The sequence below is a fragment of the Flavobacterium pisciphilum genome (genome assembly GCF_020905345.1).
GTDB classification, from domain to species: Bacteria; Bacteroidota; Bacteroidia; order Flavobacteriales; family Flavobacteriaceae; genus Flavobacterium; species Flavobacterium pisciphilum.
Window position 1 is genome coordinate 2710560 of the sequence record NZ_JAJJMO010000001.1, and the last position, 57671, is coordinate 2768230.

At 33.2% G+C, this 57671-nt stretch carries 53 protein-coding genes (1 of these 53 only partly in view); 38 read left to right on the forward strand and 15 right to left on the reverse strand.

The window, feature by feature from the left end; genetic code table 11:
- Window positions 1-367 precede the first annotated feature (367 nt).
- A complete protein-coding gene (locus tag LNQ49_RS11435) occupies window positions 368-787 on the forward strand; it encodes a hypothetical protein (RefSeq protein WP_229988963.1) in 420 nt (139 codons plus the stop codon).
- Here the strand turns inward: LNQ49_RS11435 and LNQ49_RS11440 are convergent.
- Both LNQ49_RS11440 and LNQ49_RS11445 read right to left on the reverse strand, forming a co-directional pair.
- Window positions 778-1131, reverse strand: coding sequence for a hypothetical protein (locus LNQ49_RS11440; protein ID WP_229988965.1), 354 nt, complete (start codon window positions 1129-1131; stop codon window positions 778-780). The genes LNQ49_RS11435 and LNQ49_RS11440 overlap by 10 nt on opposite strands.
- A 91-nt stretch (window positions 1132-1222) precedes the next feature.
- Window positions 1223-2197: a polyprenyl synthetase family protein gene (locus LNQ49_RS11445; protein ID WP_229988967.1), complete on the reverse strand. Its 975-nt coding sequence runs from the start codon at window positions 2195-2197 to the stop codon at window positions 1223-1225.
- A 209-nt stretch (window positions 2198-2406) separates the two neighbouring features.
- Between LNQ49_RS11445 and LNQ49_RS11450 the strand changes: the two genes are divergently transcribed.
- The 10 genes from LNQ49_RS11450 to LNQ49_RS11495 all read left to right on the forward strand — a co-directional run bounded on the left by LNQ49_RS11450 (window position 2407) and on the right by LNQ49_RS11495 (window position 15450).
- Window positions 2407-2928, forward strand: a complete 522-nt coding sequence (locus LNQ49_RS11450; protein WP_229988969.1) for a YceI family protein — start codon at window positions 2407-2409, stop codon at window positions 2926-2928.
- A gap of 47 nt (window positions 2929-2975) precedes the next feature.
- Window positions 2976-3575, forward strand: coding sequence for a TetR/AcrR family transcriptional regulator (locus LNQ49_RS11455; protein ID WP_229988970.1), 600 nt, complete (start codon window positions 2976-2978; stop codon window positions 3573-3575).
- A gap of 21 nt (window positions 3576-3596) precedes the next feature.
- Window positions 3597-4958 (forward strand): TolC family protein, encoded by a 1362-nt coding sequence (locus LNQ49_RS11460; RefSeq protein WP_229988971.1) that lies wholly within the window; start codon window positions 3597-3599, stop codon window positions 4956-4958.
- Window positions 4959-4963: 5 nt separating this feature from the next.
- Window positions 4964-6034 (forward strand): efflux RND transporter periplasmic adaptor subunit, encoded by a 1071-nt coding sequence (locus LNQ49_RS11465; RefSeq protein WP_229988972.1) that lies wholly within the window; start codon window positions 4964-4966, stop codon window positions 6032-6034.
- A gap of 23 nt (window positions 6035-6057) precedes the next feature.
- Complete coding sequence (locus LNQ49_RS11470; RefSeq protein ID WP_229988973.1) at window positions 6058-9234, forward strand: efflux RND transporter permease subunit; 3177 nt, start codon at window positions 6058-6060, stop codon at window positions 9232-9234.
- Between the two features lie 259 nt (window positions 9235-9493).
- Window positions 9494-11938, forward strand: coding sequence for a TonB-dependent receptor (locus LNQ49_RS11475; protein WP_229988974.1), 2445 nt, complete (start codon window positions 9494-9496; stop codon window positions 11936-11938).
- A 64-nt stretch (window positions 11939-12002) separates the two neighbouring features.
- Window positions 12003-12335, forward strand: coding sequence for a hypothetical protein (locus LNQ49_RS11480; protein WP_229988975.1), 333 nt, complete (start codon window positions 12003-12005; stop codon window positions 12333-12335).
- A gap of 26 nt (window positions 12336-12361) precedes the next feature.
- A complete protein-coding gene (locus LNQ49_RS11485) occupies window positions 12362-12664 on the forward strand; it encodes a hypothetical protein (RefSeq protein ID WP_229988976.1) in 303 nt (100 codons plus the stop codon).
- 3 nt (window positions 12665-12667) lie between these two features.
- Window positions 12668-14224, forward strand: a complete 1557-nt coding sequence (locus LNQ49_RS11490; RefSeq protein WP_229988977.1) for a PepSY-associated TM helix domain-containing protein — start codon at window positions 12668-12670, stop codon at window positions 14222-14224.
- 113 nt (window positions 14225-14337) lie between these two features.
- Window positions 14338-15450, forward strand: a complete 1113-nt coding sequence (locus LNQ49_RS11495) for a PepSY-associated TM helix domain-containing protein (protein WP_229988978.1) — start codon at window positions 14338-14340, stop codon at window positions 15448-15450.
- A 55-nt stretch (window positions 15451-15505) separates the two neighbouring features.
- Here the strand turns inward: LNQ49_RS11495 and LNQ49_RS11500 are convergent, their stop codons facing one another.
- Window positions 15506-15853, reverse strand: a complete 348-nt coding sequence (locus LNQ49_RS11500; RefSeq protein ID WP_129540135.1) for a toxin-antitoxin system YwqK family antitoxin — start codon at window positions 15851-15853, stop codon at window positions 15506-15508.
- 176 nt (window positions 15854-16029) lie between these two features.
- Complete coding sequence (locus tag LNQ49_RS11505; RefSeq protein WP_229988979.1) at window positions 16030-17022, reverse strand: TlpA family protein disulfide reductase; 993 nt, start codon at window positions 17020-17022, stop codon at window positions 16030-16032.
- Between the two features lie 141 nt (window positions 17023-17163).
- Here LNQ49_RS11505 and aspS point away from each other — a divergent pair, with 141 nt between their 5' ends.
- The 17 genes from aspS to LNQ49_RS11590 all read left to right on the forward strand — a co-directional run bounded on the left by aspS (window position 17164) and on the right by LNQ49_RS11590 (window position 33959).
- A complete protein-coding gene (gene aspS, locus LNQ49_RS11510; RefSeq protein WP_229988980.1) occupies window positions 17164-18921 on the forward strand; it encodes an aspartate--tRNA ligase in 1758 nt (585 codons plus the stop codon).
- A 112-nt stretch (window positions 18922-19033) separates the two neighbouring features.
- Window positions 19034-19228, forward strand: coding sequence for a cold-shock protein (locus tag LNQ49_RS11515; protein WP_007137066.1), 195 nt, complete (start codon window positions 19034-19036; stop codon window positions 19226-19228).
- Between the two features lie 246 nt (window positions 19229-19474).
- Window positions 19475-19840 carry an NADH-quinone oxidoreductase subunit A gene (locus LNQ49_RS11520; RefSeq protein ID WP_229988981.1) on the forward strand — a complete coding sequence of 122 codons (366 nt, stop codon included), beginning with the start codon at window positions 19475-19477 and terminating at the stop codon, window positions 19838-19840.
- Between the two features lie 149 nt (window positions 19841-19989).
- Window positions 19990-20538, forward strand: a complete 549-nt coding sequence (locus tag LNQ49_RS11525; RefSeq protein WP_229988982.1) for an NADH-quinone oxidoreductase subunit B — start codon at window positions 19990-19992, stop codon at window positions 20536-20538.
- A gap of 5 nt (window positions 20539-20543) precedes the next feature.
- On the forward strand, window positions 20544-21065 hold the full coding sequence (locus LNQ49_RS11530; protein WP_229988983.1) for an NADH-quinone oxidoreductase subunit C: 522 nt from the start codon (window positions 20544-20546) through the stop codon (window positions 21063-21065).
- Between the two features lie 32 nt (window positions 21066-21097).
- A complete protein-coding gene (locus LNQ49_RS11535) occupies window positions 21098-22336 on the forward strand; it encodes an NADH-quinone oxidoreductase subunit D (RefSeq protein ID WP_229988984.1) in 1239 nt (412 codons plus the stop codon).
- 50 nt (window positions 22337-22386) lie between these two features.
- Entirely contained in the window at window positions 22387-22917 is a 531-nt protein-coding gene (locus tag LNQ49_RS11540) for a complex I 24 kDa subunit family protein (RefSeq protein ID WP_229988985.1), read from the forward strand.
- 1 nt (window position 22918) lies between these two features.
- The gene (gene nuoF / locus LNQ49_RS11545) at window positions 22919-24289 is read left to right on the forward strand and encodes an NADH-quinone oxidoreductase subunit NuoF (RefSeq protein ID WP_229988986.1); all 1371 of its coding nucleotides are present in this window, start codon (window positions 22919-22921) and stop codon (window positions 24287-24289) included.
- Window positions 24290-24373: 84 nt separating this feature from the next.
- Window positions 24374-25405 (forward strand): NADH-quinone oxidoreductase subunit G, encoded by a 1032-nt coding sequence (locus tag LNQ49_RS11550; RefSeq protein WP_229988987.1) that lies wholly within the window; start codon window positions 24374-24376, stop codon window positions 25403-25405.
- Between the two features lie 2 nt (window positions 25406-25407).
- Complete coding sequence (gene nuoH / locus LNQ49_RS11555) at window positions 25408-26460, forward strand: NADH-quinone oxidoreductase subunit NuoH (RefSeq protein WP_229988988.1); 1053 nt, start codon at window positions 25408-25410, stop codon at window positions 26458-26460.
- A 162-nt stretch (window positions 26461-26622) separates the two neighbouring features.
- Complete coding sequence (locus LNQ49_RS11560; RefSeq protein WP_229988989.1) at window positions 26623-27168, forward strand: NuoI/complex I 23 kDa subunit family protein; 546 nt, start codon at window positions 26623-26625, stop codon at window positions 27166-27168.
- Window positions 27168-27713, forward strand: a complete 546-nt coding sequence (locus tag LNQ49_RS11565; RefSeq protein ID WP_229988991.1) for an NADH-quinone oxidoreductase subunit J family protein — start codon at window positions 27168-27170, stop codon at window positions 27711-27713. The genes LNQ49_RS11560 and LNQ49_RS11565 overlap by 1 nt, the downstream gene beginning before the upstream one ends.
- Window positions 27706-28026, forward strand: coding sequence for an NADH-quinone oxidoreductase subunit NuoK (nuoK, locus tag LNQ49_RS11570; RefSeq protein WP_035618229.1), 321 nt, complete (start codon window positions 27706-27708; stop codon window positions 28024-28026). Before LNQ49_RS11565 ends, nuoK begins: the two co-directional genes overlap by 8 nt.
- Before the next feature lie 6 nt (window positions 28027-28032).
- The gene (gene nuoL, locus LNQ49_RS11575; RefSeq protein WP_229988992.1) at window positions 28033-29913 is read left to right on the forward strand and encodes an NADH-quinone oxidoreductase subunit L; all 1881 of its coding nucleotides are present in this window, start codon (window positions 28033-28035) and stop codon (window positions 29911-29913) included.
- A gap of 13 nt (window positions 29914-29926) precedes the next feature.
- Window positions 29927-31366, forward strand: coding sequence for a complex I subunit 4 family protein (locus tag LNQ49_RS11580; RefSeq protein WP_229988993.1), 1440 nt, complete (start codon window positions 29927-29929; stop codon window positions 31364-31366).
- Between the two features lie 140 nt (window positions 31367-31506).
- Window positions 31507-32877, forward strand: a complete 1371-nt coding sequence (locus LNQ49_RS11585; RefSeq protein WP_229988994.1) for an NADH-quinone oxidoreductase subunit N — start codon at window positions 31507-31509, stop codon at window positions 32875-32877.
- Between the two features lie 305 nt (window positions 32878-33182).
- Entirely contained in the window at window positions 33183-33959 is a 777-nt protein-coding gene (locus tag LNQ49_RS11590; RefSeq protein WP_229988995.1) for a Bax inhibitor-1/YccA family protein, read from the forward strand.
- A gap of 57 nt (window positions 33960-34016) precedes the next feature.
- Here the strand turns inward: LNQ49_RS11590 and LNQ49_RS11595 are convergent, their stop codons facing one another.
- Window positions 34017-34532, reverse strand: coding sequence for a PAS domain-containing protein (locus LNQ49_RS11595; RefSeq protein ID WP_229988996.1), 516 nt, complete (start codon window positions 34530-34532; stop codon window positions 34017-34019).
- An 82-nt stretch (window positions 34533-34614) separates the two neighbouring features.
- On the reverse strand, window positions 34615-35697 hold the full coding sequence (gene dinB, locus LNQ49_RS11600) for a DNA polymerase IV (RefSeq protein ID WP_229988997.1): 1083 nt from the start codon (window positions 35695-35697) through the stop codon (window positions 34615-34617).
- A gap of 190 nt (window positions 35698-35887) precedes the next feature.
- On the opposite strand from dinB, the gene LNQ49_RS11605 reads away from it, so the two are divergent.
- On the forward strand, window positions 35888-36613 hold the full coding sequence (locus LNQ49_RS11605) for a metallophosphoesterase family protein (RefSeq protein WP_229988998.1): 726 nt from the start codon (window positions 35888-35890) through the stop codon (window positions 36611-36613).
- A 44-nt stretch (window positions 36614-36657) separates the two neighbouring features.
- Window positions 36658-37182 carry a DUF6646 family protein gene (locus LNQ49_RS11610; RefSeq protein ID WP_229989000.1) on the forward strand — a complete coding sequence of 175 codons (525 nt, stop codon included), beginning with the start codon at window positions 36658-36660 and terminating at the stop codon, window positions 37180-37182.
- A 137-nt stretch (window positions 37183-37319) separates the two neighbouring features.
- Here LNQ49_RS11610 and LNQ49_RS11615 read toward each other — a convergent pair whose 3' ends face one another.
- The 9 genes from LNQ49_RS11615 to LNQ49_RS11655 all read right to left on the reverse strand — a co-directional run bounded on the left by LNQ49_RS11615 (window position 37320) and on the right by LNQ49_RS11655 (window position 45813).
- Window positions 37320-37724, reverse strand: a complete 405-nt coding sequence (locus tag LNQ49_RS11615) for a hypothetical protein (RefSeq protein ID WP_229989001.1) — start codon at window positions 37722-37724, stop codon at window positions 37320-37322.
- Window positions 37705-38268 (reverse strand): LemA family protein, encoded by a 564-nt coding sequence (locus LNQ49_RS11620; RefSeq protein ID WP_229989002.1) that lies wholly within the window; start codon window positions 38266-38268, stop codon window positions 37705-37707. Before LNQ49_RS11620 ends, LNQ49_RS11615 begins: the two co-directional genes overlap by 20 nt.
- 7 nt (window positions 38269-38275) lie before the next feature.
- Window positions 38276-39319 carry a hypothetical protein gene (locus LNQ49_RS11625; protein ID WP_229989003.1) on the reverse strand — a complete coding sequence of 348 codons (1044 nt, stop codon included), beginning with the start codon at window positions 39317-39319 and terminating at the stop codon, window positions 38276-38278.
- Window positions 39320-39358: 39 nt separating this feature from the next.
- Window positions 39359-40171: a leucine-rich repeat domain-containing protein gene (locus LNQ49_RS11630; RefSeq protein ID WP_229989004.1), complete on the reverse strand. Its 813-nt coding sequence runs from the start codon at window positions 40169-40171 to the stop codon at window positions 39359-39361.
- A 130-nt stretch (window positions 40172-40301) separates the two neighbouring features.
- The gene (amaB, locus tag LNQ49_RS11635; RefSeq protein WP_229989005.1) at window positions 40302-41855 is read right to left on the reverse strand and encodes an L-piperidine-6-carboxylate dehydrogenase; all 1554 of its coding nucleotides are present in this window, start codon (window positions 41853-41855) and stop codon (window positions 40302-40304) included.
- Window positions 41856-41940: 85 nt separating this feature from the next.
- Complete coding sequence (locus LNQ49_RS11640; RefSeq protein ID WP_229989006.1) at window positions 41941-42834, reverse strand: CorA family divalent cation transporter; 894 nt, start codon at window positions 42832-42834, stop codon at window positions 41941-41943.
- 219 nt (window positions 42835-43053) lie between these two features.
- A complete protein-coding gene (locus LNQ49_RS11645; protein ID WP_229989007.1) occupies window positions 43054-43980 on the reverse strand; it encodes a magnesium transporter CorA family protein in 927 nt (308 codons plus the stop codon).
- Between the two features lie 145 nt (window positions 43981-44125).
- On the reverse strand, window positions 44126-44665 hold the full coding sequence (locus tag LNQ49_RS11650) for a 3-hydroxyanthranilate 3,4-dioxygenase (RefSeq protein WP_229989009.1): 540 nt from the start codon (window positions 44663-44665) through the stop codon (window positions 44126-44128).
- A gap of 83 nt (window positions 44666-44748) precedes the next feature.
- Complete coding sequence (locus LNQ49_RS11655; RefSeq protein ID WP_229989010.1) at window positions 44749-45813, reverse strand: endonuclease/exonuclease/phosphatase family protein; 1065 nt, start codon at window positions 45811-45813, stop codon at window positions 44749-44751.
- A gap of 168 nt (window positions 45814-45981) precedes the next feature.
- On the opposite strand from LNQ49_RS11655, the gene LNQ49_RS11660 reads away from it, so the two are divergent.
- The 8 genes from LNQ49_RS11660 to LNQ49_RS11695 form a co-directional block, all read left to right on the forward strand.
- Window positions 45982-47001, forward strand: a complete 1020-nt coding sequence (locus tag LNQ49_RS11660) for an XAC2610-related protein (RefSeq protein ID WP_229989011.1) — start codon at window positions 45982-45984, stop codon at window positions 46999-47001.
- A gap of 114 nt (window positions 47002-47115) precedes the next feature.
- Complete coding sequence (locus tag LNQ49_RS11665) at window positions 47116-48015, forward strand: S66 peptidase family protein (RefSeq protein ID WP_229989012.1); 900 nt, start codon at window positions 47116-47118, stop codon at window positions 48013-48015.
- 232 nt (window positions 48016-48247) lie between these two features.
- Window positions 48248-48607, forward strand: coding sequence for a YraN family protein (locus LNQ49_RS11670; protein ID WP_229989013.1), 360 nt, complete (start codon window positions 48248-48250; stop codon window positions 48605-48607).
- A gap of 117 nt (window positions 48608-48724) precedes the next feature.
- Window positions 48725-49381: an aspartate kinase gene (locus LNQ49_RS11675; RefSeq protein WP_035618292.1), complete on the forward strand. Its 657-nt coding sequence runs from the start codon at window positions 48725-48727 to the stop codon at window positions 49379-49381.
- A 768-nt stretch (window positions 49382-50149) separates the two neighbouring features.
- Entirely contained in the window at window positions 50150-53287 is a 3138-nt protein-coding gene (locus LNQ49_RS11680) for a SusC/RagA family TonB-linked outer membrane protein (protein ID WP_229989014.1), read from the forward strand.
- A 23-nt stretch (window positions 53288-53310) separates the two neighbouring features.
- The gene (locus LNQ49_RS11685; RefSeq protein ID WP_229989015.1) at window positions 53311-54810 is read left to right on the forward strand and encodes a RagB/SusD family nutrient uptake outer membrane protein; all 1500 of its coding nucleotides are present in this window, start codon (window positions 53311-53313) and stop codon (window positions 54808-54810) included.
- A 148-nt stretch (window positions 54811-54958) separates the two neighbouring features.
- Window positions 54959-56965 (forward strand): MGH1-like glycoside hydrolase domain-containing protein, encoded by a 2007-nt coding sequence (locus LNQ49_RS11690; protein WP_229989017.1) that lies wholly within the window; start codon window positions 54959-54961, stop codon window positions 56963-56965.
- A gap of 45 nt (window positions 56966-57010) precedes the next feature.
- Window positions 57011-57671, forward strand: the start of a protein-coding gene (locus LNQ49_RS11695; protein WP_229989019.1) for a beta-galactosidase. The gene runs 1475 nt beyond the window's last position; the window shows 661 of its 2136 coding nt (coding positions 1-661); it begins with the start codon at window positions 57011-57013; its stop codon lies beyond the right edge, outside the window.

The following is a 57671-nucleotide window of genomic DNA, read 5'->3' on the forward strand; positions in this document are numbered from 1 at the left end:
AACACAGCTTTGAAATATATAACAAAAAATCATCCCAATTTTTCAAAATCAATCTTTTGACTGTTCTATTAAAAGTAGCAACGCGAATAGGTTTTTATGGATTGCAACTTACAATTCTGAACTTACAATTGGCTTTGAAAACGCCGAAGGTGAATGCGACTGGCATTTCCATATAGATACTTCTGGCGACAAATGTCAAACTGAAGAATTAGAAAAAATGTCTATCGCTGTAGAAGAAATTATAAATAATAAAGAAAATACAGTATTTTTTAAGTGGAGCGAAATCTAAATTTGATTTAAAAAGACTTAGTAACTTAGTACCTCAGAAGCTTAGCACCTCTTTTATTTGTAAAAATTCTATTCAAATATGACATCAAAAATTACCCAACCAAAAGAAAGATATAGCACTAGAAAAGCTATAGACAAACTGGTAAAAGAATTGAACATGCCTCATGAGAACTGGATGCAAGATTGGCCATATGAAATTGCCGATTCATCTCAGATAGATAGTTACATCAATTATTACCAAACAATAACTGACGAAGACGAGAAACTTCTCTTAATGAAAGCTATCCTTCAAGCAACTGAAGAACAAGACAGTCAAGAATTACTTTTAAAATATTGGGATACAATACACCATTTCTTAAACGAAGATTTCCACATCCACGAATATACAATTTACTATTGGTGTTGTTTTGATAATGATGACCTTGAAGATTCTTGGAAAATTACGCCTTTAATGAGAAACTTTTTTATTGAGAAACAAAACTTAGCAACTTACTTATAAAAATTCCTAAACCACACCTTTTGCCACTCCCTTTTTAAAACTAGAAAAGAAACTTGTTCGGCTAGAATTACTAAATCAGAACCGTCTAATTTTTTTATTTCAGCTTCTGAAACATCTATTATATAAAGCAGATTCAAATACTCAGCAAACTTATACTGAATCATTCTGTATATCTTTTCGTGCATTTGAATTTTGAGTTCTTCTGGCGAAATACTCATTGGGAAATCAATGCCTTCATTGGCTAGGTTAAAATCTTTATTAATCTGCTCGATTAATTTAAGATACAAAGCTTCCTTTTCTGCTTCTTGAAGTAGTAAATCTGTATTTTGTGGAGCTACAAACATTTAACGATGATTGTTGATTTAAGAATTAAAAAGATTTAGGAATTGAAAGATTAAAAACCCTGAAACCAAACTAAAAACTGATTACTGGAAACTAAACTTTTCTACCCATTAGGTTTTCTCCAAAAGTGCGTAATGACAATTTCTTTTCGTCGCTAATATCCATTTTATCTAATGTTTTAAAAGCTTCAAGTGTATACATTTCAATAGCTTCTTGTGTTTCTTTTGAAGCCCCTGATGCATTAAAAATATCTTTTGCTATTTCTACTTTTTCTGAATTATCCTCTGGATGCGTAGTAAACAATTCTTTTAATTGCTTTGCAACTTCATCATTAGAATAGGCCAGTGCTTTTAAATACAAATAGGTTTTCTTATTTTCGATAATATCTCCACCCACTTGTTTTCCAAAAGTTTCTGGATCTCCAAATGCATCTAAATAGTCATCTTGTAATTGGAAGGCTAAACCTAATTGCAATCCAAAATCATATATCAAATTGGCATTTTCTTCAGATGTTTTAGCCACAATTGCACCCATTTTCATAGCTGCAGCAACCAAAACCGCTGTTTTGTACTCAATCATTTTTAGATATTCAGGAATGGTAACATCATTTCTTTGCTCAAAATCGACATCCCATTGTTGTCCTTCACAAACCTCCAAAGCAGTTTTACTAAAAAGCTTCGCTAGTTCTCTAAACGTATTTGGTTCATACTGTTCAAAATATTGATATGCCAAAATAAGCATCGCATCACCTGAAAGTATTCCAGTATTAAGATCCCATTTTTCATGCACTGTTTTTTGCCCTCTTCGTAGTGGAGCATCATCCATTATATCATCATGAACCAATGAAAAGTTATGAAAAACCTCAACAGCCATAGCCGCTGGAAGTGCCTGATTGTATGCAACATCAAAAACTTCAGCAGTCATTAAAGTCAGTACTGGGCGCATTCTTTTTCCGCCAAGGCTTACAATATATTCAATTGGCTCATAAAGGTTTTTAGGCTCTTTACTTATTGTTTGTTTTTCTAGATAATCGACAAAGAATTCCTGGTATTGATAAATGGCATGCATAAAAGTAATTTTCGGCTAATTTACGGCATTAAGCCTGCAATGCAAACTCCATATCTTAATGAAATGTTAAATAATTAAAAATACTTTGGAAACTATTTTGGTGTTTCGAGTTTCCAATATACATTTGCATCGAAATTTAACATACAAACATTCATATCAATTTTAAAGTTTACCTGTTAAATCCCATTTATTAATAAATAGTATTACATATGAAAACACACTGGACAATTGATTCTAATCAATCTGATGTTTTGATTAAAATGAGACATTCAATTCTTGCCTATTTAGGGGGTTCTATTAATACGTTTAATGGTCATGTCGATCTACAAAACGATGAAATAGAAGACGCTACAATAGAGTTTTCTTTGGACGTAAACAATAAAGAAGCCAAACTAGAACAGATAAATACTTACTTAAAACTAAATGATTTCTTTGATGTAAATAAATATCCTACGATAAGTTTTAAATCGACTTCATTTCAAAAAGTTAACAAAAACATCAATTTCCTTAAAGGCGATTTAACAATAAAAGACGTTACAAAAACTGTTGAGCTTGATGTAGAATTAGTGGAAACTGATTACTATAATGGCAACAAAAAAGTTTCTTTTGAGCTTACTGGTGACATAAACCGCAAAGATTTTGGATTAGCTTATAATTCATTTAATCATAGCAATGGTTTATCTACTGGACAAGACATTAAACTAGTGGCTAATTTAGAATTCACAATCTAAAATTTATATCAAATTAAAGTTTTAAAAAACAGATTAAGAAAAACGGAATGAAAGAAAAAATTATATCAAAAGCGAGTGACTTATTTTTAAAACTAGGTTTTAAAAGTGTCACCATGGATGATATTGCTGGCGAAATGTGTATTTCTAAAAAAACCATTTATAAGTATTTCTGCAATAAGGAGGTCTTAATTCAAGAAAGCACATCGTTTGTACATGCACAAGTACATGAAGTAATCAATACGATTGTTAGTCAAAACCACAATGCAATTCAAGAAAATTTTGAAATACGAGCAATGTTTAAAAGTCTATTTCAATCTTCTATTGATACATCACCTATTTATCAATTAAAAAAACATTATCCTGAGATCTATACTAATATGATGCGACATGAAATAGATCAATGCAGTCAATATTTTAGAGACAACATCACCAAGGGCATGGAACAGGATTTATATCGTAGCGATATTAATGTAGATATATATGTGAAATTTTATTACACATTAATATTCCATATAAATGAAAATACTAGCTCTGAAAAGGAAGCTCAAATAGCAGAATTAGAAGCCTTAGAATACCACACTAGAGCCATGGCTACTCCAGCAGGAATAATAGAGCTTGAAAAACAAATGCAAATATTCAACAATTAATCAATCAGCAATCCATAATCTATGAAAAGAATAGTGTTTCTCTTCCTCTTGACTTTTGCAATAACCGCAAATGCACAAGAAACAAATAATAGCAATCAAGGCACACAGACTTTGACCTTAAAAGATGCTATTAACTATGCTCTGCAAAATAAATCTGATTCTAAAAAAGCCAAATTACAAGTAGAAAATAGTGAATATAAAATACAGGAAGTTCGTTCAAGAGCGTTACCTCAAATTTCAGCTAATGGTAACTTGACTTACAATCCTGTAATACAAACTACTGTTATTGACGGTGCAGGATTTGGAGCACCAGGAACCACTATTCAAGCCGCTTTTGGTCAAAAATGGACTTCAACCGCAGGAATCTCATTAACTCAAAATATATTTGACCAAGCAGTATTTACAGGTTTAAGAGCTGCAAAAAGTACTCGTGAATTTTATCAAATCAACGAACAACTTACTGAAGAAGATGTAATTGAAAGAGTAGCAAATAGTTATTACGATGTATATGTACAACGTTTAAACTTAACAGTATTAGATAGTAATTATGTAAATACTACGAGAGTAAAAAACATTTTACAAGGGCAGTATGATAATGGTTTAGCTAAAAAAATTGATCTAAACAGAATTATTGTAAAGCTTTCTAACATCAGTACACAACGCCAACAAGTAATCAATAAAGTAGCATTACAGGAAAATGCTTTGAAATTTTACATGGGAATGCCTGTAGAAACACAAATCGTAATTCCTAACACTGAATTTGAAATCACTCCTCAAGCGTTATCAGAAACTCCTAATGTTGAAAATTTAACGCAATATCTACTTTTGAAAAAACAAGAAGAACTATTGGTTTTTCAAAAGAAAGCTGTTCAGGCTGAATATTACCCAACACTTTCTTTAACCGCTGGATACAACTATATCGGTCAGGGGCCAGAAGTGCCTTGGTTTGCAAAACCATCAGCAGGTGTATATTGGTCAGATTATTCAGCTATCGGATTAAACCTTAGAGTACCAATCTTTACTGGTTTTGGTACCCGTGCTAAGGTTCGTCAGGCAGATGTTTCTATTCGTTCATTACAAGAAGACATAAAAGACACCAAGCTTTCGCTTGACATTGCCTATAGCAATGCCATGATTCAAATGGAAAATAGCCTTATCACTATTAACAATCAAAAAGAAAACAGAGAGTTAGCTCAACAAGTATTACAAAATACCAAAAACAATTACCTACAAGGACTAGCATCATTAAGTGATCTATTAGATGTAGAGAATGCATACATCGAAGCAGAAAACAATTATTCTTCGGCAGTATTGGGGTATAAAATAGCAGAAATTCAAGTAATCAAATCAAAAGGCCAACTAAAATCACTTATAAATAACTAAAACAAATGAAAAAAACAATAATAATAACAATACTAGTCATAATCGGGGCATTAGGATTAATCGGCTTCATTTTAACAAAGAACAAAGAAGAAAACAAAGCTAAAACTGATATTGTTGCTGAAAAAAATGCTGCTGTTTCAGTTAAAGTTTCTACTGTAAAAACAGAAGAAGTTTCATTGGATTTTGTTGCTAACGGAAACTTCCAGCCTATTCAAGAACTAACTTTCTCTGCTGAAAAATCAGGAAAAGTAATCAGTGTTTTGGCTAAAGAAGGAGATTACGTAAAAGTGGGTCAAACTTTATTAACAGTTAGAGGTGATGTAATTAATGTAAATGCTCAAGCTGCACAAGCTGCTTACCAAAATGCAAAAGCAGATTACATGAGATATGAAAATGCTTTCAAAACTGATGGTGTTACAAGACAACAATTAGATCAAGCAAAATTGGCATTAACAAATGCTGAAGCTAATCTAAAACAAGCAAACATAAATGTTGGAGATACTAAAGTAAAAGCTCCTATTAATGGTTTTATCAATAAAAAATACATTGAGCCAGGATCTATTTTAGCTGGTATGCCTGCAACTGCTTTATTTGACATCGTAAATGTTTCTAAATTAAAACTAGTTGTAACAGTAAATGAAAATCAAGTTACAAGTTTGAAATTAGGAAATTCAATAAAAATAACTGCTAGTGTTTATCCTGATAAAGTTTTTTCTGGAAAAATCACTTTCATTGCTGCTAAGGCTGACGAAAGTTTAAACTTCCCAGTTGAAATTGAAATCACAAATAACTTAAATAACGACCTAAAAGCAGGTATGTATGGAACTGCAAATTTTGCATCTAACCAACAAAACCAAACCTTAATGGTTGTACCTAGAAATGCATTTGTAGGAAGTGTAAGCAGTAACGAAATATTTGTAGTTGAAAACAATATTGCAAAATTAAAAAAGGTAACAGCTGGAAGAATTTTAGGTGATAAAGTAGAAATTATCAATGGATTATCAGATGGACAAATCGTAATCACTACTGGTCAAATTAACTTACAAGACGGAAACTCAGTAGAAATTATAAAATAGTTTAAAAGCACTAAACACAAAAGATGAAATTAGCCGAAATATCCATAAAACGTCCGTCGTTGATAATTGTAATGTTTACAATTTTGATACTTGGTGGATTATTCAGCTACAGCCAATTAGGCTATGAGCTGATTCCAAAATTTGAACAAAACGTTATTACTATTTCTACTGTTTACCCAGGGGCATCTCCAAGTGAGGTAGAAAATACAGTAACAAAGAAAATTGAAGATGCGATCGCATCCTTAGAGAACATCAAGAAGATTGACTCTAAATCATACGAAAGTTTATCTATCGTATCGATTACATTAACATCGAATGCGAAGGTAGATTTCTCTATGAATGATGCGCAACGAAAAATTAATGCAATCATTAGTGATTTACCTGAAGATGTTAAAACACCAGCACTAACAAAATTCTCATTGAGTGATTTACCAATTATGACAATTGGTGCCAATGGTAAAATGGATGAAGCTGCTTTTTATGACTTAATTGACAAAAAAATTGCTCCTATTTTATCCCGTGTACAAGGTGTCGCACAGGTAAATATTATTGGTGGTCAAGAACGTGAAATTCAAGTAAATCTTGACGCTTTAAAAATGCAAGGTTACGGACTTTCAATTCCACAAGTACAACAAAACATCTTGACTTCGAATTTAGATTTCCCAACAGGAAACATTCAAACTCGTGAGCAAAAAATATTAATTCGTTTAGCGGGTAAATATAAAAGTGTTGATGAATTAAGAAACTTAGTAGTATCTTCTCAAAACGGAATTCAAGTTCGTTTAAGTGATATTGCAGACGTTCAGGATACTCAAAAAATTGCAGAAAAAATATCTCGTGTTGATCAAAAGAGTGCGATTATTTTACAAATCATCAAGCAATCAGATGCAAATGCGGTTGCAGTAAGTGAGCAATTATTAAAAACAGTTGCTGTTCTTGAAAATGATTACAAACAAAATCAATTAAAACTTGAGATAGCAAAAGACAGTACCGTATTTACATTAGAAGCGGCTGACTCTGTAGTCCACGATTTATTAATTGCAGTAATCCTAGTTGCATTAGTAATGTTGTTCTTCTTGCACAGTATAAGAAACTCATTGATTGTAATGGTTGCAATTCCAGCATCATTAATCTCAACGTTTATTGGTATTTACTTTATGGGATATACATTAAACTTAATGAGTTTATTAGGATTGTCTCTTGTTGTAGGTATTCTTGTCGATGATGCGATTGTGGTTCTTGAAAACATTTACCGACATATGGAAATGGGTAAAAGCCGAATCCGTGCTTCGTATGATGGAACGGCAGAAATCGGTGGAACCGTTACTTCGATTACATTAGTAATTGTGGTGGTGTTCTTACCTATTGCGATGAGTTCTGGTTTAGTATCTAATATTATTACACAATTTTGTGTTACCGTAATTATTTCAACTTTATTCTCGCTTTTAGCATCATTTACAATTATTCCTTGGTTATCATCTCGTTATGGTAAATTGGAACATATTGAAGGAAAAAATTTATTTGGAAGAGTTATTCTAGGTTTTGAAAGTTATTTAACTCGTTTTACAAACTGGGTATCTAATTTATTAAACTGGTGTTTGGATCATTATATCAAAACTATTGCGGTAGTTCTAGTATTATTCTTTGCTTCTACTATAGGATTAGTAGGTGGTGGTTTCATTGGTGGTGAGTTCTTCGCAGCATCTGATAGTGGAGAGTTCTTAGTGCAAATCGAAATGCCAAAAGATGCTTCATTAGAGCAAACTAACTTTATGACCCAAAAGGCTGAAGCATACTTAAAGAAAGAAAAATATGTTCACAGTCAGATTACAACAGTAGGACAAACCAGTGAAGGTTTTGGAGCATCTCAAGCAACAGCTTATAAAGCTGAGATTAACGTTAAAATGATTGAGCAAAAAGATCGAACTGATGATGCTTCTGTTTATGCTGCTAAAATCAAACGTAAGCTAGAGAAAGAATTGGTTGGAGCAAAAGTAAAAACAGTTCCAGTAGGTATTCTAGGAACTGCTGAAGATGCTACTTTAGGATTAATCGTAACAGGACCTTCTACAGAAAGCGCAATGGCTTTTGCTAAATTAGCGGAAGCAGAATTACGTACAATTCCTGGGACAACAGAGATTAAATTAACTGTTGAAGACGGAAACCCTGAAATCAACGTTAAGGTTGACCGTGATAAAATGGCAGCATTAGGATTAACACTTCAAACAGTTGGTCTAACAATGCAAACTGCTTTTAGCGGAAATACTGATGGTAAATATAGAGCTGGTGAATATGAGTATGACATCAACATCAGATACAATGCATTCGACAGAAAAAGTATTACTGATGTTAGTAATTTAATTTTCATCAATGCAGCTGGACAACAAATAAAATTATCTCAATTTGCTTCGATTACTGAAGGTTCAGGACCTAGCCAATTAGAGCGAAGAGATAAATCGGCTTCGGTAACTGTAAAAGGACAAAACGTTGGGGTGCCATCTGGAACAATTGTAACACAATGGCAAGCAAAACTTGATAAACTGAAAAAACCAGCTGGAGTAAACTACATCTGGGGTGGTGATCAAGAAAACCAAAGTGAAGGTTTTGGAACATTAGGAATTGCATTATTAGCTGCTATTATCTTGGTATACCTTGTAATGGTTGGTCTTTATGATAGTTTCGTTCACCCGTTTGTGGTATTGTTTGCAGTTCCGCTTTCGTTTATCGGTGCAATGTTAGCACTGGCATTAACTAATAACTCATTAAATATCTTTACGATTTTGGGTATTATCATGTTAATTGGTCTGGTGTGTAAGAACGCGATTATGCTTGTTGACTACACCAACCAGCGAAGAGCTGCTGGAGAGTCAATCAGAACAGCATTAATCCAAGCAAATCACGCTCGTTTGCGTCCGATCTTAATGACAACAATTGCGATGGTATTCGGTATGTTCCCAATTGCATTGGCATCTGGAGCTGGAGCTGAATGGAAAAATGGTTTGGCATGGGTAATTATTGGAGGATTAATTTCTTCATTATTCCTAACCTTAATTATTGTTCCAGTAATTTATGAAATCATGGAAAAAATCATTCACCGATTCTCTAAAGGAGAAAAGATTGATTATGAGACTGAAATGGTTGCTGATTATGTACATACAGAACTAAGTGAAGATGGATTCAATCCAAAACATACACTTTAGATTACAAAATAATTTTAAACTTAAAAAACCTGTTCAGCTATCTGAACAGGTTTTTTTATTCGTTTTTAACAAATAAAACTATTTTATGTTAAAAAACTAATGATGAAATAAATGGAATCCTTATTTTAAATTTTATTTAGAATAGATTAAAATAATTTGGTTGGTTTTTATTCAACAACTAAATTTGCACTATTAAAATCAATTCTAAATAATTATGAGATCCAAACTTACAATATCTTTTTTAAGTTTCTGTTTTGTGATGTTACTAAGTACCACGACTTGGGCACAACAAAAAGCAACGATTAAAGGACAAGTTATTTTAACAAACAACGAAACTCCCGACAACGTTTCGGTAGTTTTGAAAGGAACTAGAATAGGAACAGTAACAGATGCTGAAGGGCATTATACTTTGAAAAACATTAAACCTGGAACATATACTTTAAAAGTATCTGTAATAGGACAAACTACAAAAGAAAAAAAAATAACTATTAACGGTGGTGACGAATTAATTGAAAACTTCACCATTACTTCACGCTCAGAAGAATTAAGCGAAGTAGTTATTAATAGTGGTAAAAAAAATCATTACGCTCGCAAAGAAAACCAACAAGTATCAAGATTAGCTCTGAAAAATCTTGAGAACCCACAAGTATATACAACTATTACTGGTGAAGTTCTAAAAGAACAAGTTGTAACTTCTTTTGATGATGCACTAAAAAACGCTTCTGGAATCACACAATTATGGGCTTCAACAGGTCGTGCCGGAGACGGAGCGGGCTATTTTGCTTTGAGAGGATTTGCAGTTCAGCCAACAATGGTTAACGGATTACCTGGTTTAACAAACGGAAGTTTAGACCCTGCTAATATTGATAGAATTGAAGTAATCAAAGGACCTTCTGGAACATTATTCGGAAGCAGTTTAATTTCATACGGTGGATTAATCAATACCACTACAAAGAAACCTTATAGAAGTTTTGGTGGCGAGGTAAATTATACTGTTGGAAGTTACGGTTTAAATCGTGCCACTGTAGATCTAAACACTCCACTAAATGATAAAAAAACATTAAACTTTAGAATCAATTCAGCTTATAACAAACAAAATAGTTTTCAAGATGCTGGTTTTAAAGAATCATTTTTTATCGCACCTTCATTATCATACGAAGTAAATGATAGATTGTCGTTTTTAGTAAACACTGAGTTCATGACTAGCGAAACTACTAATCCAACTATGTTGTTTTTAGACAGAACAAGTCCGTTAAGAGTTCATAACATTGCTGAATTAAAATACGATAACAAACGTTCTTATACCAGTGATGAGCTTACGATGAAAACACCTTCATATAACTTACAAGGTCAAATGAATTATAAGCTTTCTGATCAATGGACATCACAAACTATTTTCTCAACGAGTTCAGCGAAATCAGCAGGAAACTATACTTATTTGTATGAAGCAACTAGTAGAAAAGCTTTTGAATCAATCAAAGAAGGAATTGTTCTTGGTAGATCTTTTACATATCAAGATGCTAGAGATGTCTCTACTGATGTTCAACAAAATTTTATTGGTGATTTTAAAATTGGAAAAATGAGAAACAGACTTGTCGTTGGTTTTGATTATTTCAACAGAACAGCAACAGATCACAACTCAGGTTGGTTTAGCAATGGTTACGTATATATTGGAGATGACTTACAATCTTTCAATACTCTTTTGGGTCCATCAAATGGAGATACTGGAGATTTAACAAAAGCTGGATCTGATGCAATTGTAGGAGACAGTCCAAGAAATAATAACAAAACAAGACAAGAAGTTTACAGTGCTTATTTCTCTGACGTAATTAATTTCACACCAGCCTTATCAGCAATGGTAAGTTTACGAGCTGACCGTTTCATTAATGGTGGTGATGTTACTACTAAAGATGACAACTACAATCAAACTTCTTTTTCTCCAAAATTTGGTATCGTTTACCAACCAATTATAGATAAAGTTTCTGTTTTTGCTAATTACATGGATGGATTTTCTAATGTAGCACCAGGGCAGAATCGTAATGCAGGTATTGTTACTCCTGTAACATTTAACCCAGAACACGCTAATCAATTTGAAGTAGGAACTAAGTTAAATCTTTTTAAAGATAAACTGTATGCTACTTTTAGCTACTATGACATAAAAGTTACAGACAAAGTTTATGTAACAGAAACTTCATATGTTGACCCAACTGACCCGACTAAACCACAACTTAACAATCAAGTTTCACATCAAGACGGTGGTCAACGCAACAAAGGTTTTGAAGCAGAACTTATTGCAAACCCAGTTAGAGGATTAAACATCCTTTTAGGTTATAGTTACAACGATGCTGTTTTAACTGCAGGGGATTCTGATTTCGTAGGATTTAGACCAGAAAGCGCAGGACCACAAAACTTGGCAAATCTTTGGGCTACTTATAAATTCTCTAACGGACTTTTAAGAGGTCTTGGAGTTGGTTTTGGAGGAAATTATGTTGGTGATAACAAAATCATGAACAGAGCTATAGCTGGAACATTTACACTTCCAGAATATACAGTAATCAACTCATCACTATTTTATACTGCTGAGAAATTTACTGTAACACTAAAATTAAACAACATTACAAACGAAGAAATTTACGATGGATGGTCTACAATCCATCCAAAAGATCCTAGGACTTTTGCAGCAAGTTTCTCGTACAGATTCTAATAAAAAAAACAAGGCATCTTTCTAATGTAATCTTTAGAAAGATGCTCTTTTTAATTATAAAATCATGATAACCATAGCCAGCCTTTTCGTTTTTATTTCTTTTTACACTTTATACTACACTTCCAAAAGAGCCGTACTGTCTCATGATTTTGGTTTTGAAAAATGGATGCAAAGAAATCCAAAACAAACAAAAATCACAGGTTTATGTTTGCTTCTTTTAGCTTATTTCTCATGGTTGCTTACCGCCTCTTTAGGCTCAGCAACTTTGTTTTTTTTAATTCAGTTAATGACAATCAGTAGCCTAGTTATACTATTAACCCCTTTAAAAGTGATTAACTTCAAAGGAGTGATTATCCTATTTGTGCTCGCTGGATTACTAGAATTTTACTATTACTAAACCAACCTTTTCTATACCAAAAAAATATGCCTGCAAATCCAAAATATTTAACCCAATCCATATGGCAACGTATTGCCAAAATATCCGCCGCAATACTTGGCGGTTATTTCGTTTCAGTAAGTTTTCATCTCGCATTAGCTTCTTGGATTAGTCCTATCAATATTATCATAACAATGGCTTTTAGCGGATTTATTCTTTGGGTTGTATTAATGATTGTAGCTTTCTTAGCAAAAAACGGATGGAAAATCTGGGGTATTTATTTATTACTAACCTTGCTATTTTGTGGCATTATATATCTTGGACAAATCTATAACCCTATTACTAGATAATTTATGAATAACAGAAACTATAATATCTATTTTCATACGCATACTGTAAGTGGTATCGTAATAAGTGTTGTGTTATTTGTCATTTTCTTTGCTGGATCTTTTTCGTTTTTTAAAGATGAAATCATCAATTGGGAACGAAGTGAATCTGTAGCAATAACAAAAAACATACAACTAGACTACGACAAAGCTTTAAAAAACTTAGATAAAGAATACACCTTACACGGAAGAAATATTTCTATTGCTAAAACCAGTGTCGAAAGAAGGGTGAATATCTATCTTGAAGGCACTAAAGATTCCTTGGCTGCAGCCAAATTAAAAGAAGGCACTTTCTTTTATTTAGATACCAAAAACTTCAAAACCCATACCTATGAAAACTCCTATTCATTAGGTGAGTTTTTATACCGACTTCATTTCCTAGCTCAAATCCCTTATCCTGTTGGATATTATCTTTCAGGATTTGTTGCATTGTTTTTTCTATTTGCAATTATAACGGGAGTTTTATTACATTGGAATAAAATCGTTTCTAATTTTTATATCTTCAGACCTAAGGAAAAATTAAAAACATTGTGGACAGATGCCCACACCTCATTAGGAATGATTGGTCTGCCTTTTCAGTTTGTATATGCAGTAACAGGAGCCTTTTTCATGATTAAATTATTGATAGTTGCACCAAGTGTTATGGCACTTTATAAAGGCGATCAAGATAAATTATATAAAGATTTAGAATACTCTGATCCTGAATATAAATTCGATAATAAAAAATTGGCTACTCCATTTAGCATTGACAAATTAGTAGCTAAAACAAAAAGCAATTGGAAGGATTTTGAAATCAACCGTATTTTTATCCAAAACTATGGCGATACCAATATGCATGTTTTGGTAGAAGGTGAAATCAAGTATGACAAAAAATTTACTGGGATTGGTAAAGTGATTTATAAAGTTGCCGATGGTACTGTCGTTGCAAAAAAAGATCCAGTTACAGAAACGACTTACCTTGATGCAGTAAAAAATGTTTTATACCGAATTCATTTTGGTGATTACGGAGGATATGCTCTCAAGATAATTAGTTTTGTCCTTGGTATTATCACATGTTTTGTAATTATATCAGGTGTCATGATTTGGCTAGTGGCTAGAGACAAGAAAAACATGCCCGAAAAGAAACGTCGCTTTAACGAAGCTGTTGTTCGTATCTATTTGGCAATCTGTTTAAGCATGTACCCTATTACGGCATTAGGATTTATAGCAACCAAAATATTTCATCCGCTAGGTCGAGCAAACATTTACAGCATTTATTTTATAGGCTGGTTGGCGTTGACTATATTTTTTATTCTAAAAAAGAACAATGCATTTACAAATAAATTCAGCTTACTATCTGGAAGCATTTTAGGATTCCTTATCCCTATTGTAAACGGAATTTGTACAGGAAATTGGTTCTGGAAGACATTTGCTCAAAACCAAATTCAGATATTTTTTGTAGATATATTTTGGATTGTTCTTGCATCGATTACACTATACATTTCATTTCATTTAGATAAGAAGGACAAACAAGCAAAATCATAAATCCATCTAAAATAAATGGACATAATTTGTGGGTTATATATTTAGAATTTACTTTTGCCTCTTGCAACAATTCTAAATAAAAGATAGAACGCTATCTTACTGCAAATTAACACATGGGTTTTAAAAAACAAATACGCTTTATACACAAATGGCTCGGATTAACTTCTGGGCTTATTGTCTTTATTGTAAGCATCACAGGTTGTATCTTTTGCTTTCACGATGAAATAAAAGACATCACTCGTAAAGAGTGGCGATTGGTAGAACCTCAAAACAAACCATTCATGCTACCTTCTGTTTTACAACAAAAGGCTAAAGAGATTCTTCCGCACAATAAATCGAGTATGGTTTCTTTTTACGGAAAAAACCGTTCTGCTATTGTTTACACTTATTCTGACACCGAAAACTTATACCTTTATTTCAATCCATATACTGGAGAATATCTAAAAACAGAAAACCCTGAAACCGACTTTTTCATTATCGTCGAACACATACATCTGTATTTGCTACTCCCCGACTATATCGGTAAACATATTATAGGTGGTGCTACTATTATCTTTATATTTCTTTTAATCACAGGAATCATCCAATGGTGGCCTAAACGCAAAAGTGATATCAAACGTAGCTTTAGTGTAAAATGGTCTGCTAAATGGCGTCGTGTTAACTATGACTGGCATCAAACCTCTGGATTATATATTTCGATAATCATTGCGATAATTGCCATAACAGGTTTAACCTTTACTTACGAATGGGTTGGCGATGGAATTTACAAAACCTTTAATTTGGGAGGGAATAAAGCTTTAGAGACAAAGGTTCCCGTAATTGACACTACAAAGTTTGACATCAATACTTTTGCAGCTATAGATCGTGCCTTTGTACAAACCATGAAACAAAAACCAGAATCTGAAATGTTTTATGTAACGATTCCACAACAAAAAGGCGATATCATAAATACAGGTGCTTACCCACACTCGCTGCGATACGACAATCAAAGCAATTATTATTTTCATCCTTATGATGGCGAATTAATACAAAGCGATCCTTTTGAGAAAAAGAGTTTGGGATTACAGGTCGTTGAAATGAATTATGGTATCCATACTGGACAAATTCTAGATTTACCAGGAAAGATAATCGCTTTTATAGCTAGTCTAATAGCGGCAGCCTTACCCGTATCTGGATTCATCATTTGGTACGGACGAAATAAAAAAAGTAAGCCTTCAAAAAAATAGGCACAAAAAAAAGGTTGTTCAGATGAACAACCTTTTTTGGTTTTATAATTTAGTCTTAGTTTCTGTTTGCAAGTGCATCTTGTTTCCAGTTTTTAACAGAAGCTACACGACTGTCAGAATAATCTACTTCACTAAGATTAGATCCATTCCAGAAAAACCATTTACCTGTTTTTTCTCCATTCGCATACAATCCTGTAGATTTTTTATTTCCATTTTCATCAAATGCAACCCAGACACCGTCTAATTTACCGTCTTTAAAAAAACCTTCTTGTTGAACTTTACCATTATCATAGTAATAAGTAGCTTTTACTTTATGTCCAACAGCTTCCAAAACTGGTTTAGTTTCTTGTGCAACTAAAATTCCAGAGAACAATATTGCAACTAAAATCACACACTTTTTCATATCTTTAGTTATTAATGTTTTAAAATCTATAAACAAATATAACTAATACTTTACATTAAAAAAACTTTTACTTAACAATTTGGTAACATTGAGTAAAAACTTAACATTGGAAATCAAAAGTGTGTCTAAAAACAATACTACTCAATGTATCAACACATTACGAATTAATACGATTTTTAATTCAATAATTTATCAATCGTAGCATTAAGTTCTGGCGAAGAAGGTCTTGGAGCATCAGCATTGACAACATTTCCTGCTGGATCAATCAAGATAAATCTAGGAATTCCAGTTACGCCATAACTTACAACAAAATCAGACTCCCAATCCTTATCAGCAAACAATTGAGTTCCTCCTAGTTTTTTATCATTTACGAACTTTTTCCATTTTTCGTAATCTTTAAATTTATCAATTGATATACTTACGAATTCAATGTTCTTACCATGATATTTCTCTTCTGCTTTTTGCAAGAAAGGAATTTCAGCTCTACAAGGTGCACACCAAGTTGCCCAAAGGTCGATATAAACATATTTCCCTTTTAGATCAGAAAGCTTAGTTTTACCTCCTTTATGATTTTCAAAATCAAAAGTTGGAGAAGCTTTACCATTCAATTTTTTCATTTTAGCAGTACTCTCATAACTTCTTTCAGCATAAGCTTTAGACTTTTCGAATGATTTTTTTACTGCTTCTTTAAATTCAGGATCAAAATCACCTTTTTCGATATTTGCTATATCCGTTTTTACCTTTGTATCCAAAAGATTTGCAAACTCAACCGCTTCTTTTGAAAAAGCTTCTTCTTGAAATTTCTCATCTCTCAATGCTACTTGAGCTAAAAAATTACTTTCATTACTTCCTTTTCCTTTGTAAACAATTGTTTCATCAAATTGTTTAGCATCCATTGTTAAGTTAATATCCGAACCCGGTTTTAAGTAAAGGCTTGAAGCCTCAGTTCCATCTGTAAATTGATAAAATCCTTTTGGCGCATCAAATGTTGCTGCAAAAGTTTCTTTTTTATCAATTGGAATCACCTGCTTGAAATTATTCGCCCCTCTAATAACAAGAGTATCGCTATTTCTATTACTGATTTTAGCAGTGAATTTAATTTTGCTTGCATTGCCCTGTGCAAAAGTCACACCAACTGAAAACAATAGCAAAAAGATCATTTTTTTCATATATATAATTTGTTTAGTTGAAGTAAAAATAATCATTTAAATAAATCAAAATAAAAAATAATTCAGATGAACAGCATTAAACATTAGAAAACTAGACTTATTTAATTTTTGTGTTTACTTTTGCAGTCTAAAATTTGGATCATGTATAGAAGTCATAATTGTGGCGAATTAAACGCCTCACACATTAATACAGAAGTTACACTAGCGGGCTGGGTTCAGAAATCGCGTGATAAGGGATTTATGAATTGGGTTGATTTACGCGACCGTTATGGAATCACACAACTTATTTTCGACGAAAGTCGTAGCGATAAAACCGTTTTTGAAACAGCAAAAACTCTTGGAAGAGAATTTGTTATTCAAGTAAAAGGAATTGTTATTGAGCGTGAAGACAAGAACAAGAATAAAAACATGATTACTGGTGACATCGAAATTTTAGTTACCGAATTGACTATCCTTAACGCAGCTTTGACTCCTCCTTTTACAATAGAGGATGAAACTGACGGTGGAGAAGATATCCGAATGAAATATCGTTACCTTGATATTCGTCGTAATCCAGTAAAAAATAGCTTGCTATTCCGTCACAAAGTGGCAATGGAAGTTCGTAAGTACTTATCTGATTTGGATTTCTGCGAAGTAGAGACTCCTTATTTAATTAAATCGACTCCAGAGGGAGCAAGAGATTTCGTTGTACCAAGCCGTATGAACGAAGGTCAGTTTTATGCTTTACCACAATCACCACAAACTTTCAAACAATTATTGATGGTTGGTGGAATGGATAAGTACTTCCAAATTGTAAAATGTTTCCGTGACGAAGATTTGCGTGCTGACCGTCAGCCAGAGTTTACACAAATCGATTGCGAAATGGCATTTGTTGAACAAGAAGACATCTTGAATGTTTTTGAAGGATTGACTAGACATTTACTAAAAGAAATAAAAGGCATCGACGTAGATAAATTCCCAAGAATTACCTACGATTATGCTATGAAGACATACGGAAATGATAAGCCAGACATCCGTTTTGGAATGGAGTTTGGTGAATTAAACGAATTTGCACAACACAAAGAATTCCCAGTATTCAATGCTGCTGAATTGGTTGTGGGAATTGCTGTTCCTGGCGCAGGAAACTATACTCGTAAAGAAATTGACGGGTTAATTGACTGGGTTAAACGTCCACAAGTAGGTGCATCTGGAATGGTGTATGCTAAATGTAATGACGATGGAACATTCAAATCATCTGTAGATAAGTTTTATGACCAAGAAGATTTAACGAATTGGGCAAAAGCTACAGGAGCAAAACCGGGCGACATGATTTTTGTACTTTCTGGTCCAGCTAATAAAACACGTGGTCAATTAAGTGCTTTACGTATGGAATTGGCAACTCGTTTAGGATTACGTAAACCAGAAGAGTTTGCTCCACTATGGGTAGTTGACTTCCCATTATTGGAATTAGACGAAGAAACGGGTCGTTACCATGCGATGCACCACCCATTTACATCACCTAAACCAGAAGATATGCAGTTATTAGAAACCGAGCCTGGAAAAGTTCGTGCTAATGCATACGATATGGTTCTTAACGGTAATGAAATTGGAGGAGGTTCTATTCGTATTCACGATAAAGCAACGCAACAATTAATGTTTAAATACCTTGGTTTTACTGAAGAGGAAGCTAAAGCACAATTTGGATTTTTGATGGATGCATTCCAATTTGGAGCTCCACCACACGGAGGATTGGCATTTGGGCTAGACCGATTGGTAGCTATACTAGGTGGACAAGAGACGATTAGAGATTTTATAGCATTCCCTAAAAACAATTCAGGTCGTGATGTTATGATTGATGCTCCTGCTGCAATAGACGCTTTACAATTAAAAGAATTACATATCAAAATTGAGGCAATATAACAAGTGAAAACACTGTAAATCAATATTTTTTATAAAAAATTAACAGTTTGTTGTCTTTTGTATTATTTTATATCTTACATTTGCCTCATTATAAATTATTATTACTATTACAATGCGTACAGGTACAGTTAAATTTTTCAATGAGTCTAAAGGTTACGGGTTCATTACAGACGAAGAAACAGGAAAAGACATTTTCGTTCATGCATCAGGAATCAACGCGGAAGAATTACGCGAAGGTGATAGAGTAAGCTACGAAGAAGAAGAAGGAAGAAAAGGGAAAGTTGCTGCTAAAGTTGCAGTAATCTAAGCATAAAAATATAGCAATTTATTTTTTTTGCCACCGAATGCTTAAAAGCGTTTCGATTAATTTCGAAACGCTTTTTTTTTAAGCTATTTCTTAAAAAAATTCGTAAAATTAGTATTGTTATTTATAATCAATAAAAATTACCCTATATCTACATTTCAAAACCTACTTAAATCATTTTTTAACTTGTGATTTACATACTTGAGGGCTATCTTTGTGACTTATTTTTAAGCAAAAAAACCTTAAATTATGCATACAGATCAATATAATTATATTCCAATTTTAATGCAGCTTGTTTTAGCTGTTGGTTTCGTAGTAGGAACTATTATCATTTCTGGAAAATTAGGTCCTAAAAGGAACTCTGCTACCAAAGACAAAAACTTTGAATGTGGTGTCGAATCTATTGGTAACGCTCGTATACCATTTTCTGTAAAATATTTCTTGGTTGCTATTTTGTTTGTATTGTTTGATGTTGAGGTAATTTTTCTTTACCCATGGGCAGCAAACTTTAAAGAACTAGGCATGGAGGGCATGCTAAAAATGTTAGTATTCATGTCACTACTTCTAGTAGGCTTTTTCTACATTATCAAAAAGAAAGCCCTAGAGTGGGAATAAACTGAGTTTTTGAATTTTAGATTAGTGATTTTAGAATTACAATTTAAGATTTGAATTCCTCGAATTAACACAATTGATTTAAAAAAATTGATTTCAATTTTTACGGTTTCAAAAAATCTAAAATCAGAAATCAGAAATTTATAATAAAAATGAGCAATTCAAATATAAATATGGTTGCCCCGCCAGAAGGAGTCACAGGAGAAGGTTTTTTTGCTACAAAACTTAACGATGTTGTAGGTTTAGCAAGAGCCAATTCATTATGGCCTTTACCATTTGCAACTTCATGTTGTGGTATCGAATTCATGGCCACAATGGCTTCGCATTATGATATAGCACGATTTGGATCTGAACGTATAAGTTTCTCTCCTCGTCAAGCTGATATGCTATTAGTAATGGGAACTATTTCTAAAAAAATGGGTCCTATTTTACGTCAAGTTTACGAACAAATGGCAGAACCTCGTTGGGTAATTGCTGTTGGTGCTTGCGCATCGTCTGGAGGTATCTTTGATACGTATTCAGTTCTTCAAGGAATTGACAAAATAATACCTGTAGATGTTTATGTTCCAGGATGTCCACCAAGACCAGAACAAATCCTTGACGGTGTGTTAAAATTACAAGAATTAGTAAAGAGCGAGTCTGTAAGAAGACGTAGCTCTCCTGAATACCAAGAATTATTGGCTTCATATAACATTCAATAAACAAAATGGCTTTAGAGACAATAGAAATTCAAGATAAATTAATTGAAACATTTGGAGAAGATGTATTCAATTTCAATCAAGAGAGAGACATTTTTTCATTAGAAGTTGCTGCTGATAAAATAACAGCTGTAATTCTTTTTTTGAAAAACGATCCAACCTTACGTTTTCACTTTTTAACTGATTTATGTGGTGTACACTATCCAGATAACGAAGTTGACCGCCAATTTGCAATAGTTTATCATTTGCACAACTGGTACGAAAACAAAAGAATCAAAATAAAAGCTTTTATCAATGGTGAAAAACCAGAAATAAAAACAATATCAAATATCTTCTTATGTTCAAACTGGATGGAAAGAGAAACTTATGACTTTTACGGTGTAAACTTCATTGGACATCCACAATTGAAACGTATTTTAAATATGGATGAGATGATATCATTTCCGATGCGTAAAGAATTCCCTATGGAAGACAGCGGAAGAACAGATAAAGACGATAGATTCTTCGGAAGAACAATCACAAATTGCTAAGACAAAATCATATAATTTTTCACATTAAATAAATGTCAGAACTATTATTATCACCAGAGCATCGCTATGCTAAAATAATCGAACAGAAACTAAACGACGAAGGTAGTGAGCTTTCTGTTCTGAATTTAGGACCAACACACCCAGCTACACACGGTATTTTTCAGAATGTACTGTTAATGGATGGTGAAAAAATTCTCGATGCTGAACCAACTATTGGTTACATCCACAGAGCATTCGAGAAAATTGCTGAGAACCGTCCGTTTTACCAAATCACTCCACTTACAGATCGAATGAACTATTGCTCCTCTCCTATTAACAATATGGGATGGTGGATGACTTTAGAAAAACTTTTGGATATTGAAGTACCTAAACGTGTTCAATACTTAAGAGTAATCGTAATGGAATTGGCTAGAATTACCGATCACATTATCTGTAATTCAATCCTTGGAGTAGATACAGGTGCCTTTACTGGTTTCCTTTATGTTTTTCAATTTAGAGAAAAAATATACGAAATCTACGAAGAAATTTGTGGAGCTCGTTTAACTACAAATATGGGAAGAATTGGTGGTTTTGAAAGAGATTGGTCTGAGACTGCTTTCAAAAAACTAGATATATTCTTAGAAGAATTTCCTGCTGCTTGGCAAGAATTTGAAAACCTATTCGTAAGAAACAGAATTTTCATTGACAGAACCGTTAATGTTGGACCTATATCTGCTGAACAAGCTATGGCTTACGGTTTCACAGGACCAAACTTACGTGCTAGTGGTGTTGATTATGATGTGCGTGTAGCACAACCATACTCTTCATACGAAGATTTTGATTTTATTGTTCCTGTTGGAAAATCTGGAGATACATACGATCGTTTCTGCGTTCGTAATGCCGAAGTTTGGGAAAGTTTAAGCATCATCCGTCAAGCATTAGCAAAAATGCCAGAAGGGAATGTTTACCATGCTGAAGTTCCAGATTACTACCTTCCTCCAAAAGAAGATGTATACACCAACATGGAATCGTTAATATATCACTTTAAGATTGTTATGGGAGAAGTTCCTGTTCCAGTTGCCGAAATATACCATCCTGTTGAAGGTGGAAATGGTGAATTAGGATTTTACCTAGTAACCGACGGAAGTAGAACTCCATACAGATTGCATTTTAGAAGACCTTGTTTTATATATTACCAAGCTTATCCTGAAATGATTAAAGGAGCGATGCTATCGGATGCCATTGTAATATTATCAAGTTTAAATGTTATCGCTGGAGAGTTAGACGCTTAAAAGATTTCAGATTGTAGAATAACGATTTTTGATTTCAGATTTAAAATAAAATGGAAAGAACACATTACAAACAAGAAATAAATATGACCGAAGCATTGATGAACCGCATCAATGAACTAATCAGTCATTATCCTGAAGACAAAAGAAAATCGGCTTTATTGCCCGTTTTGCACGAAGTACAAGATGCCCATGAAAATTGGTTGAGTATTGAGCTACAGGACAAGGTTGCCGAAATTTTACATATAAAACCAATTGAGGTTTATGAGGTAGTAACTTTTTACACCATGTACAACCAAAAGCCAATGGGTAAATACATGTTTGAATTTTGCCAAACTTCTTGTTGTTGTTTAAGTGGTGCCGAAAATTTAATGGATTATACATCTGAGAAATTAGGTATCAAAATGGGTGAAACAACTCCTGACGGTATGTTCAGCATAGCTGGAGTAGAATGCTTAGGTGCTTGTGGATATGCTCCAATGATGCAGTTAGGTGATTTCTACAAAGAGAAACTTACCGAAGAAAAAATCGATCAGTTAATCGCTGATTGTAGAGATGATAAAATAATATTACACGATAAATAATATGTCACAAAAAATATTATTAGATAAAATCAATATTCCTGGTATTAAAACCTACGAAGTATACCGCAAAAACGGTGGTTATGCTTCTGTGGAAAAAGCAATAAAAACGCTTACACCAGACGAAGTTGTTGAAGAGGTAAAGAAATCAGGCCTTCGTGGTCGTGGTGGAGCAGGTTTCCCAGCGGGAATGAAATGGAGTTTTATTGATAAAAAATCAGGAAAACCAAGACATTTAGTTTGCAATGCTGACGAATCTGAGCCAGGTACTTTTAAAGATCGTTATTTGATGGAATTTATTCCTCACTTATTGATTGAAGGAATGATTACTTCAAGTTTTGCCTTGGGCGCTAACCTATCATATATCTATATTCGTGGAGAATATATGTGGGTTTTCAAAATATTAGAAAGAGCCATTGCCGAAGCAAAAGCTGCTGGGTTTTTGGGAAAAAATATACTTGGATCAGGATATGATCTAGAACTACACGTTCACTGTGGAGCTGGTGCTTATATTTGTGGAGAAGAAACTGCACTTATAGAATCATTGGAAGGGAAAAGAGGAAACCCGCGTATCAAACCGCCATTCCCTGCTGTTTCTGGACTTTGGGCCAACCCTACTGTGGTAAACAATGTTGAAACTATTGCTACTGTGCCATGGATTATCAACAACTCTGGTGACGATTATGCTAAAATTGGTATTGGTCGTTCTACTGGAACTAAATTAATCTCGGCTTCTGGACACGTTAAAAACCCTGGAGTTTACGAAATTGAATTGGGTCTAAGTGTTGATGAATTTATGAATTCTGATGAATACTTAGGCGGAATGTCTTCTAGCAGACCTTTAAAAGCGTTTGTTCCTGGAGGTTCTTCTGTGCCAATTTTACCAGCCGAATTAATTTTTAAAACTGCAAATGGTGAAGATCGTTTAATGACTTACGAATCTTTAAGTGATGGTGGTTTTGCTACTGGATCTATGCTAGGTTCTGGAGGATTTATCGTTTACAACGACACTGCATGTATCGTAAGAAACACATGGAATTTTGCTCGTTTCTACCACCACGAATCTTGTGGACAATGTACTCCTTGTCGTGAAGGTACAGGTTGGTTAGAAAAAATATTATGGAGAATCGAAAACGGTCAAGGCCGTGAGGAAGATATCGAATTGTTATGGAGCATTCAAAGTAAAATCGAAGGAAACACGATTTGCCCACTTGGAGATGCAGCATCTTGGCCAGTAGCAGCAGCTATTCGTCATTTTAGAGATGAGTTTGAATACCACGTTCGTTTTCCAGAAAAAATAAAAAATAGAGAGCATTTTGTTGCTGAGCCTTTTTCACAAGTGAAACATTTAGTAGGCGGTAAAGTAATTATTTAAAATAGTTTCAAGTTTCAAGTTTTTTTAGTCTCAAGTTGCACAACTTGAAACTTTAGGCCTGAAACTAAAAAAACAAACAAAGAGATGAAAGTAACCATAGACGGTCAAAGTATAGACGTAGAGCCAGGAACAACAATCCTACAGGCTGCACGTATGATTGGTGGAGATTTAGTTCCGCCAGCCATGTGCTATTACTCAAAATTAAAAGGTAGCGGAGGAAAATGCCGTTGTTGTTTAGTTGAAGTATCGAAAGGTAGTGAAGCTGATCCAAGACCAATGCCAAAATTGATGGCATCTTGTGTAACAGGATGTATGGATGGTATGGAAGTAAATAGCAAATCTTCTGATAGAGTAACTGAAGCACGTAAATCAGTAACAGAATTTTTATTGATTAACCACCCTTTGGATTGCCCTATTTGTGATCAAGCTGGAGAATGTGATCTTCAAAACTTAAGTTTTGAGCACGGAAACCCAAAATCACGTTTTATAGAAGAGAAAAGAACATTTGAACCAGAAGATATCGGTCCGCACATTCAATTGCACATGAACCGTTGTATCTTATGTCAACGTTGTGTACAAGTTGCAGATCAATTGACAGACAATAGAGTTCATGGTGTATTAGATCGTGGTGATCATGCTAATATCTCAACTGGTATCTCTAAAGCAATCGACAATGAGTTTTCTGGAAATATGATTGATGTATGTCCAGTTGGAGCTTTGACAGATAAAACATTCCGATTTAAATCGAGAGTTTGGTTTAACAAGCCTTTCAATGCTCATAGAGAGTGTACTACTCCTGGATGTTGTGGAAAAACAACTGTTTGGATGTTTGGAGGCGAAATACAACGTGTTACTGGCCGTAAGGACATCTATCATGAAGTTGAAGAGTTTATTTGTAACAGTTGTCGTTTTGACCACAAAAACGTTGCAGATTGGACTATTGAAGGACCAAGAGAATTTGAAAAAGATTCGGTTATCAATCAAAACAACTACACTCGTAAATTAGAAAAAGTAGAAATAGCTACTGAAGAAATTATTCTTTTGGGTAGAGATCAAGACCGTAAAAAAATTAGTATGGCGCAAATTCCATTAACCAATAACGACAAAATCTCTTAGAAATGGACAATACATTTATTATAGAAAAAAGTGTTATAATTCTTGTGGTTTTTGCCGTAACGATGCTTATGGCGATGTATTCTACATGGGCTGAGCGTAAAGTTGCAGCTTACTTACAAGACCGTGTTGGACCTAACCGTGCTGGTTGGGGTGGATTATTACAACCGCTTGCAGATGGTATGAAATTATTCTCTAAAGAAGAGTTTTTTCCAAATACTCCAAATAAATTCTTATTTGTTGTAGGTCCTGCAATTGCCATGAGTACCGCTTTAATGACAAGTGCTGTTATTCCATGGGGAGATAAATTACACTTATTTGGCAGAGATATTTTGCTTCAAGCTACTGATATAAACATTGGATTATTGTATTTCTTCGGCGTAGTTTCTGTTGGAGTATATGGTATCATGATTGGTGGATGGGCGTCTAATAGTAAATTCTCATTGATGGGAGCAGTTCGTGCTGCTTCGCAAATGGTTTCGTATGAAATCGCAATGGGATTATCAATGATTGCATTATTAATGATGACTGGAAGCTTAAGCTTAAGAGAAATCTCTTTGCAACAAGCTGGAATGAACTGGAACGTATTTTACCAACCTTTATCTTTCTTAATATTCCTTATTTGTGCTTTTGCTGAAACAAATAGAACTCCTTTTGACTTAGCGGAGTGTGAAACTGAATTAGTTGGTGGATACCACACGGAGTATTCTTCGATGAAAATGGGATTCTATTTATTTGCTGAATATGCAAATATGTTTATCTCGGCTACTATAATCGCTGTATTATTCTTTGGAGGATACAACTATCCGGGAATGCAATGGATGGTAGACAACGTAGGAGTTAATCCAGCAAACGTTTTAGGAATGGTTGTTTTATTTGCTAAAATATGCTTTTTCATCTTCTTCTATATGTGGGTTCGTTGGACTATTCCAAGATTTAGATATGACCAATTGATGCACTTAGGATGGAAGATATTAATTCCGCTTTCTATCATCAATATCATGCTTACAGGTGTTGTAATGTTAAGAGGTGAAATTGCAGCTTATTTAGGGTTTTAATAAACGAAAACGCCTAGCCCTGATAGAAGTGAAAATCCTTTAATGTTTTTCTTTAAAACAGTAAAGATTGTAACGGATAGCAGGATTAGCTTCTGATAAAAAATAAAAGAAATAAATTTTTGAATTTGGTTTTGGAATCAAAATCGTAAATGATAAATTAAAATGTCAATAGAAACTATATCATTATCGGGTAGAAAAAAGGTAGTCTCAAATAAAGAGATGACTTTTCTTGAGCGATTGTATCTTGTAGCGATTGCTAAAGGGTTGTACATTACAATCAAACACATGTTCAAGCGTAAACCGACTATTCATTACCCAGAACAAGTTCGTGAGCGAAGTGATGTTTACCGTGGACAGCATATGCTGAAACGCGATGAGCAAGGTCGTGAAAACTGTACTGCTTGTGGATTATGTGCTTTGTCTTGTCCTGCTGAGGCTATCACTATGAAAGCTGAAGAGCGCAAACCAGATGAAAAACATTTGTACAGAGAAGAAAAATACGCTTCGATATATGAGATCAATATGTTGCGTTGTATTTTTTGTGGATTGTGTGAAGAGGCTTGTCCAAAAGATGCAATTTACCTGACGACTTCAAAAGTATTGGTTCCTTCTAGTTATGATAGAGAAGATTTTATTTTTGGAAAAGACAAATTAGTGATGCCATTAGATATGGCTATGAAAAACGCTCAACTTAAAAACGCTAATTAATGATACATATACCTGACTTTGCTAATGCAAATGCAATACAAATTACATTTTGTATTTTAGCTTTTATAACAGTGATTACTGCTTTCTTAACTGTTTTTAGTCGTACACCTATTCATAGTGCTATTTATTTAGTGATTTGCTTTTTCTCGATTGCAGGTCATTACTTATTATTAAATGCTCAGTTTCTTGCAATAGTTCACATCATAGTCTATTCGGGAGCCATAATGATTTTGTTCCTGTTTACGATAATGTTAATGAACCTGAACGAAAAAAACGAAGTACACAAACCTCGAATCACGCGTTTGGGAGCAATTGTTTCTTTTTGTTTGATTTGTGTTGTATTAATTGCAATATTTATTAACTCAAAACCAATTGTTGGAGAATACGATTCGACTGGTGAAGATTTCCAATCGATAAAAGTATTGGGTAAAATACTATTGAACGAATATATGGTTCCATTTGAATTTGCTTCTATTTTACTTTTGGTTGCCATGATTGGAACTGTCTTATTGTCTAAAAAAGAAAAATCGAAAAATAATGAATAATATTTTAAATCAAATAGGTATCGAAAACTACATATTTTTAAGTGTAGTCCTTTTTTGTGTAGGTATATTTGGTGTTTTATACAGACGTAATGCGATTATCGTTTTTATGTCTATTGAAATCATGCTTAATGCAGTAAACTTATTATTTGTTGCTTTCTCTACGTATCACCAAGATGCACAAGGACAAGTATTCGTGTTTTTCTCAATGGCAGTTGCTGCAGCTGAAGTAGCAGTTGGATTGGCAATTTTAGTATCGATATTTAGAAACATACACTCAATTAGTATCGATAATTTAAAAAATTTAAAAGGATAAATGGCAATGGATACCAATTTAGCTTTAGTTTTAGTATTAGCTCCTTTTTTAGGATTTTTAATCAATGTTTTCTTTGGAAAAAGTTTAGGAAAGACAGTTTCTGGGGCTATAGGAACTCTTTCTGTAGTTGTTTCATTTGCTGTAACTATTTATTTTTTCCTTCAAATAAATCAAACTCAACAACCTATCAGCATTTCTTTATTTGAATGGATTCAGATAAGTAATTTTAAAGTTGACTTAGGTTTCTTATTAGATCAACTATCATTACTTTGGTTACTATTTGTAACTGGGATTGGTTCTTTGATTCACCTATACTCTATCAGCTATATGCATGATGATGAGAAAATGCACCAGTTTTTTGCTTACTTAAACCTGTTTGTATTTTTCATGATTACACTAGTTGTTGGAAGTAACTTATTAGTATTGTTTATTGGTTGGGAAGGTGTAGGACTTTGTTCTTACTTACTAATCGGTTTCTGGTATAAAAACCAAGACTATAATGACGCTGCTAAAAAAGCGTTCATCATGAACAGAATTGGAGATTTAGGATTACTAGTTGGTATTTTTATCATCGGTTCTATGTTCTCAACTTTGGATTATGCAACTTTAAAAACGGCTATAGCTGGTGCAACTGATTTAAATATCTACATGCTTTCTGCAGCTGCATTCTGTTTGTTTATTGGTGCTTGTGGTAAATCTGCACAGATTCCATTATACACTTGGTTGCCTGATGCGATGGCTGGACCAACTCCAGTTTCGGCGTTAATTCACGCTGCTACGATGGTTACTGCTGGTATCTTTATGATTACTAGATTAAACTTTATATTTGATTTAACTCCAGATGTTCAAAGCATAATTGCTATTATTGGAGCAATAACTTCTCTAGTTGCTGCTACAATTGGTCTGGTTCAAAATGATATTAAAAAAGTATTGGCTTACTCTACTGTTTCGCAATTAGGATTAATGTTTTTAGCATTAGGATTGGGTGCTTATGAAGTAGCTGTATTTCACGTAATAACTCACGCTTTCTTTAAAGCTTGTTTATTCTTGGGTTCAGGTTCTGTAATTCACGCTTTGCACGGTGAACAAGACATGCGTAAAATGGGTGGATTGCGTAAAGCAATGCCTGTTACTTTTATAACTATGCTTGTTTCTTCATTAGCAATATCAGGAGTTCCATTGTTTTCTGGATTCTTCTCTAAAGATGAAATATTATTGACTGCATTTGAGCATAACATTCCACTTTATGTTGTAGCGTCTATTGCATCGATCATGACTGCTTTTTATATGTTTAGATTAATGTTCTTAACTTTCTTCAAAGATTTTAGAGGAACTGAACACCAAAAAAGCCACTTACACGAAAGCCCTGCTTTAATTACTTTTCCATTAATTGTTTTAGCAATCTTAGCTACTTTTGGCGGATTGATTAGCTTACCTGGAAATAGCTGGTTAAACTCATATTTAGCTCCACTTTTTACAAAAGTAGCTGGCGAAGCACATCATTTAGGAACTACTGAATACACTTTAATGGGTGTTGCAGTTCTTGGTGGATTGGTAGGTATTTTTATTGCTTACTTAAAATACATCAAACAAAACAATGTTCCTGGTGAAGATGCCTCTATAACTGGTGTTACAAAAGTATTATACAACAAATATTATGTTGACGAAGCTTACAACTATCTATTTGTAAACTCTATAAATGGATTGTCTAAATTCTTTAGAGATTATGTAGAAACTAGTTTGTCTGCTCTTGTATTCGGATTAGGAAAAGTAACCAATGAGATAAGTTATCAAGGTAGAAGATTACAAAATGGAAGTATCGGATTGTACTTGTTTGCTTTTGTTTTAGGTCTATGTGCCATTGTTTCTTATATATTTTTAGCTTAATAATTTAATAACTATGAACGTTTCTCTTATATTAATTATACTTTTAATTGGTGCATTTGTCACTTATTTTGTTGGTGATAAACTTGCTTCAAAAGTAGCCTTGTTCTTTAGTTTGGCTGCTTTGGGTTGTTCGATTGTATTATTAAATCATTATAATCTTGGCGAAAGCATTAGCTTTATGAGCCAATGGATTAATCAGCCAAAAATTTCATTTGTATTAAATGCCGATGGATTGGCCATTGCAATGTTATTACTAACAACTGCTCTAACGCCAATAATCATATTCTCTTCTTTTGGTAATTCATACCCAAATGCAAAAGGATTCTATGCCTTAATTTTATTCATGGCATTTGCAATGGTAGGTACTTTCCTTGCTGCAGATGGTTTATTATACTATATCTTCTGGGAATTATCTTTAATCCCAATTTACTTTATTGCCTTAATTTGGGGTAATGGTGATACTGAAGAACGCAGAAAAGCTGTAGTTAAATTCTTTATCTACACACTAGCTGGTTCATTATTCATGCTTGTAGCATTTGTTTACTTGTACACAAAAGCAGGTAGCTTCTTATTGACTGATTTGTATGAAGTAGATTTATCTGCTACTGAACAACTTTGGATATTCTTGGCTTTCTTCTTAGCGTATGCTATTAAAATTCCACTTATTCCTTTCCATACTTGGCAAGCAAGTGTATACCAAAAAGCACCTACTGTAGGAACTATGCTTTTATCTGGTATCATGCTTAAAATGGGACTTTACAGTATCATTCGTTGGCAATTGCCTATTGCTCCACTACCTGCAAAAGAATACATGTCTGTATTTATTGGATTAGGTATTGCTGGTGTAATTTATGGTTCAATTGTAGCATTGAGACAAAAAGACTTAAAAAAATTACTTGCTTATTCTTCATTAGCTCACGTTGGGTTAATTGCTGCTGGTGCTTATACACTAACTGCTGACGGTTTAAGCGGATCTGTTTTACAAATGATTGCTCACGGTTTTGTAGTAGTTGGTTTATTCTTAGCTGCTGAAATCATTTTTAGAAGATACGAAACTAGAGCTATTGCTGAATTGGGTGGAATTCGTTATCAATCACCAAAATTCACTTCAATGTTCTTGATCTTGGTATTGGCATCGGTTTCATTACCTTCTACATTTAACTTTATTGGTGAGTTTACAGTATTGTATAGCCTTTCTCAAATAAACATTTGGTTTGCCGTTTTAGGTGGAACAACTATTATTTTAGGTGCTTACTATATGCTTAAAATGTTCCAAAATGTAATGTTAGGTGAAACAAATACTAAACCATTTGCTGACGTAACTATCAATGAAGGAATTTCTCTTGTAGCTATTATAGCTGTTTTATTGTTCTTTGGATTGTATCCAAAACCGATTACAGATTTAATTTCTCCAAGTTTAGAAGTCATTTTAAAAATTATAAATAGAAATTAAAACATTAGAATTAACGATTTTTGATTTCAGATTCTATCTGTTTCTTAAAAGTTAAGCTGCTAAAGAATAAATAACATATTTTTAAATAAAATAAATTAGGGCATCATTAGTTTTAGATTTCCTATATCAAAAAAACAAAAATGAATACATTAATAGCTATTATAGGATTGGGTATTTTTTGCCTACTGTTTGAAATTCTTAATTTAAGAAAAGCCATTATTCCAGTAACTATACTTGGTTTATTAGGCGTTTTGGCAATAAACTATTCAGAATTTGGTTTAACCGAGAGTTACTACAATAACATGATTGCAGTGAGTAAATACTCTACAGCATTTTCGTCATTGTTTATTGTTTTAACCATTTTCTTAGTGGCTTTGAGCTTTAACTTCTACGAAGATCACCAAACGAAGATATCTGATTATGTATCTATAAAAATATTCTTATTGGCTGGAGCTGTAGCTATGGTATCTTTTGGAAACTTAGCTATGTTCTTTTTAGGTATCGAAGTATTGTCTATTGCGCTTTATGTTTTGGCTGCAAGTGACAGAATGAAAATAAAAAGTAATGAGGCTGGAATGAAATACTTCCTAATGGGTTCTTTTGCTTCTGGAATTATCTTATTCGGAATCTGTTTGATTTACGGAGCTATGGGTAGTTTTGACGTAGTTGAAATTAGTGATTTATCTCAATCTGCTGAATTGCCTATTTGGTTCCCAATTGGTATTGTTTTACTAACTGTTGGTATGTTGTTTAAAGTTGCTGCTGTTCCATTCCATTTTTGGGCACCAGACGTTTACGAAGGTTCTCCTGCTTTAACAACTGCTTTAATGAGTACTTTGGCTAAGGTTGTTGCTATTGCTACTTTATACAAATTACTAACGATTCTAAATGCTGAACTTTCTGAAAGCTATGTAATCGTTATTGTAATCGTTTCTATGTTATCTATGACTGTTGGTAACATCATGGCATTGCGTCAGGTAAATGTAAAACGTATGCTTGCTTATTCAGGTATTTCTCATGCAGGTTTCATGTTAATGACACTATTAACTTTAGCAACTTCTGCAGGAACTCTTTTATATTACACTAGTGCTTATGCATTAGCTGGTATCGCAGCATTTAGCGTTATATTATATGTTTGTAAAAACAAAGACAACGAAGACATCACTAATTTTCATGGTTTAGGAAAAACTAATCCTTTATTGGCAGCAATCCTTACGGCTTCGCTTTTATCTATGGCTGGTATTCCAATTTTTGCAGGATTCTTTGCTAAGTTATTCTTGTTTAATCAGGTACTTCAAGCTGGATACCTTGCATTAGTAATTGTTGCTGTAATAAACTCTATCATAAGTGTTGGTTACTATTTCAAATTAATATTAGCTATGTACACTAAAGAGCCTAATGAAGTTCGTACTGGAACACCAATCCTTATTTATACTGTTGCAATAGTTTCGATAGTATTAAACATTGTTTTAGGTTTATTCCCATCATTAGTATTAGATCTTTTGAACTAAATAATAGTTACACATAATACAAGCCATCAAGTTTTAATTTGATGGCTTTTTTGTTTTAATGCGGTTGCTATTAATTCTACCAACTGTATCAGTAACTATCAGATATCATAATGAATACAAAATAGCACTCTCATTTTGAACCCCCATTAAGATAAAAACATCGCTCATTGAATTAAACTTTATTGCCTTCTATTTGTCAAGGTAAGTTAAAAGCTACACCACTCAATTGTTAAAATATACATAGGGATTAGAGCAAATATCAAAATATAGGCTATATTTGGTACGTTTTAAAATCTAAATTTATTATGGCTTTCAACTCAAACAACCCGTTTTTTAGTAATAAACGTTTTACTCCAACATCTGTTGCTGCAAAAAGTGACAATGCGCATCAGGCAAGAACCATTGATTACGGTCAAGAAATGACATTGTCTGGTACAATCAATAAAACACTTATTTTATTCTTATTGCTTACTGCTACTGCAATGGTAACTTGGTGGATGTCTTTTAACGGAATCAACCCTATGCTTCCTACAATTGGTGGAGCTATCGTTGGATTAATTTTAGTTGTTATTTCAGCATTCAAACCACAACTTTCTCCTTACTTAGCTCCAGGTTATGCTTTGTTTGAAGGTTTGTTTATTGGTGGAGTATCTGCAATTTTTGAAGCTATGTATCCAGGAATCGTAATACAAGCTGTTGGTGCAACATTTGTAACATTTATGGTTTGTCTAGGTTTATACAAATACAAGATTGTAAAAGTAACTGAACAATTCAAATCTGTTGTTGTGGCTGCTACTTTGGCAATTGCAACTTACTACCTAATCTCTTGGTTAGTTTCAATGTTTACAAGCTTTACTCCTGTTCATCATGGTAGTTCTATGATGAGTATTGGTATTAGTGTTTTTGTAATCATTATTGCTGCTTTAAACCTATTTTTAGATTTTGACAGAATTGAGCAAGGTGTTCAAGAAAAAATGCCAAAATTCATGGAATGGTACGGCGCAATGGGATTAATGATTACCCTTGTTTGGTTGTATATCGAATTCATAAGATTGCTATCGAAAATGAATAGTAGAAACTAATCGTTTTAATTAATAATATAAAAAAAGCCTTTTTGAAAAATCAAAAAGGCTTTTTTATTAGGCTGCTTTTTCAAAAGCAATAAAATGGGTCAGCTTTCCTTTTATATTAAAAACTGGGAATGCGTGTATGGTACAAAAGTAAGTCTCACCGTTTTTCTTATAATTCAGAATGGTCTTTTCAAAAATTTCCTGTGATTTTATAGCTGTCCTAATTTCTTCTTTAACAACAGAAGATGTTTCTGGACCTTGAAACATTTTAGGTGATTTACCCAGAACTTCAACTTCGGTATAACCTGTCATATTAAAAATACGGTTGGAAGCAAAAACAATCTTCAGTTTTAAATCAGTAATTACCACAACCTCCTCTTTCAATCGCTCTAAAACATCAAATTCAGAATCATCCCAATGAAATCGATTTGCAATATGATCTACTTTTTGCCAATCAGAATAATTACTCTTCAAATCATTCAAAGGTACATGATGAAAATCCCATGAAATTACTGGAACAACATTGCAATTCATCTCTTGATGATATTTTGCCATTGCTGCATCATAAGCATCTAAATCATACATAAATTAAATTTTTACTCAAAGATAAATTGAAAAACATCACCAACAATAGCCTTGTTGCGCATTTAACGCATGTTTAAGCGATTTAAAATTCAAACTTGAGCTGTACAACTATAGCCTTTTTTACTTCAGTATTAAGATTGCTTAATGAAATCCCTAATAAACGAACAGAATCTTTCATTCGTTCCTGATACAAGAGTTCTTTGACCGTTTCCATAATCAAATTTTTATCAGCAATAAAATAGGGTAACGTTTTGCTTCTAGTTTGCTGTGTAAAATCGCTATATTTAATTTTGAGAGTAACTGTTTTACCCGAAATCTTATACTTTTGCAAACGCCTCTCTAAAGAAGTAGCAATTCGTTCGAGTTGTTCAATCATAAAAATCTCCGAAGATAGATTAACATCAAAAGTATGCTCTGCTGCAACCGACTTTGTGATTCTATTTGATTTCACCTCACTATTATGAATTCCACGCACAACATGATAATAAAATGTACCTGATTTTCCGAAATGCTTTTCTAGAAACTCTAAGCTCTTACTCTTTAAATCTGTTCCTGTAAAAATACCTAGCTGGTACATTTTTTCGGTAGTTACCTTCCCTACTCCATAAAACTTCCTAATGGGTAATTCTTCAAGAAAAGCAATTATCTCATCGGGGTTAACCGTTTTTTGTCCGTTGGGTTTGTTGTAGTCACTGGCAATTTTAGCCACAAACTTATTAACCGAAATTCCTGCTGAAGCGGTTAAACCAACTTCATTAAAAATTCGCATTCTAATTTCTTCAGCTAATAAACTCGCACTTGGATTGCCTTTTTTATTAACTGTTACATCAAGATAAGCTTCATCAAGCGAAAGTGGCTCAACCAAGTCAGTATATTCATGAAAAATTTTATGAATTTTATTTGAAATCTCTTTGTAGCGATCAAAACGTGGACGCACAAAAATAAGATGCGGACAATTACGCTTAGCCTGCATGCCACTTATTGCACTACGAACACCAAATTTACGAGCCTCATAACTTGCTGCTGCAACAACACCACGATTCTCAGAACCGCCTACAGCTATAGGTTTACCGCGCAAATCTGGATTGTCCATTTGCTCTACCGAAGCATAAAATGCATCCATATCAATATGGATAATTTTGCGATATGTAGGCACGTCAGACATAGTACAAATTTAGATAGGAAACCCACAAAAGAGAATAAAAAGGTCATAAATATTTTTACTATTTACGTTAAATTTTACAAGCAAATCAGACTACTTTAGATTTTTACTATAATAACAAATATTAACAAGTGAATAGGCAAAAACCAAATCATTTTCTCCTATTTTTGTAAGTACATTACAAAACATTAAAATGAGAACATTCGTTATTGGAGACATCCATGGTGGCTTAATCGCTTTGAAACAAGTACTCGAAAGAGCCGCTGTAACAAGCAAAGACACCTTAATTTTCTTGGGTGATTATGTTGATGGTTGGAGTCAATCCCCACAAGTGATTGATTTTTTAATTGAATTAAAACAAAAACAAAACTGTATTTGCATCCGAGGTAATCATGATGATTTACTACAACAATGGATAAGAGACGGCAAAGACAATGAATTATGGCATCATCACGGTGGTGAATCAACAGTTCTTGCTTACGAATCGATTACTGAAACTCACAAACAAATACACGTTTCTTTTCTTGAATCATTACAAGGTTATTATCTAGACTCTGAAAACAGATTATTTATTCATGCAGGTTTTACTAATTTAAGAGGGGTGACTTATGAATATTCATTTGAATCTTTTTTTTGGGACAGAACCTTGTGGGAAACTGCTATGGCTTTAGATCCTAATATGGAAACGGACTCTCTACTCTATCCAAAAAGATTAAAATTATATAAAGAAATCTTTATTGGACATACTCCAGTGACAAGAATTCACGAAACTATTCCAATACAAAAGGCCAATGTTTGGAACGTCGATACTGGAGCTGCATTTACAGGAAGATTAACTATAATGGATATTGATAGTAAAGAATTCTGGCAAAGTGAGCCATTAAACGAGTTGTATTTTGACGAAAAAGGTAGGAATTGATATATAAAGCCTTATTTTTGCAAAAAAATAAATCCCTATATTTTATGAAAAAGATTATTACACTTGCGTTTTTATTAGTATTTGGTTTAACTCAAGCGCAACAAGCATTCAGTGGAAAAGGTGACACTAAGGTTAACATCGGTGCAAACATTCAAGATGGTGGTACTGGTATTCAAGCATCTATCGATTTTGGACTTGGAGAAAATTTCTCTGTTGGAGTTGTAAGTAGCTATTTATTAGGAATAAATGAATATAATGGTTTCTATGGTTCAACACAATATTATGGTGCTAAACCTGAATTTAAAGATCGTTTTGATGCAAAAGTTAGAATGAATGCAAACTTAGGAAGCGTAATAAATGTTGACAAGAAATTAGACGTTTACCCAGGATTAAGCCTTGGATTAAGAAATTTTGGTGGTCACGTAGGTGGTCGTTATTTCTTCACAGAAGGATTTGGAGTATTCACTGAACTTGGATTCCCAATTGCAAAATACGGTAACAACGATAAAATGTTTGACCATTTAAACAATCAAGTTACTTTTAGCTTAGGAGCTTCATTCAATTTATAGAAATATAAAAAACACGTACAAGCTATACAAAAGGGCATTTGAAATATTCAAATGCCCTTTTTTTATAAAACCATTCCTTTAAAGACAAAAGAAAGGCTTCCATATTTAGGAAGCCTTTCTTTATAATAGCCAATTAGTTATCTTTTTCTATTCCTGAATTCTTCTTTCTCTGCCAATGTTCCAAATTCTTTCACAAAGTTTTTGATAGTATTGAGATTGAACATAACAAAGAATAACATCCCAAGAAAAATTACTATCCAACTGTAAATAATCTTTACACCCGAAATATCTGAAGCTACAACAAGAAAAATTATCGTTGGCAATATCGACAGAATTAGAGTGAGTCCAAGACACAACAACAATGGAGATATAAAATGACTAATTATTGCAATAAAGCCCATTTTTCTAGCACCAGCAGCAATAATTGATAATCCTAACATCGTAAAGATAATAGCTGCAAAACCATAAATCAAAATCTGATTGTCCAGATTATTAATATCTGTTTCGTAACCAAAAAAAGTATTAAAATTGAATCCCATCATATGCTTTTTCTTCTGGTGAAACTTCAAATAAGGTTTGCGTTTGATAGCCCAGTATCTTTGCTAAAATAAAGTTTGGAAACTCTTGAATACCGATATTATACAGATTCACACTGTCATTAAAGAACTCTCTCCTATCGGCAATTTTGTCTTCCATCTGTGAAACTCGTTTTTGTAATTCAACAAAATTTGCATTCGACGAAAGCGTTGGGTAATTTTCTGAAACCGCAAATAACGTTTTCAACGATTTAGAAAACTCATTTGCGTTTTCAATCTTTTCATCGACTGTTTTAGAATTTAAAAAATCAGTACGTAACTTGGTCAAATTTGTTAGCATAGCTGTTTCATGCTCCATGAATTTAGAAGCAACTTTAACCAATTCTGGCACTTCTTCAGCCCTTTGCATCAAAATAACATCTATATTCCTGAAAGCTTTTTCAAAATTATTCTTCAGCATAACAAGCTTATTATAAATACCAATAAAATAATTAAAGAATACAATTAGTAAAAGCAATCCTACGATTAAAGCAATGTTTTGTGCGGTCATATTTTGTTTAGTTTAAAATGATATAGATAAGTATAAGCGTAATAAAAAATAATGTCGTTAAAAATGAAACCAACAATGGTCTATATTTATTTCTGAATGAGATGCTTTGTGGTATAGCAACCCCAAAAATTCCATTAGAATTTCCTTTTTTGATTATAACATTCCCTTCATCAGATTCGGCATTACCAATGAGTAACATATAATCGTTATGTTTTAAATAGGTTTCAGAATGTCTTCTTTTACCTCCCTCTTGTTTATCAATCCGATCAAAATAAAACTCCATACCTTCTCCATCTACCGTTACAGCACCGGTTTCATCTTTGATCTTGAACGTTCCTGTTTTCAATTCTGTAAAAACAGTATGATAAGACCTTTTGCCATCATCATCTGCTTGCCCTTCTTCTTCAATAGTATAATAATAACCAATACATGGCTTACTAAAATAAGGCGAAATGATAGGCTCTATTTCTTCTAAATCTCCTTCTACTTCAACCATTCCCATAGCAATCGCACTCATTTTGGAAGTTGGCAATACCCCTTGAAGTTTAAGAAACTTGCTTTTATTACTAGGAAAGAAGATGATTTTTATAAAAATAATGCTTGGAATAATAACAATCAGAAGCTCTAATCGCTCCATTTTTGCTAACCAAAAAAATGCTCCAACGACTCCTGCTGCAATAAGTAACCCAAGTAATTTTTTACTCAAAGGTGTTTTTTGAATGTTGTGTAATCTATTGAACTTCTCTCTTTGTGCATTTTCAATTTTACTATTTTGAATGCCAGAATAGAACATGCCTATTATTCCGAAAATGAAAACGGAAGCAAATAAAAAGAAAAAAACAACAAGGGTATATTTTGAATCAATCAAAAAACTCAACCCAATTAGCGATGGGCATAAAACAAAAAATAACCATGTTGGGAACTTTAAATTATATAAACCCGAAAAAATTACTGTTTGAAACAAAGCAATACCAAGACTGAAAAGCATCAGAAAGATTACCACTCCACCATCCAGTTTATTTTGGTCTAAAAAAGCTAAAAATTCATCCATTATTAAAACTTAAAAAAGGTTATTCTACCCTAAACTTCATTAAAACACAATTTCTACATCTTTAGAAAGTAACTTTCGGATTCTATTTCTCTCTAAATCAGATATTGGATTATTGCTTACATCCAAACCTATCAAAAGCTTTAACTTATTGATATCATTAGGGATTTCGCTAATGTTATTATTACTTAAAATCAAGAATTTCAAATTAGTAAATTGGAAAATTGCTACTGGAAATTCATCCATTTTAGTCTTAGACAAATTTAGCTCTACAACCGACTCTGGTTTTAATTTTGCCTCTTCTAAATTGTAAAAAGTTGTTTTTTCTTTTTTCTTCCCCTCTTTACTTTGAATAAAAAGCCCGAAAGCAGCCAAAATAAGCGATGCAATGAAAAATATACATACAAGAACTGTCCAGATAGGCGCATCATCTTTTTCATGAGTAAAAAGATTCAAATACACATAGTATATCATCCCTAAGAGCAGTGTCAAGAACAGACATAAAATTATTAGATACAAAATATTTCTAAAAATTAGAAAAACAACTTCTTTAACCCTTTTTCTGTTTTTACTAAATATAACATAAGCTAGAAAACCAATAATTAAAATCCAAAAAACTGCCAACCCAATTTTAGTCGCAGGTATTCCATTTTGAATAATTTCTAGAGAAATAAAAACCGGAAACATTAAAACAAACCAAATGATAAGAGCCGTTAATCCAATAGGAAGACACCCTAATTTTTCTTTTTTTCCTGATGACTTAAGCCATAGATAAGCAATTAAAAAAGACAACGCTATTACTCCTAAAAAAACATATCCTGCAGGAGTAAGTCCGGCTAAAAAAATCAAACTCATTTTAATAATTTTTCAATATCTTATCTTTAAGATGCTAATATAAATAAAACACTACAAATTGAGCATTAAAAAAAACCGCTTCTTCCAAACAAAATGGAAAAAGCGGTTTCTGTATAAAGAAATCGTATTCTTATAAATCAAATTTTATTCCTTGTGCCAATGGCAAACTTGTAGTATAATTGATTGTGTTGGTTTGACGACGCATGTAAATTTTCCAAGCATCAGAACCTGATTCACGACCACCACCAGTTTCTTTTTCACCACCAAAAGCACCACCAATTTCAGCACCAGAAGTTCCTATGTTTACGTTTGCAATACCGCAATCAGAACCTACAACTGATAAGAAATGCTCTGCTTCACGCAAATTATTGGTCATGATTGCTGAAGACAATCCTTGTGCAACACCGTTTTGAATGTCAACTGCATTTTCAACAGTTCCACTATATTTTATTAAATACAAAACAGGAGCAAACGTTTCGTGTTGTACAATTTCAAATGAATTCTGAGCTTCAGCTATAGCTGGTTTTACATAACAACCACTTTCATACCCTTCTCCAGAAAGTACTCCACCTTCTACAAGAATTTTTCCTCCTTCAGCAACAACTTTTGTTAAAGCATTTGCATACATTGCTACTGCATCTGTATCGATAAGCGGACCAACATGGTTATTCTCATCCAAAGGATTTCCGATACGTAACTGTTTGTAAGCTGAAACAATCGCATCTTTTACTTTATCATAAATACTTTCATGAATAATCAAACGACGTGTTGATGTACAACGTTGTCCTGCAGTCCCTACAGCACCAAAAACAGCACCAATAACTGTCATTTTTATATCTGCATCTGGAGTAACAATAATTGCATTGTTTCCACCTAATTCTAATAATGATTTACCTAAACGTCCTGCAACAGCTTGTGCAACAATTTTACCCATACGAGTAGAACCTGTAGCTGAGATTAAAGGAATACGTTTATCATTTGTCATTAACTCCCCAACTTTGTAATCTCCATTTATTAAACAAGAAATTCCTTCTGGAAGGTTGTTCTCTTTAATTACTTGTGCAATTATATTTTGGCAAGCTATTCCACAAAGTGGTGTTTTTTCAGATGGCTTCCACACGCAAACATCTCCACAAATCCAAGCTAAAGCTGTATTCCATGACCAAACCGCTACTGGAAAGTTAAATGCCGAAATAATTCCGACAACTCCCATTGGGTGATATTGCTCATACATACGGTGTCCTGGACGCTCTGAATGCATTGTTAAACCATGAAGCTGACGTGATAATCCTACTGCGAAATCGCAAATATCAATCATCTCTTGAACTTCTCCATATCCTTCTTGTAATGATTTCCCCATTTCGTAAGAAACCAATTTACCTAAAGCTTCTTTATTTTGACGCAATTTTTCTCCAAACTGACGCACAATTTCACCACGTTGTGGTGCTGGCATAAGTCTAAATACTTTAAAAGCTTCTGTTGCTGTCTGCATTACTTTTTCATAATCGGCAGCTGTTGATGTTTTTACTGATGCAATTAATTTTCCGTCTACTGGCGAAAAACTATCTAAGGTATCTCCTGAAGAAAAATGATTTATTCCAGTTGATGTCCCTTCGTTTATGGCTTTTATACCCAATTGCGCCAATGCGTCTTTCATTCCGAATTGCTCTGCTATTGTTATCATTGTAACTTTTTTGTTAAAAATTGTTATATTTATTTATGTAAATATATCTGAATTAATTTATCTATTAAAATTTAATTGTTTCTAACTACATAATGTTTTTCTTTTTAAACCATATATAAATAAAAACACACATGGCAAACATAAAAATAATTGCGTACAAATAACCAAATTTCCACTCCAATTCTGGCATAAATTTAAAATTCATTCCATAAACCCCAACTAAAAAGGTCAGAGGCAAGAAAAAAGCAGAAAAAACTGTTAATAATTTAACCACATCGTTATTTTTCTGAGCAGTTACTGACAAAAATGTATTCATTAAATTTATTGCATCCTCCATAGCCTCCTCATACGCTAGTATAAGCTTAACCAAATTATCTTTTACATCTTCAAGAGCTGAAGCATTTTCTTCTGGAACCTTAATTTTATTGATAACATTCTGCGTAAGTATCAATAATTTTTTGGTAATTCTGGTTTCTGCCTTTTGGAAATACAAATCCTCTAAAGAGATTTTGTTTTGTTGTTTTAAAAAGATTGTTTTCTCTACCTCATCGATTTGGTCTGTTTGCCATTGTGAAGGCGCACTGTAGGTCAATACAATATCTTTAAAAATATGTATTAGTAGTTCATAAACCGAATCGCATTTTGAATCCGATTTAAAAATATCCTCTAAGAAGGGAAAAGGGGTTCTATGTATGGTGATTAGCTGCTTTTCGTTATAAAAAAAAGCCACTTTATTTGAAAGCTCTTCTACAGTAGAATTATTATCATATTCATTGGCTGTATAGGCTCTTAGAATAATGAAATTAAAATTTTTGATTTTTTCAATTTTAGGTAAATGCCCATGTTCAACCGAATCCTTGACAGGAAAAACCTCTAAATCAAACTTTTTAGCAATATCCTCTAGTTGCCCTTCTGAAGGCCCTTTTATATCAAGCCAATTAAACGATTCGAATGATTTTTCAGAGATATTTTTAGCCATTATACTATTTCGTTTTAAATTTAAGGTTGATTCAAAACCTATAAAGTTACGATTAAGGATTTGAAACAAGCAAAATGATTTATGTTTCACGCAACTATTGCAGATTAAAAACAGATTATTTGAGAAAAAAATCTACATATATCAGCTTAAATCTTGTGAAATCTGCGCGAAATAAAATTTGTAATTCTTATTATTGAATTTATCTATAAGTCAAACTTATTAAAACATATTCTTTTTCTTAAATAAGAAAACACCACAAATAGATATTAATAATGAGATCAATAGTATAACAACAAAACCGTAACTGTTTTCTTGAAGATTGTTAGGAACGTTCATCCCATATAAACTTGCTACCAATGTAGGAATCATTAAAATAATCGAAATCGAGGTTAATCTCTTCATGATAACATTTAAGTTATTCGAGATCACCGATGCATAGGCATCCATCATTCCGGTTAAGATATTACTATAAATATTAGTAGTTTCTTCGGCTTGTCTCAACTCAATTTCTACATCTTCTAGCAAAACAGGATCGAAATCTTCTTTATGATTTTTCAGGTTTTTGATTCTATGAAACAACATATCGTTGCCTTTTAATGAAGTAATAAAGAACACCAAACATTTTTCTATTTGAAGCAATGCTTGCAATTCTTCATTTTTAATTGACTTTTCGAGGTTATCTTCTGCCAATCGAATACGCTGATTGATTTGCTTTAGGTATTTTAAGAACCAAATACTAGAAGACAAAAGCAATCTTAAAACCAAATCGAAATGGTTCTTTACATCTGATTTTTTGCGTTGAGTATATAAAACAAAATCAGATAAAATTTCGGCTTGATGAAAACTTAAGGATACAAAAACATCATCTTTAAACATTAAACCCAGTGGTGCTGTATTGAAAGGTAATTTTGCATCATTACTTTTAAAAGGAATTCGCAATATGATAAGAAACCAACCATTCTCGATTTCGATACGAGGTCGTTCGTCAATATCTTCAATATCGTTATAAAAAGCTTCTGGAATTTGTAACTCTTGGAGTAAAAATTTAGTTTCTTCCTGTGTTGGACAAACTACATTAATCCATTTGTTGTTTTCACGGTTTTCAGTTGGAAATAATCCGTTGTTGTTTTTGTAAAAGGTAATCATAATGCAAAACGTTATTTTAGGAATAGCGCATGCATAATGCAACAACTACTCCTGTTTATCTTTCTTCTTCCTCGAATAATAATCGTCCATGTGGATAATTTATTTTTTTTTGCAAAAGTATATCTTTTATGTAGAAAACTCAGAATTATTTTTTAGCCGTAAATCTCGGGTCTGATTCCATCACAGTACCACAATTAGTACAGGTTCTCAAATCCTTAGAATTGTAGAAATGCTCAAAGTGTGGCAAGAAATCTTTTTCGATGTTATGAAGTTCAAAAAACACTTCGTACAATTTATGATTGCAAGTATCACAATGCCAAAGCAATCCATCTTTATGTCCTTTTCCAACTCGTTTTCTTTCGATTACCAAGCCTATAGAACCTTCTGAGCGTACTGGACAATGTGGTATACGAGCAGGATGAAGATACATATCTCCTGCATGCAAATCCATTTCTTTGCGCTCTCCGTCTTCTTGAATAATAACTTTTATACTCCCCTCAAGTTGGTAAAACAACTCTTCGGTTTCATTATAGTGATAATCCTTTCGGGCATTTGGTCCCGCAACAACCATTACAATATAATCTTCAGATTCGATATATAAGTTTTTATTACCTACTGGTGGTTTAAGTAGGTGACGATTTTCATCAATCCATTTAGTAAGATTGAATGGTTTTGCTATAGCCATAATTTAGTAGTGCTGAGTTTTGAGGTGCTAAGTTAATAAAAAAATTCAGTGCCAGTATATAGTCTAAAATTGAAAACTGCGACTCAGTTAAGTTCTTTAATAAGATAAATATAAACTGGAAAGTGATCGCTGAAACCAACTTCTGTTGTCCCATGTCGCAGCGGATATCCTTTGTATTTACCTGAAGTTTGGACTAAAAACAATTTATTAAAAATTCCAGCTTTCCAAAATTGAAAGGAATTAAAATCTGATTTAATCAAAGATTGAGTAACCATGATTTGATCAAAAACATCCCATGAATCTCGATATGCAATAGTCCCCATTCCTTTCTTTGCCATATCCTCAAATGGATTATAAATTCCATACTCCATGACATCTTTTTTGTTAGCCTTGGCTCCAAGCCCAACTTTTATACTTTTGTTATAAGGCCCATCGTTAAAATCCCCCATTGTAATAACTTTAGCTTCAGGATTAATTCGCTGCAAGGAATCAATTATTCTACGATTCAAAGCTCCAGCCAACTCCCGATATGGACTCGATTTTTGTTCTCCGCCTGAGCGAGATGGCCAATGATTTACAATGATACTTATTTCCTCTCCATCTAAAAATCCCGATACTAATAATTGGTCTCGAGTGAATACACGCTCCTTTCTATTCATAACTGTATCAGTTCTCTTTTTTATTGGCTTTTTATAAATAACAAGCGGGATATTTGAATACGTAATTGGTTTGAAATATTTTTTCTGATACAGTAATGCAACATCTATACCTCGTTGGTCTGGTGAATCAAAATGAATGATTCCAAAATCTTGGTCTATTAATTTAGGCTGTTTTATTAAATCTTCAAGCACACTCCTATTTTCTATTTCGGCGCATCCTATAAGTGTTGGTACATTAGGATTTTCAGGGGTTCCAATTTCAAACAAAACTCTGGCTAGGTTCTCCAATTTTTTCAAATATTTCTGGGATGTCCAATGCCGTGATCCATTCGGTGTCCATTCGTCATCACGAATATTTGGGCTATTTATAGTATCAAAAAGATTTTCAACATTATAAAAAGCTACAGTATGAATAGCATACTTTTTTGTTTGTGCCTCAGATTGTATTCCCCATAAATTTAAAAAAACCAAAAAGGCAGCTACTCTCATTATTACTTTTATTTAAAAACAATTATTTTTAAGAAAAATCTTTCAAATATAAAACTAATTCATTTAAATAAGAAGTTCCAAAATACTTTACATAATCGTTATCTTTGTTTTTATATAATCCTATTCAGATTCTAAACATAGGATTCACATTGAAAACATTGACGTAAAATGAAACTTTTAACTACAACTTTACTCCTCTTTCTATTCAATTTTGCTTTTGCTCAGACCACCTTTAAAGTAGATGATTTCTCAAAAGCACATTATGGGAAAATATTCATAGCCGACACTTCTCACGTATTCTCAGAAGGTTGGGTTGCCATTTATGATACCAAAACTAAAAAACAAATCATAAAAGTTGAATCCAAACAATTAGAGTTGAGTTTACATAATGGGAAAGTTTTGGCAAACATTAAACAATTGCCTTATGATGAACAAAGTTTAATCATATATGAAGATTACAATTTTGACGGAATCAAGGATTTTGCCATCTCTGATGGACGGAACAGCTGCTACAATGGCCCCTCTTTTAATATATATCTAGCTACTAAAACAGGTTTTAAATTCAGTCCTGACTTTACAGCACTTGCTCAAGAATATTGCGGTATGTTCGAAGTGAATTATAAAACAAAGAAAATAAGCGTAATGACAAAAAACGGATGTTGCTGGCATCAATTTTCAGAATTTATAGTCGAAAACAACAAACCAAAAGTAATCAAGATAGTCGAAGATAATCAAATGGACTTTCCATATAGCAATTACTCTGAACAAAATTGGAACGGTAAGAAAATGGTATTAAAAACAAAAAGAATGATTAGTCTCGATGAAGAAAATGGCATCAGAACTGTGCTATCTTTTAAAGTCGATAAAAATCAAAAACAAGTTGTGCTTTTTAATCAAAATGACCGAGGACTTAATTACGTTTTAATTGACAAAAATGATGAAGTTGAGTTTTCATACCCTTTAAATATTGAATATCAAAACCCAAATTTTAATTTTGACAAAAAAAACAACACTCTTACATTTAAAAATGAAGACGTTGTTTACATCATATATGACAACCCAGATTCTATTGGAATTACAATAACAACTGGAGGGAAAACATACAATTGGACTGGAAACATTGCCAGCAAAAAAGGAAAATTAACCGATATAACTACAACACCACTAGAGAATGTTGTTGTAAACTAAAAATAGAAAATGAATATGAACCAATTCCGATACCTAAAGAAACATTTTGCTTTTTGTAAATTCACATTTCTTATTTTTGCTTTACAATCATTCACCTGTCAATCTCAACAAAACATGATAACACCTCCTTATTTACAAAAAGGCGATACTGTAGCCCTAGTAGCAACAGCAAGAAAAAATATTGATGACAATTTAAAACCTACAATCGACTTACTTAAAAGTTGGGGAATAGAAACTGTAATAGGAAGCACAATAGGATTAGATACTAATCAACTAGCAGGAACCGACGAACAACGCGCTATCGATTTTCAACATCAAATGGATAATCCAAACATTAAAGCGATTTGGTGTGTCCGTGGTGGTTACGGTACGGTTCGAATGATTGACTTACTTGACTTTACAAAATTCAAACAACATCCAAAATGGGTTATCGGTTTTAGCGACGTAACTGTGCTACACAATCATCTTAATACGATGGGATACAAATCAATTCATGGTATAATGCCCGTAAGTGTTCCACGTGCTACACCTGATGCAGTTGCTACTATGAAAATGGCTTTATTTGGCAATCCTATATCTTATTCCATTTCGCCAGACCCAATGAACCGATTTGGTAAAGCTACAGGCGAACTAGTTGGTGGTAATTTATCCATACTATATAGTTTATTAGGATCTAAATCGGCTATTGATTGCCGTGACAAAATACTTTTCATAGAGGATTTAGATGAATATCTATATCATATTGACCGTATGATGATGAACTTAAAACGCAATGGTTGTATCGAAAACCTAAAAGGAATTGTAATTGGTGCTATGACCAAGATGAAAGACAATGATATACCATGGGGGAAAAATGCCTTAGAAATCATTGATGATGTTACCAAGAAATACAATATCCCAGTAATTTTTAATTTCCCAGCAGGGCATATCCAAGACAATAGAGCTTTAGTAATGGGAAGTACAATTTCAATAGAAGTGAACCAATCTGGAAGTACAGTTGTTTTTGAAAAATAATTTAGCACTATCAAACAGGTTGCTCCTTTAGCAACAAGAATTATATACAATACTGATATTACAACAATTAGACCTAACAGCTTTTAAAAACCTGTTAGGTCTTCGTTTTAAAACAACTCTGGTTTCCCAGAATCTCCCCCAACATCGTGACTGCAACATCGTGACTGCAACTGAGCACTGTGACTGCAAACTGCACCTGAATTGACTGAATACTAATTTCATAATACTCAAAATGGCTGACCACAACGAACTAGGGAAAAAAGGAGAAGAACTTGCTGTAGAATACCTTCAACAAAACGGCTACAAAATTCTTGAAACCAATTGGACTTATCAAAAAGCTGAAATTGATATTATTGCCACCAAAGAGGATATCATAGCAATTGTAGAAGTAAAGACAAGATCAAATCTTGACTTTGGCTTACCACAAGATTTTGTAAATCAAAAAAAGATTCAATTGCTGATAAAAGCAGTAAATGCCTATATAAACTATAGGGAAATAGATTTTGAAGTGCGTTTTGATATCGTCGCCATCCATAAAAAAAAGGAATCATTTGTAATAGAACATCTTATAGATGCTTTTTATCACTTTTAACATAATTTTCTAATGTTATAATTTTAACAAATTGTTTTTTAATTTATATTTGTAAAAAAATATAACACACAATTAACTAAACCAACCACACTAAATTAGTACAAAAACCAGAAAATTATGAAAACTGTTTCCTCCATCGTAGAAAATTACATCAAAACGAAGCCTTTTTTATTAAATGCATTATCACTCGGCATTATTAATTTAACCTCATTATCTAGAAACATAATGACTGAATTAGAAAGCGAGTTTGGCAAAGAAGTAAAACAAGGAGCTGTAGTAATGTCGTTAAAACGACTAACGGAAGAATTAGACTTTAAGTTAAACCACAAAATCAATAAAGTAATCAAGAATATTGGCGAAATTACTGTTCGTTCAGAACTTACTGATTACACTTTTGCGGCATCTGAAACAGTCTTAAACAAACAAGCTGATTTAATTTCTGATATCAATACATTATCAGATATATTCTACACTTCATCACGTGGAGTAAATGAAACTAATATTGTTGTTAGTAGTAGTATAAATCAACTAGTTGAGAAACACTTTGCTCGTGAAAAATTAATTCAGAAATTAAGCAATTTGGCTTCAATTACTGTAAAATTACCAAAAGAAAATATCGTAGTTCCAGGTATATATTACTTTATCTTTCAGCGTTTAGCTTGGGAAGGAATCATAATAAATGAAGTTATCTCTACTTCAAATGAATTTACCATTTTAGTAAGTGAAGATCAAGTAGATATCGCATTTAAAGTAATCAAAGACTTAAAAAACTAAATTCCATAAATAAATTATATCCAATCCCTTTTTCAATTTAAAAATTGAGAAAGGGATTTTTTTATACTTCTACCAACATTTATATCATCATAAATCAATAAGAACCAACCCTTCTTTGATTATTTCAATCAAAAAAGAGGCAAAATTATACTGGTAGGGTTGTTTTTTAAAGAATTCAAATAGAATACATTCTTCTTAAGTAACTAATTTTAGTGTTAAAACAGCATAAATTTTCTCACTTACATCAATCCTTTTTATACTTTAAAATTTATTCTGGATACATCTCAATTTTAAAAAAACTAACCGTTTAAGAATAAAAACACAGAATAAGAGATTACTTGAAAATATTTCATTTCTCTCATTTTTACTTAATATTACAAAGACAAAGCCTACATAATATAAAGTTTTACTTGTTTTCATCAAGTAGCAACCTCTCTTTTACGAGTTAATAATTCAATAAAACAGTATTAATTATTAACCTTAAATCTCCTTCAATTTATCTGTTTTACTTTCTGATAAAATACTTTATCAAAAGAATTCTTAGCTCAAAGCTAAAAAACAAACTGGTAGGTACTGGTGTATTTTACATATGCAATCCTTTAAATTTGGATTCCATTATTCTTATAAAATTATATTCAAAAAAATCAATATCACTATTTTAAAAGGAAAACAAATACATAATGATAAAAATTTAATACCCTAAACAAATAATACCTCCAAAAAAAATAAAAAGCTTAACCAAAACCAGAAACCAAAAACTAACTCAAAATGAAACAATTAAAAAACTTACTTAGGAAGCCTTTTCTAATGCCGATCATTCTCCTTTTTTGGCTACCTAGTACGCTGCTTGCGCAGGAGACTCAGGCAAAAAAAACTATCTCTGGAAAAGTTACAGATGATAAGAACAACACTTTACCAGGTGTTAGTATATCTATACAAGGCACTAAATACAATGCTGCAACAGATTTTGACGGATCTTACACGCTAACGTATACTCCAAGTGGTACAAATCAAACTATTATTTTTTCATACGTAGGTTTTATAGAAAAAAAAGAAGCACTTGATAATCGCCATGAGATAAATGTATCAATGCAAGAAGAAACTAATAAACTTAATGAGGTAATCGTTATTGGATATGGTTCTCAAAAGAAAAGTAATGTTACTGGAGCAATCTCATCTATAAAGAAGGAAAGCCTTGAAACACGAGCTACAACAAATCCTGCTGAGGCACTACAAGGCTTAGTTGCTGGAGTAAATGTGCAAAAAAGTGGTGGTATTGCTGGAGCTGATGTAAAAGTAAAAATACGTGGAGTAAATACCTTTGGAGCAACTGAACCTCTTTACATTATTGATGGATTTCAAGGTTCAATATCAACAGTAAACCCAACAAATATAGAATCTATGGAGGTTCTTAAAGATGGTGCAGCTGCTGCAATTTACGGATCTGTTGCTGCCAATGGAGTAATTATTGTAACAACAAAAAGCGGTCAAAAAGAAGGAGTAAAAGTAGATTTCAGCTCATTTTTGGCTTATAAAAACACGGCAAAAACACTAGATTTATTAGATGCTGATGGTTATCGTACTGTACATAAAAGAATGTATGATGAATATAACAAATATGCTACTTCTCCTAAAACACTTCCTGCTTATATCACTGATCCATCAACAACTAATACCGACTGGCAAGATGAGGTGTTCCGTTCTGGACTTACTCAAAATTATGGTTTAGGTGTACAAGGAAGACAAGGCGATTTTAAATTTGCTTTATATGGTAACTATGTGAAAGAAAAAGGAATTGTTATCGACAATACTTTTGGTCAACAAACTGCTAGCGCAAGAGTTAGTTTCAAAAAATCAATTTTTGATGTAGATGGAAAAATGGCATTCATAGGAACGCAAAATGCATTACCTAATTTTCAATTAAGAGAAGTATATGCAATATCACCTTTAGTACCTGTTTATGATGCAAATGAACCTTATGGTTATGGCTTAACAAACAAAAATGGTTTGCCTACTAATACAAACCCTGTTGCTGAAGAACATTTCAAAAAAAGAACGGACAAAGGACAGGATTTAACAGCAAATATTGCGATAACTGCTAACATTAGCTCTTGGTTAAAATACAAAATAGCCTATTCTTATCGTGTAAAAAACAATCAAGACGCTGCTCATTTCCCTCCTTACATTGCAAACCCAAAAGAAGTTCACCTTTATCCATTGCAAACCGAAGTGAGAACACATTGGGATGAACAAATACTAGACAACATTATAACAATTGATAAAACTTTTGGGAAACATACTTTTGGTTTAATGCTTGGTAATACTATAAATGGTGTATCATCAAACTGGAATCAAGTTAGCGTAGAAGGAAAAACAACTGATTATTCTGTAGAGAATGGACAATTGGTTTCAATAGATCGTCCATCTGGGTTTTTAGATCCTAGTTTCGAAACTATAGGCGCTGGTAAAGGAGGAACATACTCAGCAGATGGTTCAAAATATCAATACAATCGCGTTTCTTTCTTTAGCCGATTGAACTATTCTTTCAATGACCGTTACTTACTTCAAATGACCATTAGAAAAGATGGCTCATCTAAATTTGGAGAAGACAGCCGTTGGGGAACTTTCCCTTCTATCGCATTAGGATGGAAAATAGAGCAAGAAGACTTCTTCCCGAAAGACTTTATCATATCAACTTTAAAATTACGTGCTAGCTGGGGACAACTAGGTAACGAAGCTGCCTTAGGATACTATTCTGCAAACACATTAATTAGAACAGGAAACTCTTTAGATTCTGGTTACGTACAAGGAAACGGTAGTAATCCATGGCCTGGAAGTATTGCAACTACATTAGAAAACAGAAACCTACAATGGGAAACAACTGATTCTAAAAATATTGGTATTGATTTTACTCTTAAAAATGGAAAAATTAGTGGTTCTATGAACTACTACCATAATGTAACAGACAATTTATTGATTACAAAAAAACTAGCTCCATCTGCTGGAATTGATGATCCGATTTTAAACGTAGGTAAAATTAGCAATAGTGGATTTGAACTTGAAGTTAATTACCGCGATCAGGTTAATGAATTTAAATACAATGTAGGTTTCAACATGTCTACCCTTAAAAACAAAGTAATTTCACTTGCAAACGAAGGACAGACAATTTATGGAGAAGGCTTAAAATATGGAGACGAACACTTCCCAACTCAAGCTCGCGTAGGAAATCCGATTAGTGGTTTCTATTTATACAAAACTGATGGTATTTTTCAATCTGCGCAGGAAGTAGCCAATCACAGCAAAAATGGTGTTTTATTACAACCAAATGCACAACCTGGAGATATTCGATTTAAAGATTTAAACGGAGATGGTGTTATAGATGAAAATGATAAAGCATACTCTGGAACTGGATTACCAAAATTTGAGGCTAATATTAGTTTAGGAGCAAGTTATAAAGGTTTCGATTTCTCTGCATTAATAGGAAGTGGCTGGGGTAACAAATTATACAACGGAAACAGATATTTCTATGAATCTATGAACGCTGGAACCAATATGTTGGCTTCAACGCTAAATTCATGGACACCAGAAAACCCTACTAACACTCCTCGTGCCGTTTTACAAGATCCAAATGGAAATAGCCGCGAATCAGATCGTTTTCTTGAAAGTGGCGATTTTATAAGAATGCGTCAGTTACAAATTGGGTATACAATCCCTAATAAAATGCTAGGTGGAGCGAAAATAGACAAACTGAGAATTTATGTGAGTGCAGAGAACTTATTCACTATCACAAACTACTCAGGTATAGATCCAGAATTCTCACGTACTTCTGTTCTGAATACAGGAATTGACCGTTTCGTGTATCCATTTACAAGAACGTTTGTAACAGGTGTTCAATACATATTTTAATTCTATTTCTAAAAGACACAATCATGAAGAAGATATTTTTTATATTATCCGTTATAGGCCTATGCACTACCACAAGTTGTAGTGACTATCTAGACCAACAATCTCCCGATGAACTTACTTCAAATAATTTCTGGAGAAACAAAGCCGATGCCGAATCTGGTTTGGCAGCAACTTATTCTCAACTCGAAGGAGCAGTTGATCAGTGGGCTTTTGCTGAAGTAAAATGGCCAGTAGAAGCGTATCGCGAAGATATTTGTGAGCTTGGAAGCGACGCCTTAAATTACCAAAGCTGGGTAGAACTTTCAACATTTACCTATACCAATGGAAATAGTCAATTTACTAGCTATTGGAGACTCAACTACAGAGGTATTAGTAATGCAAATCAAGTTATTGATAAGTTGCCACAAATTCCAGCTGCAACTATTACTGATGCTGACCGCAGACAAATTGAAGCCGAAGCTCGTTTTTTACGCGCCTATTATCACATGAAATTGCTTCTTAACTGGGAACAAATTTATATCAGAAACAAATATATAACCAAAGAAAGTGACCTAAACATTCCGTTGTCAACACGTGTAGAAACATGGAATTTCATTACAAGTGAACTTAAAGCTGTAGCCGAAATATTACCTCCTAAACAACCACAAGATAAAACAGGTCGTGCAACTAGTGGAGCAGCTAATAGCTACTTAGGATTTGCTTATTTGACAAGAGCATACGAAGAAACAGCTCAAAAACAAATATTCTTAAATGAATCGCTTGCTGCATTAAACAAAGTGCAAGGATATGATTTAGTAAAAGATTATGTTTCGATGTTTGATGGTACTATCAGAAATTCGAAAGAATCAATTTTTGAACTACAATTTTCAGAAACAACTGCTAATGGTGCTTTCTATCGTAATGCACTTCATTTTTGGATGGCAGCAGGTGAACTAGGCGGATGGGATGAAATTCTTCCGAGTACTATGCTTGTAGATGAATTTAAAAAAGAAGGAAAAATAGCTACTACAGGAAATTATGATACCCGTATGTATAGCATACTTTTCTTTAAAGACCCATATTTTAATGACGCAGCTAATCCAAGAGTATTAGGAACTACTTATGATGACAAATTTGGCGGTACTGACAAGCCAGTATTCCGCAAATTCATACCAAACACTCAAGAAAAAATGGATCAAGAATATACTGCAATCAATGTACCGCTTATGCGATACTCGAATGTACTATTAATGCAAGCTGAAGCTCTAAATGAATTAGGTCGTACTCCAGAAGCTATTCCATATATTAACAAAGTTCGTGATAGAGCAGATATGCCTGCAATGACTGGTACAACTGGTAATGAGGTAAAAGCTCAAATCGAACACGAAAGAATACTGGAATTCCCTCTTGAAAACTACCGTTTTTATGATTTACGTCGTTGGGGCAAAACAAAATCGGCTCTTGATGCTGTCGGTCGTACCGGTTTTGATGCTGCAAAAAACAATTTTTACCCAATTCCATTAACAGAATTACAAGCAAATTAATCTACTAAACATTTGCAATTTCTAAAAGAATAGCCCTATATTTCTTGGGCTATTCTTTTTATCTAATGATTTCGTATTTCTCTATTAATCCCTACTGAAATAAAGAAATACATATCAAAATAAAAACATTCAATAAAGACGAAACAACATGGGCAAAAGGCAAACACTTTTTATTCTTACATTCTTTTTTATATCACAATCCAATTGGGCTCAAAAAACTTTTCCGATTTTAGAATCTTCTAAAAACAGTTTAAATTATAAAGGAAATCCAACAGAGGCTACAGATAGAAACTCATTGGCTTTCTCCGATAAAGGAGCATGGTTCGCATTCGGATTTCTAGAACCAACTCAAGTTAAAGCAGGCTTTTCTGGTCCTTTTTTAATGACTGAAGAAAACGGAGTTTGGCTAAGTCCTTCATTAGTTTCATTGCAACTTAATGACGAAAACAAACACGAAGCCATCAACTGGAAAAATGCCTTAGTGAGCCAAAACAGCTACAATAGCCATTTAGAACAACAATTTCAAAACGAAAAATTAGACATAAAGCAGCAACTTGTTTTTTTATCAGGTCATTCGGCATTGCAAAAAACAAGTATTACCAATAAAACTGGAAAGACCATAACACTTTACCCCTCTTATGATTCCAATCTTTTTATAGATAACATACAGTTATCTAAAGAAAACAAAATATTAAAAATTGCTTCTAGAAAAAGTACTGCCATTGGATACATTCAATTCCTTAACGCAACACCCGAAATCGAAATTACCAAACAAGGATATAAAGCTCAAACAGACAAATTAGTATTAAAGCCAAACGAAACCAAAGAGCTTGTTGTTTCTCAAACCTTTATTTTCCCTCAATATTCATGGAAAAACGAAAATGAAACCATAGCAAAAACAACATTCAATACACTTCTTAAAAACACCCAAAAAGAAAAAGAAAACCAATTGGCACAATTAATTGCCAAAAAGAAAACAGTTTACAAAGACGCCATCTACTCTGATTTGGTCGCTAAACTAGTGCTTACACTGCAAAACAATACCCGAATTGCAGCTGAAGGATTAAAACACGGAGGGCTTTTTCCGAGTTACAACTACAAATGGTTTCACGGATTTTGGGCATGGGACAGCTGGAAACATGCAGTTGCGGTTGCAAATTATGATTCAGAATTGGCCAAAAACCAAATGCGCGCCCTATTTGATTATCAAGAACCAAACGGATTTATTCCAGATTGTATATACAGAAACAACCTAATCGAAGAAAACAATTACCGAAATACCAAATCTCCACTTGCTGCATGGGCAATCTGGAAAATTTATGAAAAGACAAAAGATGCCAACTTCATAAAGGAATTTTATCCTAAACTAAAGCTATACCACAACTGGTGGTACAAAGAGCGTGACCATGATCAAGATGGTTTATGCGAATTTGGATCAACAGATGGTACCTTAGTCGCTGCCAAATGGGAAAGCGGAATGGACAATGCAGTGCGTTTTGACGATAGCAAAATTCTGAAAAATGGAGATAAAGCCTATTCATTAGACCAAGAAAGCGTTGATTTAAATTCGTTTTTATATGCCGAAAAGAACTTTTTAAATAAGATGGCAGAGGTATTGAAACTAACTGAAGAAGCTAAAAAATGGCAAGAAGAAAGTGTAACACTAAAAGCTAAAATTCAAACCCAATTCTGGGATGCAACCACAGGTTGGTATTACGATACATCAATCGATGGAAAAACGTTAATAAAAGCAATGGGATGCGAAGGCTATTTACCGATTTGGGCAGAGGTGGCTACTACCGAGCAAACCAAATTAATAAAAGAAAACATGCTTAACCCAGCTACACTTAACACTTTTGTTCCTTTACCAACATTAGCAGCAAATCACCCAAAATTCAAACCAAATAACGGTTATTGGAGAGGGCCAATCTGGCTTGATCAAAGTTATTTTGGTATAAATGGATTGGAGAAATATGGCTATACAAACGAAGCAAATCAATTGGCTCACAAACTAATTCATAATGCCGAAGGAGTTATAGATAAAGGCACATCTATTCGAGAAAATTACCAACCACTTACAGGAAAAGGGCTAGAAGCTTTTAATTTTAGTTGGTCAGCCTCACATTATTTAATGCTTCTTTTAGAAGACAAATAGTTAAACTAATTACCTAAATTCGATTAACCATCAATAAAACCAAGTATGTTCAAGCAAAATATATCTTTAGTTAAAATTTTATTTACCCTATTATTTATTGCAAATTGTAATTCAAATCCTGTTTTCTCTCAAAGTAAAAAGACTACTCCTTCAGAGAAAAAAGACCCACAACGTTTCTTTTCAAAACCCGATTTAATGCAAATTGGTGTTTATTACTATCCTGAACAATGGCCGAGAGAACAATGGGAACGTGATTTAAAAAACATAAAAAAACTAGGGTTTGAGTTTACTCATTTTGCTGAATTTGCTTGGACTTATATGGAACCTGAAGAAGGAAAATATGATTTTAAATGGCTAGATGATGCTCTAGCTATCGCGGAAAAAGAAGGTTTAAAAGTAATTCTTTGTACTCCAACTCCAACTCCCCCAGCATGGATGGGAGATAAATATCCTGAAATTTATTTAGTAGATGCAAACGGACGCCGCAGAGAGCATGGTAATAGAGCAAATGTGTCTATAACAAATGAAAAATACCGCGAATTTACAGATCAGATAATAGCCGAATTAGGAAAAAGATACGGTAAGAATAAAAACATTATGGGTTGGCAAATCGATAACGAACCTTTGGGTAGTGCCGATTTTAGTCCTTCTGCTCGTAAAGCATTTCAAATTTGGCTTAAAGCCAAATACGGAACAATCGAAAAAC

Excerpts from the sequence above, each read along its gene's own strand:
- LNQ49_RS11435 (WP_229988963.1), top strand. The coding sequence starts at position 368 with ATGACATCAAAAATTACCCAACCAAAAGAAAGATATAGCACTAGAAAA.
- LNQ49_RS11440 (WP_229988965.1), bottom strand. The coding sequence starts at position 1,131 with ATGTTTGTAGCTCCACAAAATACAGATTTACTACTTCAAGAAGCAGAA.
- LNQ49_RS11445 (WP_229988967.1), bottom strand. The coding sequence starts at position 2,197 with ATGCATGCCATTTATCAATACCAGGAATTCTTTGTCGATTATCTAGAA.
- LNQ49_RS11450 (WP_229988969.1), top strand. The coding sequence starts at position 2,407 with ATGAAAACACACTGGACAATTGATTCTAATCAATCTGATGTTTTGATT.
- LNQ49_RS11455 (WP_229988970.1), top strand. The coding sequence starts at position 2,976 with ATGAAAGAAAAAATTATATCAAAAGCGAGTGACTTATTTTTAAAACTA.
- LNQ49_RS11460 (WP_229988971.1), top strand. The coding sequence starts at position 3,597 with ATGAAAAGAATAGTGTTTCTCTTCCTCTTGACTTTTGCAATAACCGCA.
- LNQ49_RS11465 (WP_229988972.1), top strand. The coding sequence starts at position 4,964 with ATGAAAAAAACAATAATAATAACAATACTAGTCATAATCGGGGCATTA.
- LNQ49_RS11470 (WP_229988973.1), top strand. The coding sequence starts at position 6,058 with ATGAAATTAGCCGAAATATCCATAAAACGTCCGTCGTTGATAATTGTA.
- LNQ49_RS11475 (WP_229988974.1), top strand. The coding sequence starts at position 9,494 with ATGTTACTAAGTACCACGACTTGGGCACAACAAAAAGCAACGATTAAA.
- LNQ49_RS11480 (WP_229988975.1), top strand. The coding sequence starts at position 12,003 with ATGATAACCATAGCCAGCCTTTTCGTTTTTATTTCTTTTTACACTTTA.
- LNQ49_RS11485 (WP_229988976.1), top strand. The coding sequence starts at position 12,362 with ATGCCTGCAAATCCAAAATATTTAACCCAATCCATATGGCAACGTATT.
- LNQ49_RS11490 (WP_229988977.1), top strand. The coding sequence starts at position 12,668 with ATGAATAACAGAAACTATAATATCTATTTTCATACGCATACTGTAAGT.
- LNQ49_RS11495 (WP_229988978.1), top strand. The coding sequence starts at position 14,338 with ATGGGTTTTAAAAAACAAATACGCTTTATACACAAATGGCTCGGATTA.
- LNQ49_RS11500 (WP_129540135.1), bottom strand. The coding sequence starts at position 15,853 with ATGAAAAAGTGTGTGATTTTAGTTGCAATATTGTTCTCTGGAATTTTA.
- LNQ49_RS11505 (WP_229988979.1), bottom strand. The coding sequence starts at position 17,022 with ATGAAAAAAATGATCTTTTTGCTATTGTTTTCAGTTGGTGTGACTTTT.
- aspS (WP_229988980.1), top strand. The coding sequence starts at position 17,164 with ATGTATAGAAGTCATAATTGTGGCGAATTAAACGCCTCACACATTAAT.
- LNQ49_RS11515 (WP_007137066.1), top strand. The coding sequence starts at position 19,034 with ATGCGTACAGGTACAGTTAAATTTTTCAATGAGTCTAAAGGTTACGGG.
- LNQ49_RS11520 (WP_229988981.1), top strand. The coding sequence starts at position 19,475 with ATGCATACAGATCAATATAATTATATTCCAATTTTAATGCAGCTTGTT.
- LNQ49_RS11525 (WP_229988982.1), top strand. The coding sequence starts at position 19,990 with ATGAGCAATTCAAATATAAATATGGTTGCCCCGCCAGAAGGAGTCACA.
- LNQ49_RS11530 (WP_229988983.1), top strand. The coding sequence starts at position 20,544 with ATGGCTTTAGAGACAATAGAAATTCAAGATAAATTAATTGAAACATTT.
- LNQ49_RS11535 (WP_229988984.1), top strand. The coding sequence starts at position 21,098 with ATGTCAGAACTATTATTATCACCAGAGCATCGCTATGCTAAAATAATC.
- LNQ49_RS11540 (WP_229988985.1), top strand. The coding sequence starts at position 22,387 with ATGGAAAGAACACATTACAAACAAGAAATAAATATGACCGAAGCATTG.
- nuoF (WP_229988986.1), top strand. The coding sequence starts at position 22,919 with ATGTCACAAAAAATATTATTAGATAAAATCAATATTCCTGGTATTAAA.
- LNQ49_RS11550 (WP_229988987.1), top strand. The coding sequence starts at position 24,374 with ATGAAAGTAACCATAGACGGTCAAAGTATAGACGTAGAGCCAGGAACA.
- nuoH (WP_229988988.1), top strand. The coding sequence starts at position 25,408 with ATGGACAATACATTTATTATAGAAAAAAGTGTTATAATTCTTGTGGTT.
- LNQ49_RS11560 (WP_229988989.1), top strand. The coding sequence starts at position 26,623 with ATGTCAATAGAAACTATATCATTATCGGGTAGAAAAAAGGTAGTCTCA.
- LNQ49_RS11565 (WP_229988991.1), top strand. The coding sequence starts at position 27,168 with ATGATACATATACCTGACTTTGCTAATGCAAATGCAATACAAATTACA.
- nuoK (WP_035618229.1), top strand. The coding sequence starts at position 27,706 with ATGAATAATATTTTAAATCAAATAGGTATCGAAAACTACATATTTTTA.
- nuoL (WP_229988992.1), top strand. The coding sequence starts at position 28,033 with ATGGATACCAATTTAGCTTTAGTTTTAGTATTAGCTCCTTTTTTAGGA.
- LNQ49_RS11580 (WP_229988993.1), top strand. The coding sequence starts at position 29,927 with ATGAACGTTTCTCTTATATTAATTATACTTTTAATTGGTGCATTTGTC.
- LNQ49_RS11585 (WP_229988994.1), top strand. The coding sequence starts at position 31,507 with ATGAATACATTAATAGCTATTATAGGATTGGGTATTTTTTGCCTACTG.
- LNQ49_RS11590 (WP_229988995.1), top strand. The coding sequence starts at position 33,183 with ATGGCTTTCAACTCAAACAACCCGTTTTTTAGTAATAAACGTTTTACT.
- LNQ49_RS11595 (WP_229988996.1), bottom strand. The coding sequence starts at position 34,532 with ATGTATGATTTAGATGCTTATGATGCAGCAATGGCAAAATATCATCAA.
- dinB (WP_229988997.1), bottom strand. The coding sequence starts at position 35,697 with ATGTCTGACGTGCCTACATATCGCAAAATTATCCATATTGATATGGAT.
- LNQ49_RS11605 (WP_229988998.1), top strand. The coding sequence starts at position 35,888 with ATGAGAACATTCGTTATTGGAGACATCCATGGTGGCTTAATCGCTTTG.
- LNQ49_RS11610 (WP_229989000.1), top strand. The coding sequence starts at position 36,658 with ATGAAAAAGATTATTACACTTGCGTTTTTATTAGTATTTGGTTTAACT.
- LNQ49_RS11615 (WP_229989001.1), bottom strand. The coding sequence starts at position 37,724 with ATGATGGGATTCAATTTTAATACTTTTTTTGGTTACGAAACAGATATT.
- LNQ49_RS11620 (WP_229989002.1), bottom strand. The coding sequence starts at position 38,268 with ATGACCGCACAAAACATTGCTTTAATCGTAGGATTGCTTTTACTAATT.
- LNQ49_RS11625 (WP_229989003.1), bottom strand. The coding sequence starts at position 39,319 with ATGGATGAATTTTTAGCTTTTTTAGACCAAAATAAACTGGATGGTGGA.
- LNQ49_RS11630 (WP_229989004.1), bottom strand. The coding sequence starts at position 40,171 with ATGAGTTTGATTTTTTTAGCCGGACTTACTCCTGCAGGATATGTTTTT.
- amaB (WP_229989005.1), bottom strand. The coding sequence starts at position 41,855 with ATGATAACAATAGCAGAGCAATTCGGAATGAAAGACGCATTGGCGCAA.
- LNQ49_RS11640 (WP_229989006.1), bottom strand. The coding sequence starts at position 42,834 with ATGGCTAAAAATATCTCTGAAAAATCATTCGAATCGTTTAATTGGCTT.
- LNQ49_RS11645 (WP_229989007.1), bottom strand. The coding sequence starts at position 43,980 with ATGATTACCTTTTACAAAAACAACAACGGATTATTTCCAACTGAAAAC.
- LNQ49_RS11650 (WP_229989009.1), bottom strand. The coding sequence starts at position 44,665 with ATGGCTATAGCAAAACCATTCAATCTTACTAAATGGATTGATGAAAAT.
- LNQ49_RS11655 (WP_229989010.1), bottom strand. The coding sequence starts at position 45,813 with ATGAGAGTAGCTGCCTTTTTGGTTTTTTTAAATTTATGGGGAATACAA.
- LNQ49_RS11660 (WP_229989011.1), top strand. The coding sequence starts at position 45,982 with ATGAAACTTTTAACTACAACTTTACTCCTCTTTCTATTCAATTTTGCT.
- LNQ49_RS11665 (WP_229989012.1), top strand. The coding sequence starts at position 47,116 with ATGATAACACCTCCTTATTTACAAAAAGGCGATACTGTAGCCCTAGTA.
- LNQ49_RS11670 (WP_229989013.1), top strand. The coding sequence starts at position 48,248 with ATGGCTGACCACAACGAACTAGGGAAAAAAGGAGAAGAACTTGCTGTA.
- LNQ49_RS11675 (WP_035618292.1), top strand. The coding sequence starts at position 48,725 with ATGAAAACTGTTTCCTCCATCGTAGAAAATTACATCAAAACGAAGCCT.
- LNQ49_RS11680 (WP_229989014.1), top strand. The coding sequence starts at position 50,150 with ATGAAACAATTAAAAAACTTACTTAGGAAGCCTTTTCTAATGCCGATC.
- LNQ49_RS11685 (WP_229989015.1), top strand. The coding sequence starts at position 53,311 with ATGAAGAAGATATTTTTTATATTATCCGTTATAGGCCTATGCACTACC.
- LNQ49_RS11690 (WP_229989017.1), top strand. The coding sequence starts at position 54,959 with ATGGGCAAAAGGCAAACACTTTTTATTCTTACATTCTTTTTTATATCA.